44 protein-coding genes and 1 pseudogene are annotated in these 56509 nt (G+C 37.9%); 30 read left to right on the top strand and 15 right to left on the bottom strand.

Annotation, left to right across the window (positions count from 1 at the left end):
* The first annotated feature begins 468 nt into the window (after window positions 1–468).
* The 3 genes from petC to PN450_RS18375 all read left to right on the top strand — a co-directional run bounded on the left by petC (window position 469) and on the right by PN450_RS18375 (window position 3149).
* Window positions 469–1008, top strand: coding sequence for a cytochrome b6-f complex iron-sulfur subunit (gene petC, locus PN450_RS18385; RefSeq protein WP_148761332.1), 540 nt, complete (start codon window positions 469–471; stop codon window positions 1006–1008).
* A gap of 124 nt (window positions 1009–1132) precedes the next feature.
* Window positions 1133–2134: a cytochrome f gene (gene petA, locus PN450_RS18380; RefSeq protein WP_168695954.1), complete on the top strand. Its 1002-nt coding sequence runs from the start codon at window positions 1133–1135 to the stop codon at window positions 2132–2134.
* Between the two features lie 244 nt (window positions 2135–2378).
* Window positions 2379–3149: a glucosamine-6-phosphate deaminase gene (locus tag PN450_RS18375; protein ID WP_168632284.1), complete on the top strand. Its 771-nt coding sequence runs from the start codon at window positions 2379–2381 to the stop codon at window positions 3147–3149.
* A gap of 42 nt (window positions 3150–3191) precedes the next feature.
* On the opposite strand, the gene PN450_RS18370 is transcribed toward PN450_RS18375, so the two are convergent.
* The 4 genes from PN450_RS18370 to PN450_RS18355 all read right to left on the bottom strand — a co-directional run bounded on the left by PN450_RS18370 (window position 3192) and on the right by PN450_RS18355 (window position 7111).
* Window positions 3192–3887 carry a DevA family ABC transporter ATP-binding protein gene (locus tag PN450_RS18370; RefSeq protein ID WP_015078579.1) on the bottom strand — a complete coding sequence of 232 codons (696 nt, stop codon included), beginning with the start codon at window positions 3885–3887 and terminating at the stop codon, window positions 3192–3194.
* 6 nt (window positions 3888–3893) lie between these two features.
* Window positions 3894–5069 carry an ABC transporter permease DevC gene (gene devC / locus PN450_RS18365; RefSeq protein WP_213719417.1) on the bottom strand — a complete coding sequence of 392 codons (1176 nt, stop codon included), beginning with the start codon at window positions 5067–5069 and terminating at the stop codon, window positions 3894–3896.
* A gap of 138 nt (window positions 5070–5207) precedes the next feature.
* Window positions 5208–6410: an ABC exporter membrane fusion protein gene (locus tag PN450_RS18360; RefSeq protein ID WP_148761340.1), complete on the bottom strand. Its 1203-nt coding sequence runs from the start codon at window positions 6408–6410 to the stop codon at window positions 5208–5210.
* Between the two features lie 371 nt (window positions 6411–6781).
* Window positions 6782–7111, bottom strand: coding sequence for a hypothetical protein (locus PN450_RS18355; RefSeq protein WP_015078582.1), 330 nt, complete (start codon window positions 7109–7111; stop codon window positions 6782–6784).
* Between the two features lie 897 nt (window positions 7112–8008).
* Here PN450_RS18355 and PN450_RS18350 point away from each other — a divergent pair.
* From PN450_RS18350 to proC, 10 genes are all read left to right on the top strand, one after another.
* Window positions 8009–14797, top strand: coding sequence for a type I polyketide synthase (locus tag PN450_RS18350; protein ID WP_271837147.1), 6789 nt, complete (start codon window positions 8009–8011; stop codon window positions 14795–14797).
* Window positions 14798–14912: 115 nt separating this feature from the next.
* Entirely contained in the window at window positions 14913–17597 is a 2685-nt protein-coding gene (locus PN450_RS18345; RefSeq protein WP_271837146.1) for a PfaB family protein, read from the top strand.
* Window positions 17598–17736: 139 nt separating this feature from the next.
* The gene (locus PN450_RS18340; RefSeq protein WP_271837149.1) at window positions 17737–19335 is read left to right on the top strand and encodes a PfaD family polyunsaturated fatty acid/polyketide biosynthesis protein; all 1599 of its coding nucleotides are present in this window, start codon (window positions 17737–17739) and stop codon (window positions 19333–19335) included.
* Between the two features lie 146 nt (window positions 19336–19481).
* The gene (locus tag PN450_RS18335) at window positions 19482–20810 is read left to right on the top strand and encodes a phthiocerol/phthiodiolone dimycocerosyl transferase family protein (RefSeq protein ID WP_271837145.1); all 1329 of its coding nucleotides are present in this window, start codon (window positions 19482–19484) and stop codon (window positions 20808–20810) included.
* Window positions 20811–21116: an acyl carrier protein gene (locus PN450_RS18330; RefSeq protein ID WP_213713051.1), complete on the top strand. Its 306-nt coding sequence runs from the start codon at window positions 20811–20813 to the stop codon at window positions 21114–21116.
* Between the two features lie 140 nt (window positions 21117–21256).
* Window positions 21257–23116, top strand: a complete 1860-nt coding sequence (locus PN450_RS18325) for a TubC N-terminal docking domain-related protein (RefSeq protein WP_271837143.1) — start codon at window positions 21257–21259, stop codon at window positions 23114–23116.
* A 394-nt stretch (window positions 23117–23510) separates the two neighbouring features.
* On the top strand, window positions 23511–23789 hold the full coding sequence (pipX, locus tag PN450_RS18320; protein ID WP_015078590.1) for a transcriptional coactivator PipX: 279 nt from the start codon (window positions 23511–23513) through the stop codon (window positions 23787–23789).
* Window positions 23786–24454 (top strand): YggS family pyridoxal phosphate-dependent enzyme, encoded by a 669-nt coding sequence (locus PN450_RS18315; protein ID WP_148761351.1) that lies wholly within the window; start codon window positions 23786–23788, stop codon window positions 24452–24454. The genes pipX and PN450_RS18315 overlap by 4 nt, the downstream gene beginning before the upstream one ends.
* Before the next feature lie 350 nt (window positions 24455–24804).
* A complete protein-coding gene (locus tag PN450_RS18310; protein WP_271837142.1) occupies window positions 24805–25407 on the top strand; it encodes a cell division protein SepF in 603 nt (200 codons plus the stop codon).
* Between the two features lie 57 nt (window positions 25408–25464).
* Window positions 25465–26280: a pyrroline-5-carboxylate reductase gene (proC, locus tag PN450_RS18305; RefSeq protein ID WP_271837141.1), complete on the top strand. Its 816-nt coding sequence runs from the start codon at window positions 25465–25467 to the stop codon at window positions 26278–26280.
* A 47-nt stretch (window positions 26281–26327) separates the two neighbouring features.
* On the opposite strand, the gene PN450_RS18300 is transcribed toward proC, so the two are convergent.
* The 4 genes from PN450_RS18300 to PN450_RS18285 all read right to left on the bottom strand — a co-directional run bounded on the left by PN450_RS18300 (window position 26328) and on the right by PN450_RS18285 (window position 28662).
* The gene (locus PN450_RS18300; protein WP_168636614.1) at window positions 26328–26591 is read right to left on the bottom strand and encodes a type II toxin-antitoxin system RelE family toxin; all 264 of its coding nucleotides are present in this window, start codon (window positions 26589–26591) and stop codon (window positions 26328–26330) included.
* Entirely contained in the window at window positions 26584–26853 is a 270-nt protein-coding gene (locus PN450_RS18295; RefSeq protein ID WP_271837140.1) for a hypothetical protein, read from the bottom strand. The genes PN450_RS18300 and PN450_RS18295 overlap by 8 nt, the downstream gene beginning before the upstream one ends.
* Window positions 26854–26975: 122 nt before the next feature.
* Window positions 26976–27224 (bottom strand): hypothetical protein, encoded by a 249-nt coding sequence (locus tag PN450_RS18290; RefSeq protein WP_271837139.1) that lies wholly within the window; start codon window positions 27222–27224, stop codon window positions 26976–26978.
* A gap of 208 nt (window positions 27225–27432) precedes the next feature.
* A complete protein-coding gene (locus tag PN450_RS18285) occupies window positions 27433–28662 on the bottom strand; it encodes a GTPase domain-containing protein (RefSeq protein ID WP_015078599.1) in 1230 nt (409 codons plus the stop codon).
* Between the two features lie 360 nt (window positions 28663–29022).
* Between PN450_RS18285 and PN450_RS18280 the strand changes: the two genes are divergently transcribed.
* The 7 genes from PN450_RS18280 (at window position 29023) to PN450_RS18250 (ending at window position 34032) form a co-directional block, all read left to right on the top strand.
* Entirely contained in the window at window positions 29023–29205 is a 183-nt protein-coding gene (locus tag PN450_RS18280) for a type II toxin-antitoxin system HicA family toxin (RefSeq protein ID WP_015078600.1), read from the top strand.
* A complete protein-coding gene (locus PN450_RS18275; RefSeq protein WP_015078601.1) occupies window positions 29202–29429 on the top strand; it encodes a type II toxin-antitoxin system HicB family antitoxin in 228 nt (75 codons plus the stop codon). Before PN450_RS18280 ends, PN450_RS18275 begins: the two co-directional genes overlap by 4 nt.
* A 27-nt stretch (window positions 29430–29456) precedes the next feature.
* Window positions 29457–30077, top strand: a complete 621-nt coding sequence (locus PN450_RS18270) for a type I restriction endonuclease (RefSeq protein WP_271837138.1) — start codon at window positions 29457–29459, stop codon at window positions 30075–30077.
* Window positions 30078–30114: 37 nt separating this feature from the next.
* Window positions 30115–30549 (top strand): DUF29 domain-containing protein, encoded by a 435-nt coding sequence (locus PN450_RS18265; RefSeq protein WP_015078603.1) that lies wholly within the window; start codon window positions 30115–30117, stop codon window positions 30547–30549.
* Between the two features lie 160 nt (window positions 30550–30709).
* A complete protein-coding gene (locus PN450_RS18260) occupies window positions 30710–33391 on the top strand; it encodes a DEAD/DEAH box helicase (protein WP_213719398.1) in 2682 nt (893 codons plus the stop codon).
* A gap of 180 nt (window positions 33392–33571) precedes the next feature.
* On the top strand, window positions 33572–33811 hold the full coding sequence (locus PN450_RS18255) for a type II toxin-antitoxin system HicB family antitoxin (protein ID WP_168632268.1): 240 nt from the start codon (window positions 33572–33574) through the stop codon (window positions 33809–33811).
* Window positions 33811–34032 carry a type II toxin-antitoxin system HicA family toxin gene (locus tag PN450_RS18250; protein ID WP_148761377.1) on the top strand — a complete coding sequence of 74 codons (222 nt, stop codon included), beginning with the start codon at window positions 33811–33813 and terminating at the stop codon, window positions 34030–34032. The genes PN450_RS18255 and PN450_RS18250 overlap by 1 nt, the downstream gene beginning before the upstream one ends.
* Before the next feature lie 50 nt (window positions 34033–34082).
* Here PN450_RS18250 and PN450_RS18245 read toward each other — a convergent pair whose 3' ends face one another.
* The gene (locus PN450_RS18245; RefSeq protein WP_271837137.1) at window positions 34083–35927 is read right to left on the bottom strand and encodes a tetratricopeptide repeat protein; all 1845 of its coding nucleotides are present in this window, start codon (window positions 35925–35927) and stop codon (window positions 34083–34085) included.
* Between the two features lie 493 nt (window positions 35928–36420).
* Between PN450_RS18245 and PN450_RS18240 the strand changes: the two genes are divergently transcribed.
* The gene (locus tag PN450_RS18240; RefSeq protein ID WP_148761381.1) at window positions 36421–36798 is read left to right on the top strand and encodes a hypothetical protein; all 378 of its coding nucleotides are present in this window, start codon (window positions 36421–36423) and stop codon (window positions 36796–36798) included.
* Between the two features lie 19 nt (window positions 36799–36817).
* Window positions 36818–39523, top strand: coding sequence for a c-type heme family protein (locus tag PN450_RS18235; RefSeq protein WP_148761383.1), 2706 nt, complete (start codon window positions 36818–36820; stop codon window positions 39521–39523).
* Window positions 39524–39557: 34 nt separating this feature from the next.
* Here the strand turns inward: PN450_RS18235 and PN450_RS18230 are convergent.
* Window positions 39558–39764: pseudogene (locus PN450_RS18230) on the bottom strand (adenylate/guanylate cyclase domain-containing protein); the annotation flags it as partial.
* Between the two features lie 36 nt (window positions 39765–39800).
* Between PN450_RS18230 and PN450_RS18225 the strand changes: the two are divergent.
* The 3 genes from PN450_RS18225 (at window position 39801) to PN450_RS18215 (ending at window position 43745) form a co-directional block, all read left to right on the top strand.
* On the top strand, window positions 39801–40865 hold the full coding sequence (locus tag PN450_RS18225) for an NADH:flavin oxidoreductase/NADH oxidase (protein WP_271837136.1): 1065 nt from the start codon (window positions 39801–39803) through the stop codon (window positions 40863–40865).
* 179 nt (window positions 40866–41044) lie between these two features.
* Window positions 41045–42601: a DEAD/DEAH box helicase gene (locus tag PN450_RS18220; RefSeq protein ID WP_271837135.1), complete on the top strand. Its 1557-nt coding sequence runs from the start codon at window positions 41045–41047 to the stop codon at window positions 42599–42601.
* A complete protein-coding gene (locus tag PN450_RS18215; protein ID WP_271837134.1) occupies window positions 42531–43745 on the top strand; it encodes a DUF790 family protein in 1215 nt (404 codons plus the stop codon). The genes PN450_RS18220 and PN450_RS18215 overlap by 71 nt, the downstream gene beginning before the upstream one ends.
* A 90-nt stretch (window positions 43746–43835) precedes the next feature.
* Here PN450_RS18215 and PN450_RS18210 read toward each other — a convergent pair whose 3' ends face one another.
* The 3 genes from PN450_RS18210 to PN450_RS18200 form a co-directional block, all read right to left on the bottom strand.
* Window positions 43836–44096 (bottom strand): BrnA antitoxin family protein, encoded by a 261-nt coding sequence (locus PN450_RS18210; protein ID WP_148761391.1) that lies wholly within the window; start codon window positions 44094–44096, stop codon window positions 43836–43838.
* Entirely contained in the window at window positions 44080–44352 is a 273-nt protein-coding gene (locus tag PN450_RS18205) for a BrnT family toxin (protein ID WP_168495787.1), read from the bottom strand. Before PN450_RS18205 ends, PN450_RS18210 begins: the two co-directional genes overlap by 17 nt.
* Before the next feature lie 197 nt (window positions 44353–44549).
* Window positions 44550–46208 carry a DUF3352 domain-containing protein gene (locus PN450_RS18200; RefSeq protein ID WP_271837133.1) on the bottom strand — a complete coding sequence of 553 codons (1659 nt, stop codon included), beginning with the start codon at window positions 46206–46208 and terminating at the stop codon, window positions 44550–44552.
* A 614-nt stretch (window positions 46209–46822) separates the two neighbouring features.
* Between PN450_RS18200 and PN450_RS18195 the strand changes: the two genes are divergently transcribed.
* Window positions 46823–49441 carry a M1 family metallopeptidase gene (locus PN450_RS18195; RefSeq protein ID WP_271837132.1) on the top strand — a complete coding sequence of 873 codons (2619 nt, stop codon included), beginning with the start codon at window positions 46823–46825 and terminating at the stop codon, window positions 49439–49441.
* Window positions 49442–49909: 468 nt separating this feature from the next.
* Here the strand turns inward: PN450_RS18195 and mrdA are convergent, their stop codons facing one another.
* Both mrdA and PN450_RS18185 read right to left on the bottom strand, forming a co-directional pair.
* Window positions 49910–51688: a penicillin-binding protein 2 gene (gene mrdA, locus PN450_RS18190; RefSeq protein WP_271837148.1), complete on the bottom strand. Its 1779-nt coding sequence runs from the start codon at window positions 51686–51688 to the stop codon at window positions 49910–49912.
* A 26-nt stretch (window positions 51689–51714) separates the two neighbouring features.
* Window positions 51715–51888, bottom strand: coding sequence for a hypothetical protein (locus PN450_RS18185; protein WP_213719380.1), 174 nt, complete (start codon window positions 51886–51888; stop codon window positions 51715–51717).
* 11 nt (window positions 51889–51899) lie between these two features.
* Between PN450_RS18185 and PN450_RS18180 the strand changes: the two genes are divergently transcribed.
* From PN450_RS18180 to PN450_RS18165, 4 genes are all read left to right on the top strand, one after another.
* On the top strand, window positions 51900–53036 hold the full coding sequence (locus PN450_RS18180; RefSeq protein ID WP_271837131.1) for an ABC transporter ATP-binding protein: 1137 nt from the start codon (window positions 51900–51902) through the stop codon (window positions 53034–53036).
* Window positions 53037–54119, top strand: coding sequence for a polyamine ABC transporter substrate-binding protein (locus PN450_RS18175; RefSeq protein ID WP_271837130.1), 1083 nt, complete (start codon window positions 53037–53039; stop codon window positions 54117–54119).
* A gap of 154 nt (window positions 54120–54273) precedes the next feature.
* Complete coding sequence (locus PN450_RS18170) at window positions 54274–55155, top strand: ABC transporter permease (protein ID WP_271837129.1); 882 nt, start codon at window positions 54274–54276, stop codon at window positions 55153–55155.
* Between the two features lie 60 nt (window positions 55156–55215).
* Window positions 55216–56322: a Gfo/Idh/MocA family protein gene (locus PN450_RS18165; RefSeq protein ID WP_271837128.1), complete on the top strand. Its 1107-nt coding sequence runs from the start codon at window positions 55216–55218 to the stop codon at window positions 56320–56322.
* Window positions 56323–56509 lie beyond the last annotated feature (187 nt).

Raw genomic sequence — 56509 nt, 5'->3', positions numbered from 1 at the left:
GGGCGAAGCATTTGGAAGATAAATTATCGGTCATTGCCAAAAATATTTCTCCAAATGCTTCGCCCGTACAGTAGTCAGTAGTCAGTAGGGGCGAAGCATTTGGAAGATAAATTATCGATCATTGCCAAAAATAGTTCTCCAAATGCTTCGCCCGTACAGTTGTCCGTTGTCCGTTGTCCGTTGTCCGTTGTCAGTTGTTAAGAAGTTTCCTCCTGTTCCCTGTTCCCTGTTCCCTGTTCCCTGAGCTTATCTAGATTTTACATTTAGTTATGATATTAAGTTCCGTGACTCCAGTATGATAAGGATATAAAGAAATGTAATGCTAACAGATAAAGATGCTCACTATGTCTTGCAACTGAGAATTAGGGTATCGCTGTGAGCGTTATGATTTCGATTCAGATAAGAGTGGCTCTTGTGCTGGTACTCTTGTCAAAATGATTAATAAATTACACAAACAGCGCGGAGATTATGGCTCAATTTTCTGAATCAGCAGATGTTCCCGATATGGGTCGTCGTCAGTTTATGAACCTGCTCACTTTTGGGACTGTTACCGGGGTGGCGTTGGGTGCATTGTACCCTGTTGTTAGCTACTTTATTCCTCCTGCTAGCGGTGGTGCTGGTGGCGGTACAGTAGCCAAGAATGAATTGGGTAATGATGTTAGTGTTAGTCAATTTCTAGACAGCCATAATGTGGGCGGTCGCAGTTTGGTACAAGGACTCAAGGGAGATCCTACCTATATTGTAGTGGAAAGTAAAGAAGCGATCGCTGACTACGGGATTAATGCTATTTGTACCCACTTAGGTTGTGTTGTCCCTTGGAATGTGGCTGAAAATAAGTTTAAATGCCCTTGTCATGGTTCACAATATGACGCTACTGGTAAAGTAATTCGCGGTCCTGCACCAAAATCCTTGCCTCTAGCCCATGCCAAAGTGGCAGACGACAAAATTCTGTTAACACCTTGGACGGAAACCGATTTCCGCACTGGGGATGCCGCTTGGTGGGCTTAAATAGTGCAAAAGTTATTAGTCTCAAGTCAACAATCTAGGGCTTTTAATCAACTCTTGACTACTGACTACTGACCAATGACAACTGACAACTGACAACTAACCACTGACAAATGACTTTATAGAGATGAGAAATGCCCTTACACCTGCGAGGTTAACTCGCACTGCTAAAGCAATGGTTAATACATTGCTTATAGCGATCGCTACTGTGACTTTTTTCTTCACTAGCGATATAGCCGTCCCACAAACTGCTGCTGCCTATCCTTTCTGGGCGCAAGAAACCGCTCCTGCAACCCCCCGCGAAGCAACGGGTCGAATTGTTTGCGCTAACTGTCACCTAGCAGCTAAACCCACAGAAGTGGAAATTCCTCAATCTGTGCTTCCTGACACTGTATTTAAAGCCGTTGTCAAGATTCCCTACGATGCCACTGTGCAACAAGTGGGTGCTGATGGTTCTAAGGTGGGCTTAAATGTTGGTGCTGTATTAATGTTGCCTCAAGGCTTCAAGATTGCCCCAGAAGATCGCATTTCTGAAGAACTCAAGGCAGAAGTGGGTGATATGACATTCACTCCTTACAACGACAGTACAGATAATGTTGTCATTGTTGGTCCATTACCTGGTGAAGAATATCAAGAAATTGTCTTCCCTATTCTTTCTCCTAACCCCGCTACAGACAAAAATATCCACTTTGGCAAATACTCTGTTCATGTAGGCGGTAATCGTGGCCGTGGACAAGTTTACCCCACAGGTGAAAAGAGCAATAATAACGCATTCAACGCTTCTGCTGCCGGTACAATTAGCAAAATTGCTAAAACAGAAGATGAGGACGGTAACGTTAAGAATCTAATTAGTATCACAACTGCAACTGGTGATGTTGTTACAGATATAGTTCCTGCTGGTCCTGAACTAATTGTGACTGAAGGACAAGTAGTTGCAATTGGTGATGCTTTGACTAACAACCCCAATGTTGGTGGTTTTGGTCAAAAAGATGCAGAAATTGTTTTGCAAGATTCTTCTAGAGTTACATGGTTGGTTGCTTTTATCTGTTTGGTGATGTTGGCACAAGTAATGCTAGTTCTCAAGAAGAAACAAGTAGAAAAAGTTCAAGCTGCGGAAATGAATTTCTAAATCATAACTATGATTTGTGTGATTGATTTGATTGATTTGATTGATTACAACAATCAGGGTTCAAGCTGCGGAAATGAATTTCTAAATCATAACTATGATTTGTGTGATTGATTTGATTGAGATGATTGATTACAACAATCAGGGTTGAGGATACTGACAAATTCTTTGCTAAATCATCAGCTATTTGACAGGCTTTTTGCCTGTCTTTTTTTATAATTGATAATTAGTAATTGGGAGTAAACAAATGATAGAACCTAGCAAATCTTTTTATGTTGATCATCTATTGGTAGAGGTTTATGCTTCTGAAATGGAAATGTCAGAAAGTGTGGCTAAAATCACACATCAATATTTACAAAATCTGCTTGATAAACAGGATACAGTTGCGATTTTATTAGCTACGGGAAATTCCCAAATTCGATTTTTGGAGGCTTTAATTGCTTTAGAGGGAATAGATTGGTCACGGATAATTTTATTTCATTTAGATGAATATTTGGGAATTACATCCGATCATCCTGCTAGTTTTCGTCGTTATTTGCGGGAACGGGTCGAAGAAAAGGTGTGTCCCCAACAATTTTATTATATAGCAGGGGATACATTACAACCAATAGCTGAGTGCGATCGCTATACTCGACTCTTAGAAAATCAACCTATTGACCTATGTTTTTTAGGTATTGGGGAAAATGGACATTTAGCATTTAATGATCCAGCGGTGGCAGATTTTCAAGATCCTGCTAAAGTTAAACTTGTCAAACTGGATCATGTTAACCGTCAACAACAAGTAAATACAGCATATTTTGCCAATTTAGCAGATGTTCCTCAATACGCATTTACTGTAACTATTCCCATGATTTGTCATGCTAAAAAAATAATTTGTTTAGCACCAGCAACCAGAAAAGCCCAAGTAGTTAAAACTCTGTTAACAGGAAATATTACTACTAATTGTCCAGCTTCTATTTTACGTCAACAACCCCAAGCTACTTTATTTTTAGATGTTAATTCTGCTAGTTTACTATAACTAGATCTCCGACTTCTTCAAGAAGTCGGAGATCTAAATAAATCAATCATGTTGGATTAAATAACCATCTTCCATATTAATGATTCTGTCAGCAATATCTAAAATTCGGTTATCGTGGGTAACAATTAAAATGGTGCAATCTTGTTCTTTTGCTAATTGCTGCATTAAATTAACCACATCTCTTCCTGATTTACTATCTAAAGCCGCCGTAGGTTCATCAGCTAAGACTAACTTAGGATGACTCACCAAAGCCCGCGCAATGGCTACTCGTTGCTTTTGTCCCCCGGAAAGATCGGAGGGATAATAATTAATTCTATCTCCCAATTTCACAGCCTGGAGCATTGTTTCTGATTGGATATAAGATTCCCATTGAGAAATATTGCGTTGTAATTCCAAAGACATTTGCACATTTTGCATAGCTGTGAGGAAATCTAGTAAATTATGAGCTTGAAAAATATAGCCAATTTGTCGCCGTACCTGGACTAATTCTTCATTACTAGCACCTAATAATTCCTGTCCATTAAATTTTAAACTTCCCTCTTGGACAGAACGCAAACCACCAATTAATGTTAATAAAGTAGTTTTTCCTGAACCAGATGGTCCAGTCATAATCACAATTTCTCCAGCTTTGATAGTTAAATTAATATCAAACAAAGTTTGAGTTCGTAATTTACTATGACCAAAGTAATGATTAAGATTTGTGATTTTCAAAATATTGGCATCAGGTAAATATTGCATTATTAGTTAATTAAAGATTTCTGCTGGATCTACTTTACGGAGTTTATTGGTAGAAAAGAAACCAGAAGTTAAGCACATAATAATCACAGAAGTGAATACTAATAATCCCTTACTTAAATCCATAACAATTGGTAATTTAGTTGCATCTTTAGCAATATCATATAGTCCTAGAGAGATAGCAAAACCGGGAATAAAACCCAAGACAGCTAAAATTATAGCTTGCTGAAATACGACATTTAAAAGATATTTATTTCTAAATCCCATAGCTTTAAGTGTCGCAAATTGGACAAAATGAGTTGATATATTACTATAAAGGATTTGATAAACAACAATTACACCAACCACAAAACCCATCATTACCATTAAATTAAATACAAATCCAATTGGTGTTCTTAATGTCCAATAGCTTTTTTCAAAGTCAATAAATTCTTGGCGTGTCATTACCGTGACATCTTTTGGTAAACTATTAGATAAAGTTGTGAGAATTGTTTGGGGGTTAACATTAGGTTTTAGATGAATTAAGCCTATATCTATTTGATTTGATCTATGTTCTGGAAAGATTTTAAAAAAAGTAGAAGAACTGACTATTAAATTACCATCCACACCAAAGGAAGGCCCAAGAGTAAATAAACCACTAACTTTAACCTTATAACCAATAGTTCCCAAATAACTAAATATTTCCATACCTATAGGTTGATTATTTTGAAAATATTCAGCAATTGGTCCAAATTCTGGCCGGGCTGCGCGGTCAAAAAATACTTGATCAGGAATTTTTAGTAATTGAAAATTTTGATCTACTTCTGGTAATCTAAAGATAGATTTTACCGGATCAAATCCTAGAATGTAAATAGGATATTTGCGGCCATTAATGGGATTTTTGAGTTTAGCAAATTGGACATATAAAGGTTCAACAGATTCTATGCCGTTAAAACCTAATATTTGATATAAACGACTACGAGGAAAGCTTTGAGTAGAAGTCAAAGATTTATATTGGGAACTAATTAAAAACAAATCACCTCGCAGGTGTTTATGGACTTGAGTAGCACTAGAATAAAGAGCATCCTGAAACCCAATTTGCATAAACATCAACACAGAAATAAAAGCAATCCCAGCCAATGCTACAAAAAAGCGCACTTTTTGTTTTATCAATTGTAGCCAAGGCAAAGGTATATTTAAAATCATGTTTTACCTCCTATTCCTTATATAAATGCACCCCACCCCGCAAGCGAGGAGGGGACTATGATGTATCTCATTCAAGTGCATACCGCTATATAAATCATCCAAATCAAATTAATCAGACAAATCATAGTTCAGACTTTGTTATATTTTAATAAGTGCCTGTACCTGTAAATTAGTTAAACTAGAAACTCGTTGATTATCTGCCGAGTTGTCAATGCGAATTTTCACATCAACTATTTTGTTATCTGTATCTGAACCGGGATTAGTATTGAAGATATTTTGTCTACCAATTTGTAAACCAATATCTGCGACAGTTCCCTTTAATTTTCCGCTAAAAGCCTCACTGGTGATAGTTACTGATTGACCTAAACGAACTTTTTTAATATCAGTTTCGTAGACTTCTGCAACTACATACATTTGTTGAGTTTGTCCTAGTTCTACTATGCCTTTATTGCCAATTATTTCTCCTGGCCAAGTATTAATTTTTAGAACTTGAGCATCAATAGGGGAACGGATAGAACTTAAATTTAGCTCGGCTTGAGCTTGTTGAACAGATGCTATAGCACTTTTTACATTTGCTTGAGCTAGTTGCACATCTGTGGGGCGAATTTCTGCAATACTATTAAGTCTAGCTTGAGATTCAGTTAACTGTTTTTGCAAAGTTTCTATAGTTCGTTTTAGACTAGCATTAGCTTCATTAAGTTGTTCTTGCACAGTATCCCGGCGTAATCTTTTAGTATCTGCATCAGAAGCAGAAATAGCACCATCTTGATATAATTTCTGATAGCGTTGATTTTCGGTTTCTGAATTTTTTAGTTCAGCTTCTAAACGAGAAATTGTAGCTTTTTGAGTAGAAACTGATCCTCGTAAATCAGCTTCTAAACGAGAAATTGTGGCTTTTTGGGCTGAAATATCCCCTCCTTTTGCCCCTGCTTCTACTTGTTGAAGATTCGCTTGACTAACTTCTACTTGTCGGTTTGCTTTTTCTAAAGCTGCAAGATTAGGTATATAATTATCAAGAATTGCTACTAATTGTCCTTGACGAATTTTATCTCCTTTTTTAACTAGGAGTTGATTAACTCTTATCCCTGTTTGAGAATTAGGTGCGGAGAGACGAATTACTTCTCCTTGGGGTTCTAAACGCCCTAAAGCAGCAACAGCAGTAATAGTAGGGGCTGAAATGGGAGAAATAGAAGATATGGTCGGGGATGATTTAGACGTTTTCTGAAAATATGAAAGGCTATAGATAGATATTATGCTAGTAGCTATAACTCCAGCACTTCCTAACATTATCGGCCACAAACTCATAGGTTTTGTGAATGAGTGCTTTTCTTTGTGTACCATAATTTTGTCTTTTAAATTAGGAAATATGACAATATTTCTGACTCTAAATTAGAGACAGAAAAGCCATTACACTTGATAGCATCTCTTGATAACCTTATCTGGTTCAGTTAAGAAAAAAGTAGGTTGGGTTAAGTGACAGCACCACCCAACATTATCAATCATTTTGTTGGGTTTCCTGCCGTCAACCCAACCTACATAATTAACTGAACTGGATTAATTGATAACCTTAATATCCAACAAAATACAGCTAATCAAAAATTCTTTACTTTGGTTGACTAAATGGAAAGTTACATAAAATACTTAAATACTAAAATTCTGCCAGGTAATTGGTAATTAGTTGCTGACTATTACCAATTACCATGATCAAAATTTTATTTATTTAACACAACCTCTTTCTCTTTTTTCTTCCGCATGATTGCCAAATATTCGCTGCGGGTTCCGTCTACTCGATAATGATCACAAATTTGACAAAGTTTGAGAAGATCCAAGCGACTGAAGATTTTTTGATGTTCAATAGCGTTGTCATTCCGCCACCGCCAGAATGTGGTTCTATCAATTCGACGATTGCTTTCAGGCCATCTTCTCCGTGATAGAAAATCTACTAATTCATCTTCATGAAATGAGTAACCTTTTGGTAATTTTAGGAGTTGTTCTCGTAACTCATTCAGCGGGATGAGTGGATCTAATTCAGATAGTCTCATGCCAGCAATTCCTTGTAGTTTTTGTAATTCCAATATTGCAGAAGCCAAATAATGCAATAACGTTTAATTGACTAATTTTATGCTCGAAGACTGTTTGAAATTCACAGTCTAAATTTCCCTGATTTAATAATTTAGAGTAAACTTATTTTTTGGGAATTTCAACCTATATGCAACAGATTGTTTCATAGAACCTTGTTTATCGCACTATCTGGGATTTGTAAAAATCGCAAGCCTCAAATTTTTAATTCTTTAAATAGAGGATTACTAATTTTGCATTATCTCAAATTTAGGAGTTAAGTTGATGAAAAAATATATTTTTAACTCCTGAGATATATTTAATAGTGATCTATTTTACAAAGGTGAAAAGATATTTCTGGAGATAGATGTAAAAAATAACTATTTAGCATTAGAAACTAATGAACAATAATTACATATTGCACATTCTATTTCTATCCAGAGAATTTGTTATTCTTAGTTATTGTAAAATAAAGTTTTCAATAAGTTGGAACTAATAATATGCAATCTCTATGCAACTTTAGTCAAAATGGCTAAAACTTAGATAATAATTAGTGTATTGGATAAGCAAAGATATTTCTGCGACGACTCTATCAATTTTACATCTGCAAGACTTTTATAAAGTTGCACGTAAGTTGCTTATGAGTTGCAATAGGGTTGTCACCAAACTCAGATTAATATAGGCGAAAATTTAATTTATAGTCTGGAGGATTAATCAGACTATTTCATATTTAATCGCCACAATATTTATCAATAATTTATGTCGAGTTCAGATTTCAATACTGTTAAGAATGAAAATCAATTCTAGCTTAGTTTAATTTAGTCAAAAAACAAGTTGCTATTCACCTCTATATTGCTCGATCAAAAGAGGGAAATATGATCATGGCTGCTTCCAAATTTGAAGCTGCTTTTGCACAGTTGCAATCTGAAATTAGTAACTGTGAAAAGTCTGTACTCAAGATGATAAAGGTTAAAAAAAATATGCCTGATACCACAGAGATGAAAAATGAAATTAATGCTAAATTGCGAACAACTAATGTAGCAATTGTTGGGATGGCTTCTATTTTTCCCCAGGCGAAGAATTTACAGGAATACTGGGAAAATATTATTCAGAAAGTGGATTGTATTACTGATGTTCCGGCTTCCCGTTGGCAAATAGATGATTATTATGATCCAGATCCCAAAACACCGGATAAAACCTATTGTAAACGGGGTGGTTTTTTACCAGATATTGATTTTAATCCCATGGAATTTGGCTTACCTCCTAATATTTTGGAGGTGACAGATATTTCTCAATTACTCGGTTTGGTAGTGGCAAAAGAGGCATTAGAAGATGCTGGTTATGGGACATCTCGCCAATTTAATCACGAACGAACAGGAGTAATATTAGGAGTAGCAATTGGTAGACAATTGGCTGTTCCTTTAGGTGCAAGATTGCAAGATCCACTTTGGAAAAAAGTTCTCAAAAATAGTGGTTTATCAGATGAAGATAGCCAGAAAATTATTGAAAAACTCAAAAGTGGATATGTGCAATGGGACGAAAATGCCTTCCCCGGAATGTTAGCTAATGTGATTTCTGGACGTATCGCCAACCGTCTGGATTTGGGCGGAATGAATTGCGTAGTTGATGCAGCCTGTGCGAGTTCCTTGGGTGCATTAAGAATGGCTATTAGCGAGTTAGTGGAACATCGCGCCGACATGATGATAACTGGCGGGGTGGATACGGATAACTCAATTTTCGCCTATATGTGCTTCAGTAAAACCCCTGCTGTTTCCCCTGGAGAAAAGGTAAGACCCTTTGATACTGATGCAGATGGAATGCTATTAGGCGAAGGCGTGGGAATGCTGGTACTTAAACGCCTAGAAGATGCCCAACGAGATGGCGATCGCATCTATGCAGTCATTAAAGGGATGGGCAGTTCTAGCGATGGCAAGTATAAAAGTATTTATGCACCTCGCGCAGAAGGACAAATTAGCTCTTTAGTTCGTGCCTATGCAGATGCGGGTATTTCTCCTGCTAGTGTAGGGTTAATCGAAGCACATGGCACGGGAACGATGGTAGGAGATCCTACAGAATTTACATCTATTACCAGCGTTTTTAGCGAAAATAACCCGAAAAAACAGCATATTGCTTTGGGAACTGTCAAATCTCAAATTGGACATACTAAGGCGGCGGCTGGTGCAGCTAGTCTCATCAAAGCGGCTTTAGCGTTGCACCACAAAGTCTTACCACCGACGATTAATGTCAGTAAACCCCATCCTAAACTGAATATTGAGAACTCCCCATTTTATTTAAATACGGAAACTAGACCTTGGGTAAGTCATCCTACCCAACCAAGAAGGGCAGGAGTCAGTGCTTTTGGCTTTGGTGGTACAAATTATCACGTTGTCCTGGAAGAATACGAGCATGAACATCATCACCCTTACCGTTTACACCATAGGCCAGAATCCTTACTGCTATTTGCCCCCACCCCTTCAGAGTTGTTATCTCGTTGTCAACAAATCCAGCAACAATTACAGATTGAGGGTAAAGAAAGACACTATCAACAATTAATTACTGATTCTCAAACCAGGAAAATTCCCGTTAATTATGCCAGAATGGGCTTTGTAGCTAATGATTTAGCGCAAGCTGAGGAATTACTAAAAATTGCGATTGCAGGGCTAAAACAGAAGCCTGAAGCCGAATCCTGGGAACATCCTCAAGGGATTTACTACCGTCAAAAGGGGATAAATCCGACAGGTAAAGTAGTGGCTTTGTTTTCTGGACAAGGTTCACAATACTTAGAAATGGGGCGGGAGTTGGTGATGAATTTTCCCTGCTTGCGCCAAACCTATACGCACATGGATAGCCTTTTGTGTGAGGACGGGTTACAGCCCTTGTCAACGGTAGTATTTCCTCAGCCTGTTTTTGATGAAGCACAAAAGCAAGTTCAGTTAGCAACGTTGCAAAAAACTGAATATGCACAACCAGCAATTGGAGTATTTAGTGCGGGTTTATATAAAATTTTGCAACAAGCTGGATTTAAACCTGATTTTGTTGCTGGTCATAGCTTTGGTGAATTAACAGCTTTGTGGGTTGCAGGTGTATTAAATGAAGAAGATTATTTGTTCTTAGCAAAAGCTAGAGGACAAGCTATGGCTGCACCAGCAAATCCCAATTTTGATGCTGGAGGAATGTTAGCTGTTAAAGGAGATATTCAGCAGATAACGGAAGTAATTAAAAAGTTTCCCCAGGTAGCAGTTGCTAATAAAAATTCTCAGCACCAAATAGTATTAGCTGGGAAGAAAGAGGAAATTAGTCAAGTCCAAGATATTCTCAAAAAACAAGGCTTTACTACTTTTTTATTAGGAGTTTCCGCAGCATTTCATACACCATTAGTATCTCATGCTCAAAAACCTTTTGCCCAAGCTGTTGAAAAAGTAAATTTCAACGAAGCACAAATTCCCGTTTATACTAATGTTACAGGTGGCTGTTATCCTCAAGAACCCCACGCTATCCAAAAAATCCTCAAAGAACAATTGTTCAATCAGGTATTATTTCAGCAGGAGATTGAAAATATTTATGCTGCTGGTGGTTATTGTTTTGTGGAATTTGGTCCTAAAAATGTGCTTACCAATTTGGTAAAAGAGATTTTAAATCATAAACCCCATATAGCTATAGCTGTAAATCCAAATCATACCAAAAATAGCGATAAAACTCTTCGACAAGCCATAGTTCAATTGCAGGTAGCTGGGTTATCTTTGCAAAATTTAGATCCCTATCAAGTCGTAACTAAAATTCCCGAAATTCCTCAACAAAAAGTTTTGAATGTGCGGTTAAATAGTACCAATATTACCGAAAGAACTCAAAAAGCCTTTGCGAAAGCTTTAGAAAATGGTCATCATGTAGGAGTGATATCTTCCCAACCAACAATTAACGAAAATCACCCAAATTCATTTAATGACAGACATCAATTAAAGGGTAACGATAAACCACCAACTTCATTTAACGAAAATCATCAACCACAGGGTAACGAAAAGCCTCCAACTTCACTCAACGGTAAATTAGAACAAGTAGAAATTCACCCTCAAAATTCTGAAAAAGTTATTCACAGCTTAGAAAATTTCATCACAGAATTTAGCCAGCAACAACGGGATATTATCCATGTTCATGAACAATCTTTGCAAAATCAAACAGAATACACAAAGACATTTTCTCAATTAATGCAGCAGCAGTATTCATTATTGGGAAATAATGAACCTACAGAACATCAATCTCAAACTCAGCAACTAGCAATTTCCAATTCTGAACAGAACATGATGCGGTTTCATGATCATCAAGGTGATACCCTCCGCATTCATGAACAATATCTCAAATATCAACATGAATATACCCAAAATTACTTTCAACTTCTGCAAAAACATTTTCATTTACTGACTTCAGAAAATAAAGTCATCAATTATGTAAATCATCCTCAACCCACTTTTTCTCCCCAAATTCAACAAGACTTAGAAAATGATGAAAAAACCGACTTATCTCCACCTCTTCCTCTCTGTGCCGCCGCGCCTCTGCGTGAAGAAAAAATCATCCCAAATATAGATAAAGCCACCCTTAGTCAAACTCTACTAAACGTTGTCAGTGATAAAACAGGCTACCCAGTAGAAATGTTAGAACTGTCAATGGATATGGAAGCAGATTTAGGAATTGATTCTATCAAACGAGTCGAAATTTTAGGAGGTTTATTAGAAATATATCCCGATTTACCTAAACCCAACCCCGAAGAATTGGGACAATTAAGAACTTTGGAACAAATTGCCGAATATATGCAAACTTTAGTTTCGGATATCTTAAATCAACAGATAGAAACATCAACCGCAATTATTACCACAGAGGTATTAGTAGAAGTTCCTCAACCGGAATTAATAACATCCACACCTGAAATTGAAGAACAAAAAGTAGAAGTAGAAATTCCCGCAGATTTAAGCGATATTCTGTTAACAGTTGTCAGTGATAAAACAGGCTACCCAGTAGAAATGTTAGAACTGTCAATGGATATGGAAGCAGATTTGGGAATTGATTCTATCAAACGGGTAGAAATTTTAGGAGGTTTATTAGAACTATATCCCGACTTACCTAAACCCAACCTTGAAGAAATTGGAGAATTGAGAACTTTGGCCGAAATTGCCACTTATATGCAGCAACAAGCCCAGGGAATTTCTAATTTATTGACTGAAGAAATAGTAGAGATCACAACAACCACATTTCCGCCAAATATCCGCCGCAGTATTGCCAAATTACAGCAACTTCCCACACCTGATAGTTTAGAATTTTCTCTTCCTGAAAACCACATTGTATTAATAACTGATGATGGTTCTTCTGCTACTGAAAAATTAGCAGAAAGTTTGACAGCTAAAGGTTGGAAAACTGTAGTTTTAAGTTTCCCTGGAATTGATTCAAATATTCATAAAGGAATCAATAGAGTAGTTTTAACTGATTGGAATGAAGAAAATTTACAACAACAGTTAGAACAGATTGCTGATAATTATGGTACTGTAGCTGCATTTATTCATCTCCACCCAGCAACACCATTAGACATAGATAAATCCATTCTGCGTCACGTCTTCCTAATCGCTAAATACCTGAAAGAACCACTCAACGAAGCCGCAAAATTTGGCCGCAGTTGTTTTATTAACGTTGCGCGTTTAGATGGTGAATTTGGATTAGGAGAAACCCATGATTTTAGTGCAATTTCTGGAGGATTATTCGGACTTAGCAAGAGTATTAATCAAGAATGGGAAAATGTATTTTGTCGTTCCCTTGACTTAAATCCAGAAATAGATCCAGAAACATCTGTAAAACATATCCTCGCGGAAATTCATGATTCAAACTTGTTAATTCAAGAAGTAGGATATAGCAAAAAAGGAAGAGTCACTTTAATTGCAGACTTCAGCCCATTACCAACTACTAATTCTCAAAGAGAGATTACCAAAGATCAAGTTTTTCTAGTTAGTGGTGGTGCCAAAGGAATCACAGCCCAATGTGTCATTAAAATCGCCCAGCAATATCAATGCAAATTTATTCTTTTAGGGCGTTCCAGTCCAGAACCTGAACCAGTTTGGGCAGAAAATTGCGAAAATGAAGCAGAATTAAAACAGCAAATTTTAGAAAATTTCCAAGCCCAAGGGGAAAAAGCAACACCAATAATGGTACAGAAAAAGTATCAAGCAATTTCCTCACAGCGAGAAATTCAAAATACTCTTAAAGCCATTGAAAAAGCAGGAGGAAAAGCAGAATATCTGAGTGTAGATATTACCGACACAGTATTACTAGAATCAAAACTTGCAGATGTAATTGAACGTTTTGGGGCGATAACTGGCATAATTCATGGTGCAGGAAACTTAGCTGATAAACGCATTGAAAAAAAATCAATTCAGGATTTTGAAAATGTTTATGCAGCTAAAGTTAAAGGTTTAGAAAATCTTCTGCGGTGTGTACCAGCGAGTCAATTGGAATATTTAGTTTTGTTTTCTTCCGTGGTAGGATTTTATGGCAATGTGGGACAATCAGATTATGCCATAGCCAATGAAATCCTGAACAAATCTGCCCATTTAATTAAACATAATTACCCCAATTGTCATGTCATGGCTATTAACTGGGGTCCCTGGGAAAGTGGCATGGTATCATCAGAACTAAAGAAAGCTTTTGCAGAAAGAGGAATTGAAGTTATTCCCGTAGAGACAGGAACACAAATATTAGTTAATGAACTAACTACCGCTAATCAAGACACAGTTCAATTAGTGATTGGTAGTCCCTTAACTTATGTTCCTGCAACCTTATCTAATGAGCTAAAAACCTATCGAATTAACCGCCAATTAACATTAGCAGAAAACCCATTTTTACAGGATCATGTTATCCTCGGTCGTCCCGTACTTCCTGCCACCTGTGGGTTATTATGGATGACTAATGCTTGTGAACAACTCTATCCTGGATTTACAGCCTTCAGTTCTCCCAATTTCAAAGTTTTAAAAGGCATAGTTTTTGATGCAACCTCAACAAATGAGTATGTTTTAGAAATTCAAGAACTTGCGAAACATGAAAATCAGAAAGTAGAATTTGCTGCTAAAATTAGTAGTAAGACATCAGACGGGAAAATCCGCTATCATTTCAGCACAAATCTAATTCTCAAACGAGAAATTCCCACACCTCCTAATTATGGAAACCTGAACTTTAATCAGGATGAAAATCTCCTCAAAACCAATCAAGAATTATATCAAGTAAATGCTTCTAGCCTATTTCATGGAGTCACCTTTCAAGGTGTAAAATCAGTTTTAAATACCAGCCCTAGTCAGATAACGATTGAATGCTACTTACCAGAACCCACAGCACAGCAACAGGGACAATTTCCAGTGCAAACATTCAATCCCTATATAGCAGATGTCCAGATTCATTCTCTCTGGATTTGGACACAACATTTTCATCAAGTTGGATGTTTACCATCAGAAATCAAGAACTTTGAACAATTTGCAAAAGTGCCTTTTGGTGAGACATTTTATGTGACTTGTGAAGTGCAATCAAAGACAGAATCATCGGTGGTTACAGATGTGATTACCTATGGTCATCAAGGACAAATTTATAATCGCATGATTGGTGCTAAAGGAACAATTCTACCTCAACAAATAGTCAAAGATTAGATTTTTTTCACGCAGAGACGCAGAGGCACGGAGAGAATTAAGAGTGTATTTATCTGCAAATATTTTTTCTGTGTCCTCTGTTTCAGTTAGTTTGTAAGAAAAATGGAGAATCATAATGAAATCAATTGCACAGAATCAAAAGTTAGCAATTGTCGGTATGGATTGTTTTGTGAGTAATTCACCAACATTAAATAAGTTTGAACGTCTGATTTATGAAGGTAAGCAAAATTCAGTTACATCTGAAAATTATCAGCAAACTCCTTTAAGTCGAGAGGTGATCAATTCTGCGCTGAAAGATGCTAAAATTCAACCAGATATAAAGATAGCTTTAATCATCATTTCTCCCACGGAAAATTCTGCTAAATTAGCTAATTATATTTCTGCTGAATTAGCATTTTTTGCCGAAGAAAATTCGCTTTTATCAGCCTTGGATGTCAGTAAAAAATTATTAATTTCCCAACAAGTTGAAGCGGTTTTAATTGTCGGGATAGATAAGAATTACCCGATAGAAATTAATCCGACTGGATATGCTTTCAGTTATGACGAAAAAGCTCAGGGGATCATAAAAACAGCAGGTGCTGCCGCAGTAGTATTACAACTGTATGAAACAGCCAAGCAACAAAATCATTGCATCTATGCAGTCATTGATGGTTTGAGTGTAGTGAAAGATGCTCCAAATCATCCAGAAACTGTTAAGCAAGCTTGTCAAGAGGCGTTTCAAATAGCAGATGTTAATGCCGCAGATATTGGTTATTTGGAAGTTGTTGCTAATGGGATTCTTAACGCAGATATAGCGGAAATTCAAGGTTTAATATCGGCTTATCAGACAGGGGCAGAAAATCTGAGTTGTGCCCTGGGTAGTGTTAAAGCAAATATTGGCAATACACAAGCCTCTGCGGGCATATTTAGCCTCATTAAAACCGCACTTTGTTTATATTATCGTTATATTCCCGGTGTTCCCCAGTGGTTCAATCCTAAACAGCCAGAAATTTGGCACGGAAGCCCCTTTTATGTAGCCGTAGAATCAAAACCTTGGTTTTTAGAACCTGGTGCGACTAAAAGAATAGCTGCGGTAAATATAATGGAAGAAGATAATATTTATGGACATTTAATTTTGTCAGAAGAAATCAGCCAGATAGAACGCAGTAGTCAATATTTAGCAGAAATGTCCTATTATTTATTTCCCATTGCGGCTGATGATCGTGCTTCTTTATTAACACAAATTACCGCACTTCAACAAAGTCTCATAGATGTTTCTTCTCTATCACAACTTGCTAGTGATTATTTCCAAAAATATCAGCAATATCAAGAATCAACTTACGCTTTAGCAATTCTTTCACGACATCCAGAAGAATTAAAACGAGAAACTGAAAGGGCAATTCAGGGAGTGAAAATTGCTTTTGCCACTGGCAAAGATTGGCAAACTCCTCTTGGTAGTTATTTTACAGTTAATCCCCAAGGAAAAAAAGGTCATATTGCTTTTGTTTATCCTGGTTCTTTTACTTCTTATATAGGAATGGGACGAAATATTTTCCGTCTTTTCCCTCAACTCTACGATGATGTTGTTGTTAAAAGCGTTTATAATCGAGCCGCTGACATTGAAAAATTTATCTATCCTCGCAGCATTAATAAATTATCAAAAAGACAACTAGAAACTATAGAACAAAAATTAATAAATGATCCAGTTTCTATGCTGGAATGGGAAGTTGGTTTAGCGAGATTAATGACAGTAATGCTGAAAAATCACTTTCGCATTCAGTCCCCCCATGCTTTTGGATATAGCCTTGGTGAAACTAGCATGATGTTAGCACAAGGGGTCTGGACTAGCTTTAAAAGTACCAGTGATTATTTGAATTCATCCCCTTTATTTAAAACCCGGCTATCTGGTCAAAAAAATGCAGTTCGTCAGCATTGGGGATTACCTTTAATTCATGCAGGTAAAAGCGAAGAATTTTGGAGTAACTATATTTTGATATGTTCCTCTTCCCTAGTCCAAGAAGTTCTAAAAAATGAAAGTCGGGTTTATATCGTTTTAATTAATACACCTGAAGAAGTCATTATTGCTGGTGAAACTCAAGCTTGTGAAAGAGTTATTCAAACATTAAAATGTGACGCTTTTCCAACATCAATTAATCATGTAATTCATTGTGAACCAATGCACTCTGAATATGATGAATTAGTAAAAATCAATACCTTACCTAGCCAAGCAAATTCAAAAACAATTTTCTACTCTGCGGCAGAATACGCACCCATGAAAATTGATAGTAATTTAATAGGCAAAAATATTGCTAAAGCCCTTTGTCACCAACTTGATTTTCCTCGCTTAGTTAATCGTGCCTACAATGATAATATCAGAATCTTTATTGAAGTTGGTGTTGGTAGTAACTGTAGTCGGTGGATTAGCGAAATTCTCAAAGACAAAGAACATCTAGCTGTATCTCTAAATAGAAGAGGTGTAGATGATCATACCTCCATTATTAAAGCCTTAGCCAAGCTATTTAGTCATCGAGTTGAATTGGATTTATCACCTTTATATTCTTTTCCCAACATCAAATTGGATCAAGATAATGCTTGCGAAAATCAGTCATCTTTTCCAGATACTTCCTTATTAAATTATGAACACAAAATAAAATCCACCCCTAATTATAAAAGTTTAAATGATCATCATGTCCGGCTGGCTAAAGCACACGGATTTTTATTAAAGTCCCGGCAAACATCACTTCAACAACTTAGTCTCTTTCTCCAGCAGCAATTAGATTTGTACAAAAAAATGGTGACCCAAGTTAGAAAAGAAAAGTAGAAATACAGAGTAATTCTTGTGAATCTATTGTGGGATAGGCATCTTGCCTGTCCAAAACATTCAAATTGATGATTAGAGGTTAAATAACGTGGTTAATTTAGAAAACAAATATCAACAACAACTCAAATTTTCTCCTTCAATGAATAACAATTATCAAGGATGGCAAGGCGATTTAAATACTGTGTCTTTTGATGCAGTAAATATTAAAAATAAACTGATGAATTTAAATTTTCCTTGTTATATTCTGAATAAAGAAGGACAAATTGGTATTAGCAATGAAGGCAGTTTATCATATAGTGCTAACGGTAAAACTCAGAAATTGGAAATGCTTTTAACTGTTCCTACTATCGGATTTCATCAATTAGGTGATCCAACTTTTCTAGAGTTCTACGGCGTAAAATATGCCTATATGACTGGGGCAATGGCTCAAGGTATTGCATCTGAAGAAATGGTAATTACCTTGGGAAAAGCCAACATTTTAAGCTCCTTTGGTGCAGGAGGTTTATCTCCTTCCCGGATAGAAACAGCAATTCACAAAATTCAACAAGCTTTGCATAACAAATCTTATGTTTTTAACTTGCTTCATAGTCCTAGCGAACCTGCTATTGAACGGCGTTTAATTGATTTGTATTTACAGCATCAAGTCAGAATAATTGAAGCCTCTGCATTCTTAGATTTGAGTGATAATATCGTCTACTATCGGGCTGCTGGACTAAGTTTAAATTCAGCTAATGACATTGAAATCAAAAATAAAATTATTGCCAAAGTTTCCCGTCGAGAAGTTGCCACTAAATTCCTCCAACCTGCACCCACAAAAATTCTCACCCAATTAGTTGAACAAGGATTAATTAGCGAATTGCAAGCTAATCTTGCCGCGAAGATTCCTATGGCTGATGATATTACCGTAGAAGCAGATTCAGGAGGACATACAGATAATCGTCCCTTGGTTTGTTTATTACCTTCTATCTTAGAATTAAGAGACGAAATTCAACGTAAATATTGTTATAAACAACCTGTAAGAATTGGGGTAGCTGGGGGAATTTCCACACCCCAATCAGCACTAGCAGCCTTAATGATGGGTGCAGCTTATATTGTCACTGGTTCTATTAATCAATCTTGCCTTGAAGCTGGGACTTCTGAATATACAAAAAAGCTCCTAGCTGAAGCAGAAATGACTGATGTAATGATGGCACCCGCAGCAGATATGTTTGAAATGGGAGTCAAATTACAAGTTCTTAAACGGGGAACTCTTTTCCCCCTTCGCGCTCAAAAACTAGGGGAATTATACAGAAATTATAATTCCTTTGCCGAAATTCCTCCAGATGAAATAGAAAAGTTAGAAAAACAAATTCTGCGAAAAACAATTGCCGAAATTTGGCAAGAAACATCTACTTATTTATCCCAACGTAACCCAGAAAAATTAAGCAAAGCAGCTAATAATCCTAAATTAAAAATGGCATTAATATTTCGCTGGTATTTAGGACTATCTTCCCGGTGGTCAAATACTGGAGAAAAAGGTCGGGAAATTGATTATCAAATCTGGTGTGGACCAGCAATGGGAAGTTTTAATAATTGGGTACGTCATTCTTACTTAGCAGATATCAATAATCGTCGAGTAGTTGATATAGCCGATCAAATTATGACAGGTGCAGCGTATTTATATCGTATTCAAAACTTAAAAATTCAAGGCTTACAAATGCCAGAAGAATTCAGCCAATATCATCCACAAAATTTGTAGTTAGCACTATACAGCATTTCCTCTGTGATCTCTGTGCCTCTGTGGTTCGTTATCAAAATACAATAATGCCCACAACATAAACAAATCAAATTAGATTTATATGCAAGTGAGGGATAAATCCCTCACTACCAACAACGGTGATAAAAATGGCTATAAATAGAAAATTAGGACAGCTAGAAGAAACAATGGAAATCCTGAATCAACGAGCTAAAACATGGAACTTAGTTACCATTAGCCGGATTCAAGGAAATATTCAAGAAACGGTTCTCAGACAGTCTTTAGATATTATTCAATATCGTCATCCTACGCTTAATGCTCATATTATTAATTCTAGAAATTCCTACTATTATCAGTCCAAAGGTACAGGAAAACTTCCTTTGCAAGTTGTTAATATTAGAGAAAGTCAGGAATGGGAAGCAATCGTTAATACAGAAATGAATCAGGTAATTGATAGTAGTAAATATCTGCTAAGAGTCGTACTTGTAAAAATATTAAATCAGCAGAATATTAATTATCTAATTACAACTACACATCATGCTATTACCGACGGTTTATCAAGCATCCAACTTCATTCAGAAATTTTAACTTACTGTCAAAAAATTACCGCAGGTAAATCCATTCCAGCAGTTACTACGTTAGAACCACTTCCACCCATTGAAAAACTATTACCTCCATGGACAAATAGTTTTAAAGGCAAACTAGGGAGAATTGCTTTATTATTAAATCTCGCACTGCAAAAATATTGGAATCAACCAAAAACATTAGGAGTAGAAAAATATGTTCCCATTTCTCAACGGCGTTGTGAAATCATTCATAGACAACTTAGCGAAGAATCAACACAACAGTTTATTCAGCAATGCAGACAAGAAAAAACTACAGTACAAAGTGCTTTATGTGCGGCATTAATGTTAACAGTCTCCAAACAACTGACTAAAAGCCATGAAGATAATATTCGAGTTAGTTGTTTATCATATCTTGATTTAAGAAGACGTTTACAACCAGAAGTTAGTCAAGAAAATATGACGGTTTTAGCAGCCTCTATCATGGGATTTTATCGAATTACTAATAATATATCTTTTTGGGAATTAGCGCGAAAAGCAAAACATACTCTTAATAAAAAAATTAGCCAAGGAGAAATTATTCAAATGATATTTCTCGCTAAACAATTGATAAATTTTTCTTTGCTATTCCCGAATCAAGTATCTGCTACAGTTTCAGTTTCTAACGTTGGTAAAGTTAATATTCCCCATAGCTATGGTGAATTAGAACTAGAAGAAATCAGTTTTGTTGGTTCTCATGCTTTATATGCAGGAATGTTTATTGTTCACGCTGCTACTTTTCAAGAAAAAATGACTTTAAATTTTGTTTTTTCTCAACCTGCACTTAATCGCCAAACCATAGAAAAACTTGTTGATAATTGCATTGATTATATCATGAAGATATCATCTCATTACTTAATACCAGGAGGTACATAAATGAATAACAATCTCTCTCACTCTCTACCCGACAACCAAGATAACGCCACTAAAATTCAAACTTGGTTAGTTTCCGAAATTTCCTCTTTACTGGGAGTTAATCCAGAAGAAATAAATATTCGTGAACCTTTAGATAGTTACGGTTTAGACTCAGCACAAACCATAATTATCGCTAGTAAAGCCGAAAAGTTTTTGGGATTTAAATTATCACTTATCCACCTATGGTATTATCCCACCATTGAAGAACTTTCTCTCAGATTATCTGAAGAATTAGAAAATTCTCAGTCAGAAATTATCCAGATATAACCTCTACAAATTCTGTTTAATTACTGATAAACCAGTTTTTCCTCCTTGATTATTGGGACACTTCGCTAGATTAGGATAGCCTAATTCAGCCAGGTGTCCTCTTTTCTAACTTCCTATTTTTAAATACAGGAAATTTTGTTATGAACGCAGCAGAAATTTTAGCAAAACTCACTCAACAAGGTGTCTTATTCTGGTCAGAAAATAGCAAGCTAAATATTCGTTCTCCCAAGGGTGTAATTACTCCAGAAATACAAATAGAAATAGCTACATATAAAGAAGATATTTTAGCATTAATCCAGGAAATGAATGTTACGAATAACTATGCCCATGAACCTTTAACTCAAGGTATTAGTTTACAAACTATTGGTAAATTAATTGGTGGCTTTTCTGGAGAATCACCCACAGGATATCAAGCACCAATTATTAATCCTCAATTCATGGCTGAAAACTTAAAAGTTACTTTTAGACCTTTACCCGATAATTATCATCATCAAGTTATTGTTAGATTTCGCCAACAATTAATTTTCTATCTGCAAAAGCATGGTGTGAAAGTAATTCCCTGGAAAGAAGCCACAACGGAATTAAAACATACCATTAAAATCCCCATTATTAACTGGCAGAAATCTTTAAAAATGCAGAGTGTCAGAGCAGATATTGATGCTGTAATAGACGTAGAAAGACCAAACTCATGGTTAAGAAAATTAGGAATATTTATAGCTGAGGCTTGGTATAAGTTATCTTATACATGGTTGAAAGAAAAACAGCAAATGTCCGTTATAGAAATTGCTAAATTAAGTAGTTGGGCTGAAGATCATGCTGCCAAATATGTCGAAGATCCGACAAATACACAGGTAATAATTCTCACTGATATAGATGCTGAATTTGTTAATCCACTCACACCTTATTCAGAAAAAATTCGCATTGGTATCAATACACTAGTTAAAACCTTTTCAGAAATTGTTATTGGTGTATCTGATGAAAAATTTTCTATTTTGAATATGAATCTTTCTGATTCTAAATTCGCTCCCCATGAAATTGAAAATTTTGCTTTAAAATCACTTATTCCTAAAGTATTTGTCCCCATTACTCCATTATTAATTAGTCGCTTTGAACTAGGAGAATATAATCCTCATCTATCAAACTATGCCGGAAAGCTGGTAAAATTAGGGCAAGAATTAGCATCTACAGGTTTATTTCCCGCCGGATTTAAATTAGATGAAGTTATTAAAAGAAAATCCCATAGAGACATTGTTAATGTCATCGTTAATGGCAGAACAGGAGTATCCTATGGTTTTGTGGCTTATGCTGAACCTCCTCATTATGTCGGCAAGCCAGAAATCACTATTGATGAATGGGAGAATTTATTACCTGTAGCCGGATTTAGTAGTTATGAACTTCGCCAAAATGAACAAGGTAGACGTTTTATTAAACTAAATATCAACGCCGGAAATAGATTTAAGCAAATCCCTGATATTTGGTTAGTTAGTTCTCGTTCTGGGGCAAATAAAACAGACTTAAACATTGATTCTGATATTCTGCGGATTGGTTTACAAGATAAATTACATCTGCAATTACCATTAGGAAGTAATTCAAAAAAAGCAGATATCAAACCTTCCTATGATATCTATGTCATGTTAGCCATTAGTTTAGCTGCGGCTTTATACACACCAGAATTAATTGCCAATGGTGCGCCCATAGTTCACTTTCATGGCTATCCTAGTTTTGATTGGTTTCAAGACAATGAATATTGTGTGGGGATGAATAATCCTTCTGTACCTTGTGGAACTTATGAATCAGGGGTTTTCAATTTTCTAGGAATTGCTGATTTAGGTGATCAAATAATCAATGATGTCAATTTAATTAGCTTAGTAGAACCAGATCATGGCACAAATTTTATTGCCAGTGATTTAGAATATTTAGTAAATAGGTTAAAAGCTGGGTGCGTAACTGGACAAATTGAACTAGGTGGGAAAAATTTTCCTTCTCTTAAGAATCGGTAACAGGGAAGAGGCAGAGGGGGGGGAAATTTCCTTCTTCTTCCTTCCTTTCTTCATTCTGACTCCTGACTCCTGACTCCTGACTCCTACTATATGCCGGCTGGCTAAATGTCCATTTTTGCGCCGTTGGGTGAGAATTGTGGCAGGATAGAAAGAAGCCTGTGCAACATCACAGACTTAAAAGGGTGTTGTTTTGCATCAGAAACCGTCAAGAAGATTGTTAGTTTCGCACTGTCAACGAAAAATTTGGCGGAAGGGATATACTATCCTCTGAATGTTAGTGAATTGCAGAACAAGCTATAGCGGTTGTCAGTTGCATGAAAACATCCAGTTATCATCAAACTTTTCAGCCTGTTCCCCGTTCCCGGCTACATATACTCCCCACCCTGACTAGGAAATGAATCCAGAAAACTCAGAAACTTACATAAATCATCCAACTTGGGGTTTACTCTATAGGATCTGTATGGTTGATGAGAACCAGGATCTGTTTACCACACTCTACGCCCAACGCTTATTTTTTCTGGTAACAACTGAGCTTAAAGCCCTGAAATTTCAGCCAATTGGCCGGACTGAAGCCAGAATGATGCTGGAAAATCGCCTACGGACTTTGCGCCGCAGTGGTAATTCTCAAGAGTACGAGCAACTTCAAGGTGTATTTCAGCGCACATTCCAATGAATAGTTCACTTAGCGATCGCCTTACTCAAATTCGCGCCTCACTCCCATCTACAGTGAGGTTGATTGCTGTTACAAAAAGAGTATCTACCGAATTAATGCGGGAAGCATACACCGCAGGAGTTCGTGATTTTGCCGAAAGTCGCATCCAAGAAGCTGCCAGTAAACAAGCCGAATTGCAAGATCTATCGGATATTACCTGGCACTTAATTGGACATCTGCAAACGAACAAGGCCAGAAAAGCCTTAGAACTATTTCAATGGATTCACTCCGTTGATAACTTGCCGCTGGCACAACGCTTAAATACTCTAGCGCAAGAACTGGGAGTGAATCCGAATGTATGCTTACAAGTCAAAATTCTCCCCGACGCGAATAAATCTGGTTGGATGGTTCCAGAATTATTAGCTGACTTGGCAGCACTCAACCAATGTCAAAATTTACAAATTCAAGGTTTGATGACAATTCCGCCGCAAGGTTTGGCGGCTGGAGAAATTTTAACACTATTTAATAGTACGTATGAATTAGCACAAACCATCAAATCAAAAAATTGGCCAAATATTACAATGCAGCAATTATCAATGGGTATGTCTGGTGATTACCAATTGGCAGTGCAAGCAGGAGCAACAATGGTACGATTAGGTACAATTTTGTTTGGTGAACGAGCGTAGATATAGCTGTAGCCTTGGTTCTAAACACCATGATTGGCAATTGGTTGCGAATTTATTCTGTCAAAAAATACAATAATCTCATAAGTAATGCTTAATTGCAAAGGTGGTCAGACCCCCTTTATTTTTAATGATCATTAGGCTACAATTTTAACTCAATGTTACAGATTCGTTAATGTGCAGGCATTAACATAAGTATCTGTTGATAATTGAGAATTTGTACTAAAGAGTAAAATCAGTAGTACAATTGCTACGTCCAACATCTACTATAGTTACGACTACTGCCTAAAAGGAACTTTAATGTAACTTATAGCCAGGAAAATTAGGGGAATTTTAATCCGGGAGCGTACAACATGAGTAATATATTTTCCAAACTCAGGGACTTTGTTGGTTTGAATGAGCAGGTAGAATACGAATACTACGAAGAAGAGGCGGAAACAGCCAATAATTATCAGAATATCTATCAGCAAGAAAATCCTCAACCAGCGCCACAGGAAGCCACTCCTGCCAATCGGCGTTGGCGGGAAAATCCACCTACCAGTACAGAAGAAGTAGCTGCAACAGTATCCAAACCTATGAGTAACGTTATTGGTATGCCAGGCGCAATTAATGGAATCTCTGAAGTTCTAGTCCTCGAACCTCGCACATTTGAAGAAATGCCCCAAGCGATTCAAGCACTGCGCGAACGCAAATCAGTAGTATTAAACTTGACAATTATGGACCCCGACCAAGCTCAACGTGCAGTTGACTTTGTTGCCGGTGGTACTTATGCCTTAGACGGACATCAAGAACGAATTGGTGAAAGCATCTTCTTGTTTACTCCCAGTTGCGTGCAAGTTAGCACTCAAGGTGGTTTAATACATGAAGTGCCTATCAGCCAAGCTCGTCCCGCTCGTCCCGCAGCGACAGCAGCAACGACCGCTTGGGGAAATGAACCCACTCGGATGGCACAGTAAGGTAAATTAGTCATTAGTTCTGATAATTAATTGACCACTAACTAGTGACTAATCAAAATGAATATAAAATTTGGCTTAATTGGCGGTGGGGTAATGGGAGAAGCTCTATTATCCCGCCTTATTATCAGTGGTATTTATCAAGGCTCAGAAATCATCGTCAGTGAACCCCAGGCTGAACGTCGCGGCTATTTAGAGCAGCAATATGGGGTGGTTGTAACTATGGATAATAGCTTGGTGTTAGGGGCAGCAAAAACAGCGGTGATGTTGGCAATCAAACCCCAAATATTTAGTGCTGTAGCCCAGGAATTAGCAGATATCCTGCCCACAGAACATTCACCCCTGATCATTTCTATCCTCGCGGGTGTAACTTTAAAACAATTGGAAGCAGCCTTTCCCCAAGTTCCCATAATTCGGGCTATGCCTAATACTCCCGCTACAGTAGGCGCAGGGGTAACGGCAATTTCTCTAGGTGCTTACACTCATCCCCATCACCAACAAACAGCACAGCAGATTTTTACCGCTGTGGGGGAAGTCGTCGAAGTCCCGGAAAGCCTCATGGATGCGGTGACAGGATTATCTGGTAGTGGCCCGGCTTATGTGGCATTGATGATCGAAGCTTTAGCTGATGGGGGTGTGGCTGTGGGTTTACCAAGAGCGATCGCTCAACAACTAGCTGTACAAACGGTATTAGGAACAGCTACACTGTTACAAGAAACAAAAATCCACCCAGCGGAACTCAAGGATAGAGTTACCAGTCCTGGTGGTACAACCATTGCCGGTGTCAGCGCCTTGGAAAAAGCCGGTTTTCGTTCCGCTGTTATTGAAGCCGTCAAAGCCTCAAAAGAACGCGCTCAGGAATTGGGGAAAGGGTAAGAGGTGAGGTTGTTGATCCCATCTACCAGTAAAATCACAGATCACATTTACTGTTCATATACTTCGCTGCGATGAGCGATAGCCACAACAAATACCTGCACAACTTCATCTTCTATTGAATAGATTACTCTGTAGTCGCCGATTCGGTAGCGATAGTACCCGGCATAATCTCCCTTGAGGGCTTTGATGTTGGGATGCGACTGGGGGGTTTGCTCTAGCTGCTGTAAACATCGGGCAATTTTCTTTGCTAGGGCTTTATCAGCATTAATATAAACCTTTTGGGCATCGGGATGGAGAATAACTTCATACATCAGAGCGAAGAGTTCTCCAGTTTGTGTAATGGGTTTTAGAAGTTGTTTGATTTTGCTTAACTCGTTCTAGCAATCCAGGAATTGCTAAAAGTTCTTGGGTTGCGGCTTCGCTTTCAGCATTTGCTAAGTAAGCTGCAAAATCAGCAAGGACTTGTAATCGCTCTGGTGATAGTTGCTTGAGTAATTCATTAAGCTGATTCTGTAACTCTGTCACCGATACTAAAATCTCTGATGATCTATCTGAACCTGGGGAATTATCCATAGTATTCATTTACTTGCTTCCACTTTCTGAAATTGCTAAATTAGCTGTTGGGAAATTTTGTAGTTATTCAATCTATTGATCACATTTATTGATATCAAACTTATAAGGAAAAAGTGTGATCACTAATAATCTTCCTTTTTGCGGTCAATAATATCAATTATCAAAAAACCCTGATCTGTTTCTTTAAATAGTAGCCGTACTGTGGGATCTACTTTGACTACCCACGTATCTGTATCCTCAAGTTTATCAGACTTTAATCGCTGTGATTTATCAACATCTAGCTGCTTTATTACTTTAGAAACCCTATTTTTCTGACTTGATGGCATGGTTTCATAAGCCATCAAAGCTTTTTCTCTAAATTGCACAGTCATATTTATATCTCCATAAACTAGCAGCAGGGGAAGAAATCAAAGGTTTACCCCTATATCATAGCCTTATTTAATCCGCTTCATTAACGTACCCTAAAATATAGTGCGATAGCGAAACGCTCCGTAGGAATCGCTATCCTCAATTTCATTAAATTGGTCTGGGAGAGCGATCGCACTTTTTAAATCTGGGCAAATCCAAGACGTTATTTAACTACAAATTGCCAGACTCTAATTTTTTCTTGATTTGATCGAGATAGGCTTTTCCATCACGAATATTAGGATATCCTGATTTAATCCATTGAATTAAAGCCTCACCAAGCACAAGCACCCTTTTTTGAGATTCATTCCATTCTTGAATAGTGCCGTATACGGTAACTGCCAAAGATACACCAAATGTGAAAGGAGCTAATGCAATACCTATGACACCCCATAATGCCTCAATTTTTGCTGCGCTCCATACACCCTCCCAAAACACCTTGCTAATAGATTCAGCATTTTGCATTTTTTCTGCTGGAACACCCATAATCTCACAAATTATCAGATTCATCTCATGTAATTTTGCTGGGAAAAAAGTAACAGAAGAAAAAGGAATGAGTGCTGATGCTGCATTGCCTTCTGCATATTCAGTCACTATTCTTCTGGCTACTTGCTCTCGTACTTGCAAAATATTACTCTCAATATTAGTTAAAGCCTGTTTAGCTGGATCAATCACTTTAATTAAGGTGCTACTGTAATCAGCGTGATTATATAACCAGTTCATCAAGTCTTTTGGAGGTGGCTGTCTCTTGTAAGATTCAGAATCAGCATCAAAAAGAGATGCAGAACCAAAAACAATATCAGTTTCAATATTGTTTACAAAAGGTTTCATCTTGGATTTTATAACTTCAAGAATTCGTTCTTTGTCAGCACGGGGTTGGTTTTGAAATTTATCATACTTATTAAAAAAGACGACGGTAGGAAGTCCAGGCATAATTTTGGTTGCCCATCTAAACAACTCAAGTTCTGGTTCATAGGGCTGATCATCTATTACAAGTATCTTTACGTGCGCTCGACGAATATTTTCTTTGGCTTCTTCATCATCAGCCAAGTTGTGCATAATACCGGGTGTATCATGGATTTCCCACTTATCAAGTTTTATTGAACCATTAGCTTTTATGGCTGTACCTTGAATAACATCAGTTTTGTAAACATCAGCTTTTAAGAGAGCATTTGATAAAGAGGATTTACCTGCGTTTACTTTACCCATTACTACTATCCTGATATGTTGCTCTTGAAGTGCTTCCAGAATTGCGTCGAGAGTATTAAACTCATCGATAATCTGTTCTTTTTCACTTTGACTTATATCCAAATTTACTAATTGAGTTTGAAGAGGCTTTAGTTTTCCATGAATATCTTCTCGTATTGATTTCAAAGATTCCAAACGATTAGCTTGTAATGTCATAGTTTTTCCCTTTCCTTAAAGATTTGAATGTTGATTGATTGGGTTTCGATTACATACCCATCATACCTACACTATATCGCACTACTATAGTATTTTTCTGTTTTTATACATAATTTTTTTATATAACGTCTGTATCCAGGTATTAGACAGAGTTTTTCTGTAGTAAGCTGTATTAACACTGTCCCATCTGGGTTTTTGCTCTCAACGTAGCAAATCACTAATCAAGTTACAGCAAATTGTCATCAAACCCGGAACAAGAACCCCACCCCCAACCCCCTCCCCGCAAGCGATGAGGGGGCTAAGATGTACCTTATATGATTGGAAATCGCTGTATGATAGTAAATAGTCTGCTTGTAAATTATGAAGGTTAAAGAAGTTCTAAAAATTCTGGAAGCAGATGGTTGGTATATAGATCGTACCAGAGGTAGTCATCGTATCCTCAAACATCCAAGCAAATCAGGTATTGTAGTTGTACCCGGAAAGCCAAGTGATGATATTCCAGTCGGTACACTCTCATCAATTTGGAAGCAAGCAAAATTATGAACGAAAAAATGATTGAGTACACAGTCATCTACGAACGTGGCCAGACAAACTGGGGCGCTTATGTTCCCGACTTACCTGGTTGTGTCAGCATTGGCGATACTTTAGCAGAAGTACAGGAAAATATTAAAGAAGCGATCGCATTATACCTAGAAGTATTGAAAGAAGATGGACAACCCATACCCGAACCATCTACAGAAGTTGGTAAAGTTGCAGTGACAATATAATCACAGCTACCGGGATATAAATCCACCATGCAAACACTAGCCGTTACTGAAACTATCACCACCATCGCTGAAGCAGAAAAACGACTTGGTTTGAGTCGCAGCAAATCTCAGGATTTTTTTACAGAATGGCATGATCAATTACCTGAAATTAATCCCAATGACCGCACTAACCTAGAAATTCTCTGGAAACGTTATCTTTATCATCGTTCAGGTGGACATTTATTGGAAAGTACAGTAATGCTATTACTCGTTTCTCCATTACTTACCGTTGCCGGTTTATATGATCCACCTTTTCGCATCAAAGCAGAAGAATCTGTACAAATAACAATAGCTGATAGCGAAGAAACTCTCCAGGGTCGAATAGATTTACTGGTATTGCAAGATCAACTATGGGTAATTGTTTTAGAATCAAAAAAAACCATGTTATCAGTGTGGTCAGCATTGCCACAAACCCTGGCTTACTTAATGGCTAGTCCCAACACTAATCTACCTAACTTTGGAATGTTAACCAATGGCGATGATATTGTATTTGTCAAACTAGAAAATAAACACTATGCCATATCACGAGTATTTGCCCCATTGTCTACCCAAAGCGAATTAGAATCTGCCTGTCGAGTTTTGTGCAAAATTGCCGAAATAGTAAAATGATAAAAAAGTGTAAAATTAGGGAAAGAGGAAAAATACTATGCTAACCCAAACAGATTACGCTCTCTGGATTGAAGAGACAATTAATCTATTGAAAGAGCAAAATTATCATAGTGTTGACTGGGAAGACTTAATTGAGGAGATTGAAAGTTTGGGAAGGAGTCAAAAGCGAGAATTGCGAAATCGGCTCATCACAATGTTAGAACATTGTCTTAAACTTTGTTATTCAGACTACGTTCAAGACTATCGTGGTTGGACAGAAACAATTAAGCGTAGTCAGCGAGAATTGAAAGGCTTATTGGAAGACTCTCCCAGCTTAAGACCGTATTGGGATGAAATATTTATAGAATGTTATATCAGCGCATTAACGACTCTGCGAGAGAACTCTGATTATCAATCTTTTTCTTTTCCTGATGATTGTCCTTTTCCTCAAGAAATAGATCAAATTTTGCAACAAACTTCTTGGCGGAAGTAGTCAGTGTAATTACCTATCGAGTTCTCCGCAAAATTGCCGAAATAGTAAAGTAATTAAAAAAAGCTCAGTCATACCTTCACAACTTGCGCTTTTCATGTCAACGTAGGAAACCACTAATCACGTTATGATAGTGGATAGTCTGCTTGTAAATTATGATTGAGTGAATTATTCTGCCTTCGCTAATGAAATTGACATTGAGTCAATATTCCCCTTTGAATTAGATCAATTCCAGAAAGAAGCGATCGCTTCCCTCAATGCTGACCGTTCAGTAGTCGTCTGTGCGCCCACAGGCTCAGGAAAGACCCTCATCGGGGAATATGCTATCTATCGTGCCTTATCTCGCGGGAAACGGGTATTTTACACCACTCCCTTAAAGGCATTATCTAATCAAAAACTTCGAGACTTCCGCGAAAAATTTGGCTTTGATCAAGTTGGACTCCTCACCGGAGACGCTTCCATTCACAGGGATGCACCAATTTTAGTCATGACCACAGAAATTTTCCGCAATATGCTCTATGGTACACCCATAGGTCAAATCGGCATCTCCTTAACCGACGTTGAGGCTGTGGTGCTAGATGAGTGCCACTACATGAACGATCGCCAACGCGGTACAGTGTGGGAAGAATCCATCATCTACTGTCCCCGCAGCGTCCAACTTGTAGCCCTTTCCGCTACCGTTGCCAACAGTGATCAACTTACCAGTTGGTTAAATCATGTTCATGGGCCAACAGACCTGATTTACTCCGATTTTCGCCCCGTTCCCCTAGAATTTAACTTTTGTAATCCCAAAGGATTATTTCCGTTATTAAATGAAACCAATACCAAAATTAATCCCCGCTTAGTCAAAAAGGCTAAAAAAGGATATTGGGAAAAAGGCAAAGCTGGTAGACCAGAACCGCCCGGTATTATTTATACCCTCAGCCAACTGCAAGAACGGGATATGCTCCCTGCGATTTACTTTATTTTCAGTCGTCGGGGCTGTGATAAGGCTGTCGAAGAAGTTGGTGATTTATGGTTAGTTAATAATGATGAGTCCCAAATCCTGCGGCAACAAATTGATGAATTTTTACGCAAAAATCCTGATGCTGGTAGGGCTGGACAAGTTGCCCCACTGTATCGAGGCATAGCTGCCCATCATGCCGGGATTTTACCAGCCTGGAAAGGATTCGTCGAAGAACTGTTTCAACAGGGATTAATTAAAGTTGTATTCGCTACGGAAACCTTAGCAGCGGGAATTAATATGCCCGCCCGGACAACAGTAATTTCTACTTTGTCTAAGCGGACTGATAATGGACATCGCTTACTCAATGCTTCGGAATTCCTGCAAATGGCAGGTCGCGCTGGTCGTCGGGGCATGGATCTCCAAGGCTATGTAGTGACATTACAAACTCCTTTTGAAGGAGCTAAAGAAGCGTCTTATTTAGCTACATCTAAGGCTGATCCCCTAGTTAGTCAGTTTACACCCAGTTACGGCATGGTATTGAACCTGCTGCAAACTCACACCATAGAAAAAGCCAGAGAACTGATAGAACGGAGTTTTGGACAATATATGTCCAACTTGCATTTGCAACCAGATTTTGAAGAACTGGCGCAAGTTCAAGGCGAATTATCGCAAATTCAGTCACAATTGGCAGCTATTGATGAAAATGAATTGATGCAATATGAAAAATTGCGTCAACGGCTGAAAGTAGAACGGCAAATTTTCAAAACCTTGCAAGAACAAGCACAGGAAGATAGACAGGCACAACTGGCAATGATGCTAGATTTTGCCATATCTGGAACTATGTTGAGTCTCAACGACAGAAACGCCATGTCACCCCTACCGATAACAGTAGTGTTGGTTGACAAAGCCGTGAGTGTGGGTGAAACATCTTACTTTGTCTGCTTAGGGCAAAATAACCGTTGGTATGTGGCAACTTCAGCAGACATATTAGATATGTATGCGGAAATACCACGGGTAGAAGTTCCAGCGGAGCTAATACCACCTTCAGAATTGAGCTTGAAACGAGGACAATCAATCCGTGGTGATGAAAGCACGATAGCGATCGCTCAGAGTATACCCAATCCTGAAGAATTTAATCATCTACCGACAGAGGTACAGGAGCAACTCAGTCGCTTAACTGCGGTTCAAGAACAGTTAGAAACCCATCCCATTTATAAATCGGGGAATATTGCCAAAATATTTAAAAATAGAGCGCGTTGTGTGGAACTAGAAGCAGAACTTGAACATTTACAAGAGCAAGTATCATTACAATCCCAACGATATTGGGAAGAGTTTCTCTGTTTAATTGAAATCTTGCAATCCTTTGAATGTTTAGATAATTTAGTCCCCACAAAATTAGGACAAATTGCTGCGGCTATTCGCGGTGAAAATGAATTATGGTTAGGTTTAGTTCTGTCCAGTGGAGAGTTAGATAATATTGGTCCCCATAACTTAGCAGCAGTAATAGCCGCTTTGGTGACTGAAAGCCCCCGTCCAGATACAAAAGTTGACTTTAATCTATCTCCAGAAGCGGACGCAGCTTGGTTAACATTGCAACCCATTCGTCGTTCTGTATTAAAGGTGCAGTATCGTCATGGGGTAGCCTTACCGGTGGGTTTGGAAACTCGTTTTATCAGCTTAATCTCTTTGGTGGAACAGTGGGCATTAGGGGTAGAGTGGAAAGTATTATGTGAAAAAACCACTTTAGATGAAGGAGACGTAGTGCGAATTTTACGCCGCACTCTGGATTTATTATCTCAGATTCCTCATGTTCCTAATTTACCAGATATGTTGCGGCGAAATGCTCAACGGGCGATGCAGTTAATTGATAGATTCCCTGTGAATGAAGCAATGGAGTAATCAGTTAAAAAATCTCTAATTTACAGACCATATTTAAATAAAACCATTGTGGGACGGGCATCTTGCCTGTCCGAGTTGTGTAATTTGAATATGCTATTGCTGACAATCATAAATTTAAGTAGTTATTCTTAATCTGTTGAAAAATCATTAACGCTGTTTTTGAGTAAAAAGGTTAAGTAAATGCAAACGCTAATTAGACTCAAAATTGAAAGATTTATTGAAGATGGGCAAGAATATTTTGTGGCTACAAGTGAGGATTTACAGGGTTTAGTTACAGAAGGAAAAACAGTACAAGAAGCTATAGAAATTGCTGAAGATGTAGCTAAGGTATTATTAGATTTAGAGAGAGAGAAAAATCAGAATTTTTATCTCCAAGATTTACCTTCCCAATTTGAATATCCGCTAATTATGGAGGTGTGATGGGAAGATTAGCAGGGTTTTCTGATCGAGAAGTAATTAGGAAGTTGGGAAAACTAGGTTTTGAGTTTTACCGTGCAGCAAAGGGAGATCATGAAATTTGGTTTAATCCAGAAACAAATCAAAAAACAACTATTCCTCATCATCGAGAGATTAAGGAGGGAACACTGAGAAGTATTTTAAAACAAGCTCAAGTTGATGTTGATATTTTTCTGGATATTTAGTTATTAGAGCCAAAAAAATCAAATAGGAGTATTACAGATGTGGTTTACTGTTACATCTCTTCTTGATATTTCACTAACAATGTAGGAATATAATCATAGCCATCAACACCAATAATGGCAATCATTTTGGGGCGATTTTGTTGGAGTAATAATTGGAATTTGTCTGTACCAATTTGTCCCCTAATAATAGTCAATAAACCAGCAGGTTGTCGCCATTCATCAGAAGCAATTTGATCTAAAAGATACATTCCTAGACTACCAGTATAAACTGCTTTTTCATAATTAGCCATAAGATAATTAGCTTCAGCTAAATATGCTAAATTTCTGCCTTGTAAATACAAATCACCAGAAACTTGGGCGGCTTTAAAGGCATTTTCTAAATAGTTAATTGCTGTTGGATATTGTGCGGTAACTAAATAAGCAATTCCTAAACTACTAAAACATAAAGCTTGACTTTGTAAATCATTTAATTTTTCTGCTAGTTTTAATCCTTGTTCCAGATAGTTAATTGCAAATTCATAAACTTCTGGTTCACTAATTTCTGTTTGCTTGGCTTGCATGACTTCGCTATAACCTAGATTTACTAAAGCGTTAGCTTCTCCAGTTTTGTCCCCGGTTTGTCTACTAAAAATTAATGCCCGTTGACTATAATTAATGGCTTCACCATAATTTCGTTGTTGCACATAAGTCCGACTCAGATGGTTAAGATTGGCGATTTCACAGATTTTATCTCCGGCATTTCTGGCTATTTCTACGGCTTGTTGATGAAAATCAAGGGAGCGATCATATCTGCCTAAACCGCGCTGGGAATACCCCAATAATGTCAAAATCCGGGCTTTTTCTTGAGTACCTTCGGCAGAACGTAAAGGGGCATCTAAATAATCTAAAGCATCCCGCAAATAACTACCAGAAAATGAGGCAAAAATCCCACCGTAAAGGGGAAAGTAAGGACGTTGGGCAAAGGTTCGCAAAATTTGCAGCATGATTTGGGATGCACCATTGCTATATATTGCTGCTTGATTTTGAAAACCGCTGGCTAATTGACTCCAAATTACGGCAAAGGTTAAAAATGTGGAAATAGATAATTTGGGTCCTGCTTGAATATCATAAGCTTGTTGGTCAAACCAATTAATTAAACCCCTTTGTAAAAGCTGTAAAATTATTGTTAATTCTACCCAATTACTCAAACTGATTTGCTGTTGTTGTTGAGCAAATTCCAAAGCCGATTGTTCTTTGGCTAGAATCTGAAAAAATGCTTGGGGAACTTCACTATTAACTACTTTAGCCCAACTTGCCCAAGGACTATTTTCTCCAGGTACACCTCCAAATCCTAATGAATTTTTGCGTTCATACATCCAATTCAGTAAATTTGCTTGGATTCTTTGCCAAGAAGCGATACCACGATTAATCCCGTCAGCAATTTGCTGAAAATCTTGATTAGCACTGGCAAATTGTTGTAAAGATTTGGCTAACTGTTGAAGTTGAGACAAATTTAAGGGATACTTCTGATTAGGATCAGTAGCTCGTAGCAAAGCCGTTAATCGCTCATCTGCGGTGGCTGTGGTAATTTCCCGCATAGATAGAGATATCGCTTCAGTGGCTTTATTTTGTTCTTGCCACCGTTGCCATTGAGTTTGGATGGTTTTGGCAGCGCGTAAGCTGCGGGTGGCTTTGGCTTTTTTCAGTTCATCGGTTTCCGAGTCTACCTGAGATTGTATCGTATTCAGGCGATCGCTCAAAACTAACTCAAACACCTCTCCAGTCCCGGAAGTGATACCTTTGAGCAACATTTGATAAACCTGCTCTACAGAGCTAATCTTACCCTTGAGGGTGGTTTCGATAATATCGTTAATTAAAGCGAGATAATGCTCGCGCAATGGTAAAGGGTCTGACACTTTAGCTAATAGAGAACATCACAACAATTCTTATTGTAGTCCCGATGATAATCATATTTGACCTGATAATTTTTGAATCTTTACCTAAATCTGGATTTTCTATACCTCTGTTTTAGTGGAAATTTTCTAAAGCTATAACATTACACCTAATACAAGCAATTACTCAGGGACATATATTATCTAAAATTAATACAATCCCTGGTAATATTTACAGTATATTTGTCCGATAAATTCGTGATCAATTTTCTCGTTGTTTCTTGATAATTTTCTCGAAAATCTCATTTATTCCTGGATGTAATAAGCAATGAGTTTGTAAGGTTTTTAACTAACTAATATTTTGATTTCTTAAGTGACATTTTCAACTAATTTATCCGGTTTTTACCACTTTCTTTATGAAAGGATAAGCATAAGTAAGTCAAAATCATCATTAGGATGTATTTAATTATGGAGCAAATTCGAGATAATAGGCAAAACATATTTAGGAAATGAGTTTATGGACCCGACTTCTCTTATTCTTGCAGCATTGGTAGCTGGCGCAGCAAAAACGGCTGGCAGTGTAGCTCAAGATACTTACGACGGATTGAAAGCTTTGATTAAGCGTAAATTCGAGAGCCAAGGCAAAACAGATTCAGCTACTATTTTGGATAAGTACGAACAAAAGCCCGAAAAGACGAAAGCTCTTTTAGAAGATGAATTAACTGAGGTTGGGGCTGATAAGGATGAAGAAATTATTAAACTAGCTCAAAAATTAATGGAGCAATTAAATCCTCAAGCAGCCGCAGAGGGGAAGTTTAGTGTACAAATTTCTGGAGGTACAGTTCAGGGTTTGACACAGAACAATCCTGGAACAATAACTCAGAACTTCAGTTAATTTATAGAGTATTTAGAAAATGACTGACGATAATTTTGTTAATATCTCTGGAGGTAACGTTCAGGGGTTTATCCAAGAAAATCATGGAATTGTCTCTCAATACTTTATTTCCCAAGTATCTGAGTTGTTTAGTGGGCAAATATCTGGTACACAACAGCCCTTAACTCAAGTAGAATACGGACAGAGGAAAGTTTTACTCAGTAAAGTCAAAGAATATTGGATTGAAGGGGTTTTAGAAAAGTCATTGCATACCCAAGCCATGATTGAACTTGGTCTAGAAAAGCGATTAGATGCAGTAGAGCGTCCATTTAGTGGCTTTGAAGAATTACCAGAAGAGTCTAGACAAATTTTACCTAAAGGAACAGGTGCAACTGAAGTTTTCAATCAAATAGGAGAGGGAAGAACTCTGTTAATTTTAGGAGAACCAGGGGCTGGGAAAACCATAACCCTCCTGAAACTAGCACAGAATTTGATTGCTCGTGCTGAAGCAAATTTGAGTCGGCTGATTCCAGTGGTGTTTAATTTATCTTCTTGGGGGAGTAAACGGCAAACCATTGTCGAGTGGCTGGTACAAGAACTTTGGCAAAAATACCAAGTTCCTAAAGAAGTAGGTAAAGACTGGGTTAAAAATCAAAAACTGCTACTGTTGCTGGATGGTTTAGACGAGGTAAAAGTTGATCTGCGAGAAGCTTGTGTCGAAGCTATCAACCAATTTATGCAAAATTACGGACAAACTGAAATGGTGGTTTGTAGTCGAATTGCCGATTATGAAGCTCTTTCTAATCGTCTGCAATTACGAGGTGCAATTTGCATCCGCTCATTAACTATTCAGCAGGTTAATCAATATTTAGACACTGCTGGTGAACAACTAGAAGCAGTCAAGGCTTTGCTTGAGGAAGATACCGCACTGCAAGAGTTAGCCAAGTCTCCTTTAACGCTTAGTATTATGACTCTGGCTTATCAAGGTAAAAATGTGGCAGAACTATCTCAAACGGGTTCGGTAGAAGCACGCCGCGAACACCTATTCAATGCTTATATTGAGCGAATGTTCAAACGCAGGGGAGTTAATCAGCAATACCCAAAAGATCAGGCAATACACTGGCTAAATTGGCTGGCGCAAGGGATGTCTCAAACATCTCAATCTACCTTTTTAATTGAGAAAATACAGCCTAATTGGTTGCAGTCTCCTCTGGAAAGAAGACTTTATCGCATTGGAACTATCCTAATTGGGATACTGATTATTGGATTGATCTTGTTTTCAAGTGAGACTTTAGATTCACATAACAACATGATTACCCGTTACAACGTAGTAACGATGGATGCAGCAATCTGGGGTCTAATTTTATGGTGGAATTTCGGCAGGGGTAAAGCAGAAATAGAAACTTTTGAAACTTTGACATGGCCTTGGAAAAAAACAGGAAAAGAGCTACTTGATGGCTTAATCTCTGGACTAAAGTGGAGTCTAATTTTGTCCCCGATTGGGGTGGTGTGGTGTGGTCTAACTTGGAAAGAGCCAAAAGGTTACGAGAAAATAATAGTATTTGGAATAATTTTAGGATTAATCTTTGCGCTACTTATAGGATTGATTCGTGGGTTGAGAGGCGCAGAAATAGAGACAAAAACTGTTCCCAATCAGGGAATTTGGATATCTGCTTTTAATGCAGGGATTATTACATTAGTTAGCTGGTTGATTTTGTTCCCAATTATTTATAAGTGGTTTCCTCAAGGGGTACAATCAAAAACTTCTATAATAAGTTGGGGACTAATTTTAGGGCTACTTTTTGGCGGTGGAATATCCTGTATTCAACACTTAAACTTACGACTTATTCTCTGGATTAACGGTTTTATCCCTAGTAATTTGGCTCGCTTCCTCGATTATGCCAGTGAGCGTATTTTTCTGCAAAAGGTGGGGGGTAGTTACATCTTTATTCATAGGATGTTACTGGAACATTTTGCAACGCGAATCCAGCCTACACAATCTGAAATTAGGAATACCAATCAAACTATAAAAGTCATTTTTATTGGGGGAATAATTATTGTTGCTAGTCTTATTTATTATCATATTTGTTCAACTGCTGCGGAATATCAATTACGGTATCAAGCAAATATGCTGATTTCAACAATGGATTCAGTTCGCAAGTATAATAATGATAAAATTACACCTTTATTAAAAACACAATCAGAACAAACATTTTTGCGGGAAAGCATTCCCACCTTCGCTGTAAATCAAGTGTTTGATATATTTACCAATGCCTATAAAGATGATTATGGAGATTACCGTTATAAAGATGCGATGATTAATCCGACTAATCCTAATGATAAGGCGACGCTTGAGGAATTCAAAATTATTGAGACATTGAAACAACAAGATTTAGGTAATCAAAGTCAACTAGCAGGTTCAAACATCAATCAAGGATATGCAAAGATAAATGGTAAGAAATATTTCTATACATCTCGTCCCATAAAAATTACTGATAAGAATTGTTTGAGTTGTCATTCAACTCTAGAGAAAGCACCTCAATCACTACAGCTTCTCTATAAACAGGGCAAATATCTTGGTAATCAAGGATTTGATTGGGAATTTAATACAGTTATCGGAGCTAAGGTTGTTTATGTTCCTACAACTCAAGTGGATAATATAGCTCAAAGGTGTTTTATCATTTTGCTAGGAGTTCTGATGGGAACATTTGCTGTAATGATCATTATGAGGAGGATATTGATCTAAAACCAAATCAATTTTACTTCTGACTCCTGCTGGATTATATCTTCTTGTCATGTAATAAATAAGTCATCATTTCCCCTTTGCCTTTAATTTTAATTAAACCCCGTTCTTCCAGCAAATATTTATCTTTCAACAACTCATATGTAGCTTCACAAATCTGGATATTATCTGGAATACCGTGGGATTCCATTCTACTAGCTGTATTCACCGTATCACCCCACAAATCATAGGCAAATTTCTCTATAATAATCTTTTACAGGTATCCGCAGGATATTCAATTATGCCGCATTTATTTGAGCCATTAAATCAACGCAGTGTTAACTTTCCCAATCGCATTGCGGTGTCACCCATGTGCCAGTATTCCAGCGAAAATGGCTTTGCAAATGACTGGCATCTCGTTCACCTTGTCAGTCGTGCTGTGGGCGGTGCAGGGCTGATTATGACGGAAGCAGCGGCAATTGAGCCACAAGGACGAATTACACCGCAAGATTTGGGAATTTGGCAAGATGCCCACATTGAAATGCTGGCGAAAATTGTCGAGTCACTACATCATCATGGGGCTGTAGCTGGGATTCAGCTTGCTCATGCCGGTCGAAAAGCTAGTACCACAGCACCTTGGGATGGAGGTGGAGAGCTTTCTGAATCTGAAGGAGGATGGACTCCAATTGCTCCCAGTCCTATTCCCTTTAAATTAGAAAGTCCTGCTCCTAAAGCATTGAGTATTGAAGATATTAAAGAACTGATTGCATCATTTGTAAATGCGGCTCAACGTTCCCTAGCAGCCGGATTTAACTTAATTGAAATTCACGCGGCTCATGGTTACTTGTTGCATGAATTTATGTCTCCACTGAGCAATCAGCGGACAGATGAATACGGTGGCAGTTTTGAAAATCGGATTCGGTTTTTATGTGAAGTAGTTCAAGCCGTGCGAAACATTTTACCAGATCAGATGCCGCTGTGGGTGCGGATTTCTGCCATTGATTGGATTAGTGATGGTTGGGATATTGAGCAAAGTATTGCCCTCTGTCATATTTTAAAATCCCTGGGCGTTGATTTAATAGATTGCTCATCAGGGGGAATTGTACCTGGAGAGAAATTTGTCGTTGGTGCTGGTTATCAAACGGCCTTTAGCGATCGCCTTCGCCGCGAAGCTAAAATCGCTACCGGAGCAGTGGGCATGATTACAGAACCGGCACAAGCCGATCAGATCCTTCGCACTGGACAAGCAGACATGGTGTTAATCGGTCGAGAAATGTTACGTGATCCTTACTGGGCAAGGCGGGCTGCAAAGCAACTACGCCAACTTGTATCAGTCCCCAAGCAGTATGATCGCGCCTGGCATTAAGAACATCTAAAACCAAATTAATATGAAGCTGCATAGAATACAACATCAAGAATAATTGACCGCAGATAAACGCAGATAAACGCAGATAAATATGGATGATTATTATTCTGTGCAGTCTCTCAATCCCCATTTTGCGTTATGAGTAGTTACATCAGTGTAACTGGATTGAGAGAAAATAAATGGCTCGTCACCCGACTTTAACTTTTGATCGTGGTACGTTAATTTTACACCCACCACCACGCAGTAAAACTTGGATAGATTATGCAATTTGGGATGATAGAATTGAAAAATTCCGTATTCCGGCAATTAGATACCGTTCCTTAGTTGAAGCACTCCAAGCAGAAGCCACAGATTTTATTGATCAAGCTAAGGCTTTTTATCCCTTAGAGTTGGTTGCCAGTTTAGAAATGACTCCCTATCCTCACCAAAATGAGGCGTTAGCGGCTTGGAAACTCGCAGGACGACAGGGGGTAGTTGTGCTACCGACAGCAGCGGGTAAGACCTATTTAGCCCAAATGGCGATGCAAGCCACACCGCGCACGACATTAATTGTCGTCCCCACCTTGGATTTAATGCACCAGTGGTATGCTCACTTAGTAGCGGCTTTTCCTGACGGGGAAGTAGGTTTACTGGGGGGTGGTTCGCGGGATAGAACCGCAATTTTAGTTGCTACCTATGATAGTGCGGCTATTCACGCAGAAAGTTTGGGTAATAAATATGCCTTGATAATTTTTGATGAATGTCACCATTTACCTACAGATTTTAACAGAGTTATTGCAGAATATGCGATCGCTCCCTATCGGTTAGGACTTTCCGCAACCCCAGAACGCACAGATGGTAAACACGTTGATTTAGATATCCTCATTGGTAAAGAAGTTTATCGCAAATGTGCTGAAGATTTAGCAGGAAAAGCTTTAGCTGCTCATGAAATTGTGCAAATTAAGGTTAAATTATCCCAATTAGAACGGGAAAAATATAATCAGTTAATTCAAACTCGCAATGATTTTTTAAAGCAATCAAAAATATCTTTAGGAAGTCTCCAAGGTTGGCAAATGTTTGTGCAAATGAGTGCGCGTTCTCAACCTGGACGTAGGGCAATGTTATCACATCGTCAAGCCAAAGAAATCGCTTTAGGAACAGATGGTAAAATTCGGGTACTTGTAGACTTATTAGCCACCCATTATCCCGAAAGAATTTTAATTTTTACCGCTGACAATGCCACAGTTTACCGCATTTCTCAAGACTTATTAATTCCCGCAATTACTCATCAAACACCAGTTAAAGAAAGACATGAAATCCTAACTAAATTTAAATCAGGTGAATATAATACTTTAGTTGCTTCCAATGTCTTAAATGAAGGTGTAGATGTCCCCGCAGCTAGTATTGCCATTATTTTATCAGGAACAGGTTCAAGCAGGGAATATATTCAACGTTTAGGGAGGATTTTACGCAAAGGTAATATAGAAAATAAACAGGCAATTTTATATGAAGTCATAGCCGAAGATACCAGCGAAGAAGGAACTTCAGCCAGACGCAGAGGAGAAAATAATAGTCAGGAAGAAAAACCGCAAAGAGCAAATTTACAAGTTGTTTATAGTAGTGAAAAGAAAAGCGATTTAAAAGCAGCAGAACAGTTAGAAATTAATTATTCAACCGAAAAGAAAGATGTTACCAACAGACCTACTGATACACCGCCAAAACGGCGAAGAAATTATCCCAAAAAGACTGAAACTTGATCAAAAACATTTGAATCTAGCAACTGAATTAATTAGCTTTTTTCAGGAAGCAGTCGGAAAAACTCAAGGATTATTAGAACGTCAATTAGCAGACTTTGAAGGAGATACCACAGATTACCGCATGAAACGGGGTTTAGCTTATATTCTCAAAAGTGGTTTTTGTACATTTGAAGTAGTTAGTCCCCTCGAACCTCCCATGTTAAGAGCAAAAGTATTTGCATTAGCAGCAAAATCCGTTGCTAGTCGAGAATCAACTGATATTACTTTAAATAAAATTGCTGATGATTTAAGTCAAGAACTCAACCAAGAAGTTTTACCTGCTCAAATAAAAAATGGAATTTATGCTGATTTATCAGAAAATAAAATTTTAACTGCTTTTGATGCACCTAAACCAGAAGAAGTTTTACATCGTTATAATTTATCTCAAGTCCAAGGAGTTTTTTATAAAGCTAGTCAATTAGTATTAAATGCACATCGCAATGTTCCCGGAGAATATAAACTCTTATTTCGTTATTTAAAACTATTTCAACTAATGGCTTATATTGAAGGTGATGCTGATCATGGTTTTACAATTAGTGTAGATGGTCCTACCAGTTTATTTACTCCCAGTACCCGCTACGGTTTAGCCATAGCCAAACTAATTCCGGCTTTACTTCATGTCACCAAATGGAGTTTATCAGCAACCTTAAAAACCCGTGATTCTTATACAAACGAATGGAAAACTGGACGATTCACCCTCAATTCAGAATGTGGATTAGTATCCCATTATCCCCCAGGTAAACCCTATGATAGTATGTTAGAAGAATCCTTTGCGAGTAAATGGGATGGCTTAAAAAGTGGTTGGATCTTAGAACGAGAAGTAGATTTAATTCCCATTCCTGGTAGTGTAATGATTCCCGATTTTCGGCTAGTTCATCCAGACGGACGGGTGTTTATCTTAGAAATTGTCGGTTATTGGCGACCAGAATATTTACAAAAGAAATTTGCTCAAGTAAGAAAGGCAAATTGTGATAATTTGATCTTAGCAATTTCCGAAAGATTGAACCTAGAAAAAGCCGGAGTCAAACTAGATAACGTTCCCGCAAGAATAATTTGGTTTAAAGAAAAACTCTTACCAAAATCTGTATTAGCCGTCATGGAATAATCACAATTTTATATGAAACTGTACAGAATCATAAAAATCTGCGTTTATCTGCGTTTATCTGCATTTATCCGCGTTCAATTAATAATAAACTTAACTAACAACAGTTACAGCCCGCAGTTCTTCTTGAAAGACTCGGCGTAGTGTATCTTCATCTAAGGGGGGTTTGGCTTGATCAAGATATTCTCGTAACGCTTGGTTCATCATTGTTTGATAACCTTTCCCTTCAGCGTCTCCTTTTTGTCTAAACGCTTCCAAAATATCATCATCAATATAGATGGTAATACGAGTTTTACCTTGTTGTGGGATAATCGCACCCCGTTTAGCTTGATCAAAATCATATTCCGGTTTCATATTCACGTCTCTCCTTAGGAGTAGCAGGACGGGCAGAAATTAAGCGAATGTTATCACCTCGATAGGTATAGACTACTACTAGCAACCGCCAAAGGTGATCCATCCCCATAATAATAAATCGTTGTTCACCTTGTGCTGATTGATCTTCAAAAGAAAGTGCATAAGGATCGAACAAGACGGCCTCAGCATCAGAAAAACTGACTCCGTGTTTTTGTAAATTGCTTTTAGCTTTTTCAGGATTCCATTCAACTTGCATACATATATTATATGTATTTGTGAGAATTATGTCTAAGGAATCGTAAAGTCTATTTTGACTAGAAATCTGATTCCAGTGAATAAGGTGCGTCAGAGAGAAGATATCTGTTTTTTACAAAATTATCGGGTCTGACGCACCCTACAAACTACTCTCTGTGCCTTGTGCGTCTCTGCGTGAAAAAAATTCAAAAAAGAATATTATTTCCCTTTACCAGATTTAAGAGATAACAGCATCTCCATTTGAGTCAGAGATTTACTAGGACTATTAACAGTCACACCAATACCACGAAGAGAATCGAGAATAGCAGTAGCGTCCGCAGGTAAAGGTTGACTTTGAGCGGATAAACGCTCAATTATGGTTTTGGTTTTTTCCATATCTAAATAGAAATAACCACCATTGGGTTTTTGTAAAGAACCTGTAACAGTTTTAAAAGTATCACTTTGATCAAGTGCTGCACCTTTGCGATCTGCTAGTGTTTCCGCAACGGGTCCACCAATAGCCAGAAATGCTGTATTATCATTGAGCCAACCATGTGCCACTAGAGCGCCTTGTTGGGGGATTTGCCATTCTGTGACATTTTTACCGCCAATGGTTCTTTGAGCGACATTCAGCCGTTGCTGTTTGGCAAAATTATCGAGTTTAGTGAAAGTGGCTTCAGCAGTTTTGCGATCGCTCGTATCTAATACTAGCGCACCTCCAAAACCCACATTAGCTAATAAACCTTGATTAGATTGAATTGCACCTAAACCAAACTCACCATTCATCCAGCCAAAAATATCTTTATCTAAATCAATTTGCAGGACTTTTAATTGAGTCCGCGCTTGTTGCAGTCCTTGATTTAATTCCGGATAATCTTTAGATTGTTCCACAAAAGTTTGCCAACTTTTACTAATACCTTGTCCACTAGCTAAAGCCAAAGTTTCACTGGGGAATTGTCCCACAATTTTGGCGGGAGTAGTTTGATATTCAAATTTATTCAGTTGGGGATCTAAATTCACAATTGCTTTTAATCTTAATCCGCCATCATCTATGCCCACAACTGCTGTCAGTGATTTGACTTGCTTAATTTGCGCGAGGGTTTGTGGAGGTAATTGTTTAGATTGAGGATTGAAAGCAGTTAATTGTTGTACCATATTGGCATAATCAGGAACATAAATTTGCGCTAAACTGTTTTTAACATCCACACCTTTGCTAAGAATATCATTTGCCCCTTCTTTACTTGCAAAAGAAGGTTCGCCTTTATAGGTATCAATCGCTTTTTCTACAGTTTGTTTATTGGATGTAAACAGCAAATGGTCATTATTCAAAACTGTTACATAAGTCGGTTGACCTTGACGAGTAGATTCGATAATTTTTTGACCTTTGTAGTCCGATTCCTGAATTTTGACGTTTTTTTGGTCTTTCAACTTATTGGCAAATTTCAAAGCAGCTATTTTATCTTTAATCCCTACCACTAACAAATAATTTGGGGCTTCGGGGGTAGGAAAGTTATTCTCGGATACTTTTTTTGCATCTGGTGGTAGTACCGCAATCATCACCCCACCAACCCAAGGTTTGATATCTGCTTCGTAAGAAATTTTATGATCATTCAACATTTGTTGGTTGAAACTCTGGAATTCTTTTGTCAGTAATTTCTGCGCTTCCGGTGTACCAAACTGCTGTAACTTATGCCAGGATTCAGGATTAGTGTCAATATAAGTTGCCATTAGAGCAGTTGCAGGTACTAATTTAGCACTACCTAAAGGACTAGAACTATCACCACCACCCTTTAGATACATATAAGCTGCTATGCCTCCTGCTATAATTACAGCAGTACCGATTACAGGGATTAAAAATGATGATTTCTTTTCAGACATTGGTAAATGCTCCTTGTTGTTGTAAATTTTATTGCAGAATCTACGCAATGATCATTGGTAGACAGAGGATTTTATCTAATGGAGAACCCATGAAAAACAAGTATATTTTGGGGATTTTGTTAACTTAGTTGACATCAGTAAATATCGCATATTGAGTATAAAAGGGTTGAAAATACCTGGCGGTTAGAGACAGTTTACAATCAAGTGGTGAAAAAACATAATTCCCAGAGATTTTGATGTTTAAATCCTTTTTTCATCCCTAATTTCCGCTAATTTTACGGTAATTACTGATATAATTAACGGTTTATGCTCACCAAAAAGTTGTAATTGGGTCTAAATAATACTCCATTATGGTCAAGGCTGAATCCGCAAATGATATCTTATTCCTGTGAAAACAATAGTCAATTTCTCATCTCCAAGTTATTCTAAAACTAATCTATATGGAAAATTAGTAGTATTTGTACTCAATAACAAATGATCACGGATCAAGATTCTCTTGAATCAAGGTAGCGAAGAATTTGCTGATCAAAAAATGTCATACTACGCTACACTTCTTTACTTGTATGATTTACATCCCATTAAATCTTTTAGAATTAGAAGGCTAGAAATAATAAATGTTGCAGTTTTATTTTGATACCGAAAAAACCGGACACAAACGTTTTGAATTACCAGGGGCAAAACCACACTATAACCCTGACCGACCTGGACAGGTAGAACATATTTTTCTGGATCTGAGTTTGGATATCCCTAACCAAAGTTGCTACGGAACTTGTAGTATTCGCCTATTACCAGTGCGGAATGGGATTGATAGATTGACTTTGGATGCGGTAAATCTGAAGATCACCGCTGTACAAGTAAACGCAGTTGAGCAAAAATTTGAATATGATGGCGAAAAACTTGGTATTTACCTGTCACAACCCACTGAAATTGGTCATCGCTTGTTAATTGCGATCGCCTACGCCGCCGAAAAACCCCAACGGGGCATTTACTTTATTCAACCAAACAAACACTACCCCCACAAACCGACCCAAGTCTGGACACAAGGAGAAGACGAAGATTCTCGCTACTGGTTTCCCTGTTTCGACTACCCTGGACAATTATCAACTTCAGAAATTCGCGTTCGTGTTCCCAATCCCTTAGTAGCTATCTCCAACGGTGAACTAATTGACACCGTAGAGGAGGCAAAATACAAAACCTACCATTGGTCACAACAACAAGTTCATCCTACCTACTTGATGACCTTAGCCGTTGGTGATTTTGCGGAAATTCGGGACGAGTGGCATGGTAAAGCTGTTACCTACTACGTCGAAAAGGGACGAGAAGCAGATGCTCAACGCAGCATGGGCAAAACTCCCCAAATGATTGAATTTCTCAGTGAAAAGTATGGTTATCCTTACGCTTTCCCCAAATATGCTCAAGTTTGCGTAGATGACTTTATTTTTGGAGGCATGGAAAATACTTCCACAACTCTATTAAGTGACCGATGTTTACTAGACGAACGAGCAATATTAGATAATCGTAATACCGAAAGTTTAGTTGTCCACGAACTTGCACACCAATGGTTTGGGGATTTGGTGGTAATTAAACATTGGTCCCATGCTTGGATTAAGGAAGGCATGGCTTCCTATTCAGAGGTAATGTGGACCCAACGGGAATATGGCGACCAAGAAGCCGCATATTATCGGTTAAAGGAAGCGTGTAGTTATTTAAGTGAAGATAGCAGTCGCTACCGCAGACCCATGGTAACTCATGTTTACCGGGAAGCAATTGAACTTTATGACCGCCACATTTATGAAAAAGGATCTTGTGTTTATCACATGATTCGGGCAGAATTGGGCGATGAATTATTTTGGCAAGCAGTCCAAACATTTGTTCAAGACAACGCCCACAACACTGTCGAAACCATAGACTTATTAAGAGCAATTGAAAAAGCCACAGGACGAAATTTGGCTTTCCTGTTTGATCAATATGTCTATCGTGGTGGTCATCCTGATTTTAAAGTAGCTTATGCCTGGGATGGTGACGCAAATTTAGCGAAGGTGACAGTCACCCAAACCCAAGCCAAAGCCGATAGTAAGGATTTATTTAATCTCAGGATTCCCATTGGTTTTGGATATAAAGAAAATTCCCAACTCACGACTTTTACAGTTCGGGTACATGAAAAAGAACAAAGTTTTTACTTTCCACTAACACAAAAGCCTGATTTTATTAGCTTTGATGTGGGCAATAATTACTTAAAAACAGTCAAGTTAGAATTTCCAATTTCCGAATTAAAAGCCCAATTAGAATTTGATCCTCATCCCATTTCTCGCATTTATGCTGCGGAAGCTTTAGCGAAAAAAGGCGGATTAGAAGCGACTTTAGCCCTATCCTCAGCTTTGAAAAATGAGCCTTTTTGGGGTGTGCGGGTCGAAGTTGCTAAGGAATTGGCAGAAATTCAATTAGATCAAGCTTTTGATGGTTTAGTAGCTGGATTAGATGATCCTAGTCCCTTTGTGCGGCGGGCTGTGATTAGTTCTTTAGCGCGAATTAAAACTCATAATAACTATAAAGCTGTAAAGAGTGTTGTCCAACATGGGGATGCCAGCTACTATGTAGAAGCTGCGGCTTGTCGGACTATTGCGGCTATAGCAGCGGCACATTTGGAAGATAAACCCCATGAAGACAAGGTAATCAAGTTACTCAAATCTGTTTTAGAAGAACGGGCTGGTTGGAATGAAGTTGTCCGCAGTGGGGCTGTGGCTGGTTTAGCTGAATTCAAATCCTCAGAAGCAGCTTTAAGTTTATTACTGGAATACACGAAAGCTGGGATACCGCAACCATTACGTCTCGGTGCAATTCGCGCTGTTGGCAAAATTTCCACTGGTCAAACTCCCGCTAATATCGAACGAATTTTAGACCGATTAGCGGAAATTGCTAGAGAGACTTTCTTTTTAACTCAGGTAGCGGTTTTAACAGCCTTGGGACAAATGGAAACTCCCAAAGCCATTGGTATTTTGCAATCTTTAGCCAATCAAACCGCAGATGGCCGTGTTCGTCGCTATGCTGAAGAGGAAGTGAGTAAAGTGCAAAAGAATATTGGCACAGACAAAACCCTGAAGCAATTACGTGAGGAACTTGATCAAATTAAACAGCAAAATCAGGAATTGAAAAGCCGGCTGGAAAATTTGGAAGCAAAATCAAATTCAGAGGGAACAGGGAACGGGGAACGGGAAACAGATAAGAGGTTTTGAGCAACTTTACTTTTCGTTACATATTACTCTTCGAGAAGCCGCTCCGCGTCTACGGTTTTTTTCCGTTCACCTACTTAGTCTGTCAAATTTATTTTGACGGGTTTTTGGTAGTGCGGGCATCTTGCCCGCGTGAGCGTCTCGCTCACACTACAGTCCATCATTTTTATCTTGACAAACTACTAGTTCTTATTCACCAAGAGAACTCCACAAAAAAGATGATCCAATCTTGTGGGATGGGCATCTTGCCCGTCCTTGTATTATTAGCGGGCAAGATGCCCGCACCACAAGAAATTTTGGGATATTTTTTTAATTGGAAGTCTCCAAAAGCAAAAATATCTCAATTAACTCTACTTTAGGTAGTAGCAATATTTCTTGAGGTTGAGTAGTCTTAAATTTATTAATGCCTGAAAAACGTATATGTACCCTGGAGATAATTTCAGGGTATTTTTTTGTGTTTTTAACAATCACCTATTTTCGAGCAAAATGTTTTTCCATTATTTCTAAAATCATGGGTGCTGCAACACTACCACCACCACCACCGGAATGTTCTGCAAAGGCCACCACTAAAATTTCTGGCTTATCCGCAGGTGCATAAGCCCCAAACCAAGCGTGATTTTCTTTAACTCCTTTCCTCCAAGCTTCAGCCGTCCCACTCTTACCGGCTACCGGGGGAAGAGAGGGGACATTTAAGACCTTACCTGTACCTTCACTAACCACCTTTCGTAATCCTTCACGCAAAATTTTGACAGTTGTGGGCTTGAGATTTAATGATTCTCTCCAGCTTTTAGCTTCTTCATTATCTTTCAACACATGGGGTTGGACGCGATAACCACCATTAGCCGGAACAGCAAACATGACTGCGACTTGTAAAGGTGTAGCTTGTAAAGCACCTTGGCCAATGGACATATTCACAGTGTCACCGACACTCCAAGGTATCTTCCATGTTTTCTGTTTCCAATTTTCATCGGGAACTAAACCCTTGGACTCTTCTGTAGTAAATTCAAAGCCGGTTTTTTGACCAAATCCATATTTACGAGTCCATTCGATCAATGTTGGTCCACCGACTCGCTTACCAATTTGATAAAAGAAGGTATCGCTACTCCACTGTAATGCGCCCACAAAACCCAATGGTCCAAAACCAGCATGATTCCATTCACCAAAGGTAGTTCCACCAATAGTTAAAGAACCGTAGGTTTGTAATACCGTATCGGGAGAAAATTTACCTGATTCTAGTCCAGCGGTTGTGGTGACGATTTTAAAGGTACTGGCTGGAGGAAAGACACTAATAGCCCGATTAACTAAGGGATGTTCAGAACCTTGGACGGTTTCCCAATCTTTTTGAGAAAGTTTTTGTTTAGAAAAGATATTGGGGTCAAAGGTGGGATGAGATACCATGGCTAAGATAGCCCCATTTTTAGGGTCAATGGCGACTATTGCGCCATTGCGTTTACCTAAAGCTTTTTCTGCTGCCATTTGTATATCTAAATCTATGGTCAAGTGCAGATCATTACCAGCTTTCGCTTGTTTGCTTCCCAATATTCGTAGAGGTCTACCGCTACCATCTACTTCTATTTGCTGCCCTCCCCATTCACCTCTTAACAATTTTTCATACGCTTTTTCTACTCCCATTTGACCCATGACATCTCCTAATCTGTAGCCTTCAGCCTTCTTTTTTTCCAACTGTTTAGCGGTAACTTCACGGGTGTAGCCAAGTATATGAGCCAACTCTTGACCATGAGGATAATAACGCACAGCTTCCGTATTTATTTCTACTCCTGGTAGTTCATTTTCATACTCTTTTAAGGCTGTTACCTGTGCTTCATTTAAATTGCGAGCAATGCGAATTAGTGAAGAAGGATTAACAGCAGATTGTTCAAGTGTTTTCTCGATCTCTTCTTGGGGGGTGTCAAGAATTTTGGCTAGACGTGGACCAACTACCGGCCAGGAGGGTTTGGTATGTGCCATTGGCCATAAGTACACAGACCGGGGATAACGAGTGCTGGCTAATAATTTACCATTTCGGTCAAAAATATTACCTCTTTCTGGTTGTTTGGAAATAATCCGAATCCGATTAGATTCTGCGCGGATGCGGTGGTTTTTTCCTTCGATAATTTGTAAATATATTAATCTAGCGCCGATACCAGATAACATTAATAATGTGAATAAAATTACAAATGTGGATTGGACACCACGTCCAACTGTGCGTGTATTTTTTTTTATACTAAATAATGATGATAAGATAGCCATAGGAATTGGGGAGTGGGGACTAGGGACTAGGGACAACTGACAACGAACAACTCTACGGGCGAAGCATTTGGAGAACTATTTTTGGCAATGACCGATAATTTATCTTCCAAATGCTTCGGCTGTACGGGCGAAGCATTTGGAGAACTATTTTTGGCAATGACCGATAATTTATCTTCCAAATGCTTCGCCCCTACTGACAACTGACAAGATTATGGCTCAAACTGCGATACAGAATCAAAGAGGTTCAAAAACATTACAGCCACTTGATGTTGAATTGCGTAATGTATTTAAGTTTTTCAACCAAGAACCCGCAGTCCACGGAGTGGATTTGGATGTTAGACAGGGAGAGTTCTTTAGTATTTTAGGTCCATCTGGTTGTGGAAAAACAACGACACTCCGCTTAATTGCTGGATTTGAAAGGGTGGATGCTGGGAAGTTACTCATTCAAGGTCAGTTAATGACTGATGTTCCTCCTTATCTGCGACCTGTGAATACTGTATTTCAAAGTTATGCTTTATTTAATCACTTGAATGTGTGGGAAAACATTGCTTTTGGATTGCGATTAAAAAAAATATCCAAATCGGAAATTGCTAGTCGCGTTACAGATGCTTTGAAACTAGTAAAAATGGAAAGTTTGCGATCGCGTGTTCCCAGTCAACTCTCCGGTGGTCAGCAACAGCGGGTAGCCTTAGCCAGGGCTTTGGTTAATCGTCCCGCAGTCATTCTCCTCGATGAACCTTTGGGAGCATTAGACTTAAAACTTCGCAAGGAGATGCAAGTTGAATTATCCAATCTTCACAAGGATTTAGGGTTAACTTTTGTGATGGTGACACATGATCAGGAAGAAGCACTATGCTTATCTGATCGCATTGCGGTGATGAATCAAGGCAAAATAGAACAAATTGGTACTCCTAGCCAAATTTACGAAAGTCCCCAAACACCTTTTGTGGCTGACTTTATTGGTGATACTAATCTATTTAGTGGTGAAATTGTGGAAGTAGATGCAGAATCTGTGAAAATTTCTACTAAAACCGGATTAACCATGATTGTTGGTCGTAATGAACAAACTCCTCTAAAAATAGCTCAAAGTGTTGTTGTTAGTGTGCGTCCTGAAAAAATTCAACTTTCCCTTTATCAACCTAATATACCCACAAATTGTTTCGAGGGACGGCTAATTAATGTCATGTATTTAGGAACTCATGTTAATTATGTTGTGGAATTAATCAACGGTATTAACCTCAATGTTTTACAACCCAATACTTATGGTAGCTTACCAGATAGAAATACACCCATTTATGCTTGGTGGGAAAAATTTGACTGTTTAGCTATTAGTCAAGATGTAAATTAGATGACTAACAGACGGAATTTTCTCAAAAAGATGGCGGCATTTTCTACCTTATCTTTAGGTAGTTGTGGTTGGCGACTAGCTAATGTGGGGTCAAACTATATTAGCTCTAATCAAAGTGACAAACTATATATTTATACCTGGACTCAATATACAGATAAAGAATTAATAACTACCTTCACGACCCAAACAGGTGTGAAAGTAATAGCAGATGTATATGAATCCAATGATGTGATGTTGGCTAAGTTGCAAGCTGGAGGTGGTGGTACTTATAGCATCATTTACCCTTCTGACTATATGGTACAAAAGATGGCGGAAAAAGGGTTATTAATAGAAATAGATCATAGCCGTTTAATTGGCTTAGATAATTTATTTCCCCAGTTTAATAATCCTACTTATGACCCTAATAACCGTTACAGTCTTCCTTTTAATTGGGGAACAACGGGTTTATTATATAATTCAGAAAAACTCACAAATGCCCCTGAAGATTGGGAGTATCTTTGGCAAAATCAAGATCAACTAAATAAACGCTTTACCTTACTCAATGATGTGCGAGAGGTAATGGGTGCAACATTACGGATGTTAGGTTATTCCTATAATTCCCAAAATGAAAGTGAGGTTAAACAAGCATATCAGAAGTTGCAGATATTAAAACCTGCTATTGCGGCTTTTGATACAGACGCTTGGCAAAATAAGATTCTGGCGGGAGATTTAGCGGTCGCTATGTGTTATTCTGCTGATGCCGTCAAAATTTGCCAGGAAAATCCCAAACTCAAATTTGTAATTCCTCGTAGTGGTTCTTCATTATGGACTGATACTATTGTCATTCCCAAATCTAATCCTAATATAGCTGGTGCTTATGCCTGGATTAATTTAATTTTGCAACCAGAAGTAGCAGCAAAAATTTCTGAAAGATTATATATTTCTACTCCTAATCGGGCAGGATTTGAACAGTTACCAAAAGCAATTCAAGAGAATACTAATTTATTTCCTCCTGAATTACTTTTAGCAAAATGTGAACGTCTGACACCTTTAGGAAAATTTGAAGAAATTTATGAACGCTATTGGACTCAATTACTAACTTAAGGAGTCAGGAGTCAGGAGTCAGGAGTCAGGAGTCAGGAGAAAGAAGAAAGAAGAAAGAAAGAAAGAAGGAGGAAAATATTTTGTCCTATGGCTTTTACCGGAAATATTAATATCTCATTCAAGTGCATACCGCTATACAATCACTAATTTGCAAATGGAATCTTCTAGCGACCTGAACAAAATAGAGAAATTACAACCTGCTGGGAAAAATTGGTTATCTCCTTTGGGCTTACTAGCACCATCTGGTATTTGGTTATTAATGTTGCTAGTTTTGCCAACATTAATAATTTTTGAGTTAAGTTTAGTCCCGGATATTCGACCAGGAGATTTAGTAAATCCTAGCGGTTTAGGTAACTATATTCGCATTTTTGAACCGATTTATTTAAAGGTGATATTCAACTCACTTCTTTTGGCATTTGGTACTACTATTATTACTTTAATTTTAGGTTTTCCCGTTGCTTATTGGATTGCTTTGATAGCACCTAAGCGGTGGCAAACTTTATTAGTATTAGCTTTTGTTTTACCTTTATGGACTTCTTCTTTATTGCGTTCTTACGCATGGATTACAATTTTACGTCCCACTGGATTATTAAATAGTATATTAGCCAGTTTTGGTTTACCCGCTATCAATATTTTGAACAGTAACTTAGCGGTATTAATTGGCATGAGTTACAGCCTGTTACCCTACATGGTATTAATTTTATATGCTTCCTTAGAAAAGTTAGATAAACAATTGTTAGAAGCTGCTGCTGATTTGGGTGCAAATCCCATGCAAACCTTTTGGAAAGTGACTGTACCGCAAGTTTTACCAGGAATTGCTGCTGGTTCGCTGCTAGTTTTTATTACTGGTTTGGGGGATTTTATAGACCCAGAATTACTGGGTGGTGCTTCGAGTATGACTGCTGCGCGGTTGGTTTATAATCAGTTTCTAGGTGCTAGTCAAAATTGGGGGTTTGGTTCAGCATTGAGTATGGTATTGATTTTGATGGTGAGTATTGCAATTGCTTTCGTGATTAAATTTGATCAAACTAAATAATTGATTTTCTATCTTCACAAAGGTACAATTATTTTTAAGTAAACTTAGCAAAGACTAAACATGATTGGGGTAGCAGTTGTTGGCACGGGATTTGGTCAAAAAGTCCATGTTCCCGCATTTCAAGCACATCATAATACTAAGATTGTCGCTGTTTATCATCGAGATATCAATAAAGCAAAAACTATTGCAGAAACTCATAATATCCCTTATGCAAGCGATAATTTAGCAGAAATTCTAGCTTTACCGACAGTTGAAGCTGTTAGCATTTCCACACCGCCATTTTTACACTATGAAATGGCTAAACAGGTTTTGCAAGCTGGTAAACATCTTTTGTTAGAAAAACCTATAACTTTAAATGTCAATGAATCTCAAGAATTATATCAATTAGCCAAAAATCAAGGTGTAATTGCCACTGTAGATTTTGAATTTCGGTTTGTTCCAGAATGGCAATTTTTTGCTCAACTTCTTGCTGAAAATTATGTGGGGAATATCCGATTAATTAAAATTGATTGGTTGGGTTCTTCTCGCGCTGATACTTCTCGTCCTTGGAATTGGTATTCTACTCAAGAAAAAGGTGGTGGTGCTTTAGGTTCTTTAGGTTCTCATGCTTTTGATTATATTAATTGGTTATTTGGTCCAGTTCACAAATTAAACGCTCATTTAATTACTGCTATTTCGGAAAGAGTTAATCCAGTAACTGGAGAATTACAAGCAGTTGATACTGATGATACTTGTTTATTATCTCTAGAATTGGCAAATGGTACACCTTGCCAAGTTGCTATTAGTGCGGTTGTTCATGCAGCTAGAACTCATTGGATAGAAGTTTATGGTGATAAGGGAACATTAGTTTTAGGTAGCAAGAATCAAAAAGACTATATTCATGGTTTTCGGGTTTGGGGTTCTCAACCGGGAGAATCTTTAACAGAAATAGCAATTCCCCAACAATTTCTCTTTCCTCAACATTATCATGATGGGCGAATTTGTGCTTTTCTTCGTGTTGTTGATGAATGGGTAAAAGGAATTACTAATCATCAAGAAATTACCCCTTCTTTAAAAGAAGGGGTTTATTCGCAATTGTTAATGGATTTATCCCATGAATCTCATGAAACAGGAAGTTGGGTAAATGTGCCAAGTTTGGAAGAGTTGGTTCTACCGCTCCCCTTGTGATTAAATATCCCTTTTATATGTTCAGAACCATTGATGTATATAGGTTTTAAGTAAGTAGACGAAAATAAATCAAAGTAGATTAAGTAATGTAAAAAATCTGGAGATGATTTCGTAGTAAGGGCTTCAGCCCTCAAATGAGGAATAAATTCCTCACTACAAACTTTGAATTATTCAAGCCGTTCTACTT

Source organism: Dolichospermum lemmermannii CS-548, from assembly GCF_028330815.1.
Lineage (GTDB): Bacteria > Cyanobacteriota > Cyanobacteriia > Cyanobacteriales > Nostocaceae > Dolichospermum > Dolichospermum lemmermannii.
The sequence above is the reverse complement of the archived record's forward strand: the minus strand, read 5'-3'. Positions and strand labels throughout refer to the sequence as shown.

What these genes read in the sequence shown, in the direction of transcription:
- PN450_RS18195 (WP_271837132.1), top strand. Translation starts at nt 46,823, where the DNA reads ATGTTGCAGTTTTATTTTGATACCGAAAAAACCGGACACAAACGTTTT.
- PN450_RS18350 (WP_271837147.1), top strand. Translation starts at nt 8,009, where the DNA reads ATGGCTGCTTCCAAATTTGAAGCTGCTTTTGCACAGTTGCAATCTGAA.
- devC (WP_213719417.1), bottom strand. Translation starts at nt 5,069, where the DNA reads ATGATTTTAAATATACCTTTGCCTTGGCTACAATTGATAAAACAAAAA.
- pipX (WP_015078590.1), top strand. Translation starts at nt 23,511, where the DNA reads ATGAATCCAGAAAACTCAGAAACTTACATAAATCATCCAACTTGGGGT.
- PN450_RS18295 (WP_271837140.1), bottom strand. Translation starts at nt 26,853, where the DNA reads ATGGATAATTCCCCAGGTTCAGATAGATCATCAGAGATTTTAGTATCG.
- PN450_RS18280 (WP_015078600.1), top strand. Translation starts at nt 29,023, where the DNA reads ATGAAGGTTAAAGAAGTTCTAAAAATTCTGGAAGCAGATGGTTGGTAT.
- PN450_RS18225 (WP_271837136.1), top strand. Translation starts at nt 39,801, where the DNA reads ATGCCGCATTTATTTGAGCCATTAAATCAACGCAGTGTTAACTTTCCC.
- PN450_RS18215 (WP_271837134.1), top strand. Translation starts at nt 42,531, where the DNA reads ATGTTACCAACAGACCTACTGATACACCGCCAAAACGGCGAAGAAATT.
- PN450_RS18300 (WP_168636614.1), bottom strand. Translation starts at nt 26,591, where the DNA reads ATGTATGAAGTTATTCTCCATCCCGATGCCCAAAAGGTTTATATTAAT.
- PN450_RS18375 (WP_168632284.1), top strand. Translation starts at nt 2,379, where the DNA reads ATGATAGAACCTAGCAAATCTTTTTATGTTGATCATCTATTGGTAGAG.
- PN450_RS18325 (WP_271837143.1), top strand. Translation starts at nt 21,257, where the DNA reads ATGAACGCAGCAGAAATTTTAGCAAAACTCACTCAACAAGGTGTCTTA.
- PN450_RS18290 (WP_271837139.1), bottom strand. Translation starts at nt 27,224, where the DNA reads ATGACTGTGCAATTTAGAGAAAAAGCTTTGATGGCTTATGAAACCATG.
- PN450_RS18175 (WP_271837130.1), top strand. Translation starts at nt 53,037, where the DNA reads ATGACTAACAGACGGAATTTTCTCAAAAAGATGGCGGCATTTTCTACC.
- petC (WP_148761332.1), top strand. Translation starts at nt 469, where the DNA reads ATGGCTCAATTTTCTGAATCAGCAGATGTTCCCGATATGGGTCGTCGT.
- PN450_RS18310 (WP_271837142.1), top strand. Translation starts at nt 24,805, where the DNA reads ATGAGTAATATATTTTCCAAACTCAGGGACTTTGTTGGTTTGAATGAG.
- PN450_RS18205 (WP_168495787.1), bottom strand. Translation starts at nt 44,352, where the DNA reads ATGCAAGTTGAATGGAATCCTGAAAAAGCTAAAAGCAATTTACAAAAA.
- PN450_RS18220 (WP_271837135.1), top strand. Translation starts at nt 41,045, where the DNA reads ATGGCTCGTCACCCGACTTTAACTTTTGATCGTGGTACGTTAATTTTA.
- PN450_RS18240 (WP_148761381.1), top strand. Translation starts at nt 36,421, where the DNA reads ATGGACCCGACTTCTCTTATTCTTGCAGCATTGGTAGCTGGCGCAGCA.
- PN450_RS18165 (WP_271837128.1), top strand. Translation starts at nt 55,216, where the DNA reads ATGATTGGGGTAGCAGTTGTTGGCACGGGATTTGGTCAAAAAGTCCAT.
- PN450_RS18200 (WP_271837133.1), bottom strand. Translation starts at nt 46,208, where the DNA reads ATGTCTGAAAAGAAATCATCATTTTTAATCCCTGTAATCGGTACTGCT.
- PN450_RS18250 (WP_148761377.1), top strand. Translation starts at nt 33,811, where the DNA reads ATGGGAAGATTAGCAGGGTTTTCTGATCGAGAAGTAATTAGGAAGTTG.
- PN450_RS18315 (WP_148761351.1), top strand. Translation starts at nt 23,786, where the DNA reads ATGAATAGTTCACTTAGCGATCGCCTTACTCAAATTCGCGCCTCACTC.
- PN450_RS18345 (WP_271837146.1), top strand. Translation starts at nt 14,913, where the DNA reads ATGAAATCAATTGCACAGAATCAAAAGTTAGCAATTGTCGGTATGGAT.
- PN450_RS18235 (WP_148761383.1), top strand. Translation starts at nt 36,818, where the DNA reads ATGACTGACGATAATTTTGTTAATATCTCTGGAGGTAACGTTCAGGGG.
- PN450_RS18180 (WP_271837131.1), top strand. Translation starts at nt 51,900, where the DNA reads ATGGCTCAAACTGCGATACAGAATCAAAGAGGTTCAAAAACATTACAG.
- PN450_RS18285 (WP_015078599.1), bottom strand. Translation starts at nt 28,662, where the DNA reads ATGACATTACAAGCTAATCGTTTGGAATCTTTGAAATCAATACGAGAA.
- proC (WP_271837141.1), top strand. Translation starts at nt 25,465, where the DNA reads ATGAATATAAAATTTGGCTTAATTGGCGGTGGGGTAATGGGAGAAGCT.
- PN450_RS18270 (WP_271837138.1), top strand. Translation starts at nt 29,457, where the DNA reads ATGCAAACACTAGCCGTTACTGAAACTATCACCACCATCGCTGAAGCA.
- PN450_RS18265 (WP_015078603.1), top strand. Translation starts at nt 30,115, where the DNA reads ATGCTAACCCAAACAGATTACGCTCTCTGGATTGAAGAGACAATTAAT.
- mrdA (WP_271837148.1), bottom strand. Translation starts at nt 51,688, where the DNA reads ATGGCTATCTTATCATCATTATTTAGTATAAAAAAAAATACACGCACA.
- PN450_RS18255 (WP_168632268.1), top strand. Translation starts at nt 33,572, where the DNA reads ATGCAAACGCTAATTAGACTCAAAATTGAAAGATTTATTGAAGATGGG.
- PN450_RS18330 (WP_213713051.1), top strand. Translation starts at nt 20,811, where the DNA reads ATGAATAACAATCTCTCTCACTCTCTACCCGACAACCAAGATAACGCC.
- PN450_RS18355 (WP_015078582.1), bottom strand. Translation starts at nt 7,111, where the DNA reads ATGAGACTATCTGAATTAGATCCACTCATCCCGCTGAATGAGTTACGA.
- PN450_RS18335 (WP_271837145.1), top strand. Translation starts at nt 19,482, where the DNA reads ATGGCTATAAATAGAAAATTAGGACAGCTAGAAGAAACAATGGAAATC.
- petA (WP_168695954.1), top strand. Translation starts at nt 1,133, where the DNA reads ATGAGAAATGCCCTTACACCTGCGAGGTTAACTCGCACTGCTAAAGCA.
- PN450_RS18370 (WP_015078579.1), bottom strand. Translation starts at nt 3,887, where the DNA reads ATGCAATATTTACCTGATGCCAATATTTTGAAAATCACAAATCTTAAT.
- PN450_RS18170 (WP_271837129.1), top strand. Translation starts at nt 54,274, where the DNA reads ATGGAATCTTCTAGCGACCTGAACAAAATAGAGAAATTACAACCTGCT.
- PN450_RS18275 (WP_015078601.1), top strand. Translation starts at nt 29,202, where the DNA reads ATGAACGAAAAAATGATTGAGTACACAGTCATCTACGAACGTGGCCAG.
- PN450_RS18210 (WP_148761391.1), bottom strand. Translation starts at nt 44,096, where the DNA reads ATGAAACCGGAATATGATTTTGATCAAGCTAAACGGGGTGCGATTATC.
- PN450_RS18360 (WP_148761340.1), bottom strand. Translation starts at nt 6,410, where the DNA reads ATGGTACACAAAGAAAAGCACTCATTCACAAAACCTATGAGTTTGTGG.
- PN450_RS18340 (WP_271837149.1), top strand. Translation starts at nt 17,737, where the DNA reads ATGAATAACAATTATCAAGGATGGCAAGGCGATTTAAATACTGTGTCT.